Origin of the sequence: Nocardioides koreensis (assembly GCF_039531775.1) — a bacterium.
In the GTDB taxonomy this organism is placed as follows: Bacteria; Actinomycetota; Actinomycetes; order Propionibacteriales; family Nocardioidaceae; genus Nocardioides; species Nocardioides koreensis.
Map to the genome: position 1 here is coordinate 451313 of NZ_BAAAQR010000001.1, position 55390 is coordinate 506702.

Here is a 55390-nt window from a genome sequence, read left to right on the forward strand (position 1 = left end):
GGAGAGGCAGTAGGCGCCCAGCCAGTCACCGGAGAGCATCTGCGGCAGCCAGCGCGCGACCACGTCGGTGCTGCCGTTGGCCGCGACCACCGACGCGGTCAGCGTGTGCACGCTGGTGCCGACGCCGACGCTGGGCCAGGCCGTGGCGATCTCCTCGATCACCTGGAGGTAGACCTCGTAGGGCTGCCCGCCCCCGCCGTGCTCCTCGCCGAACGGCAGGCTCATCAGCCCGGACTTGCCGAGCAGCCGGTAGGCCTCGGCGGGGAAGGCGGCGGCCTCCTCCGCCTCCGCGACCTGGGGCGCGAGCTCCTTGGTGGCGATCTCGCGGGTCAGCTCGAGGAGGGCCTCGGCCTCCTCCGTGGGCAGCAGGCGGTCGACAGTCGTGGGCACGGCTCGATCCTAGGTCGCCCGTCACCGCACCCCGAATCTCGGTGGGCCCGCCCCCGGCGAGGACGTAGGTTGCCGCCATGCCCGCCCCTCGGACGCCGGAGCGCGTCACCCGCCGACTCACCGCCGACGACTTCCACGACTCGCTCCGCCTCGGGATCGAGGCCTTCGGCCGGCTCCCGGAGGGCGCGCCGGCGCCGACGCCCGAGGGGTTCCCGCGACCCGGCCGGCACATGTGGGGCACCTTCGAGGACGGCGAGCTCGTGGCCCGGGTGGTCGGCAACGAGTTCCGCTCCTGGTTCCGCGGTGCGGAGGTGCCGACCTGTGGGGTGGCCGGGGTGACGGTGGTCGCGGAACGACGCGGCAACGGCTTCCTGCGGGCGCTGTTCACCGCGATGCTCGACGACGCCGCCGACCGGGGCGAGGTGATCTCGACGCTGTTCCCCACGGCACCCGGCATCTACCGCCGCCTCGGCTACGAGATCGTCAGCTCCTACGACACGGTCTCGGTGCCGACCGCGCTGCTCGCCACGGTCGCCGAGCCGGCCGGCGTCACGACCCGCCGTGCCCGTCTGGAGGACGTGCCGGCCGTCCGCTCGACGTACGACGCGTGGGCGGCCGTGCAGGTCGGGCCGCTGACCCGCCGCACCGCGGCCTTCCCGGCCACCGACGCGGAGCTGCTGGCGGACGTCACCGGCATCACCCTCGCCGAGGACGCCGACGGCCGGCCGGTGGGCTACGCCATGTGGAACCGCGGCCGGGGCTACGACAGCTCGGCCAGCATCGACGTCGAGGACCTCGTCGCGCTCAGCCCCGACGCGGCGCGCGCCCTGTGGCGGGTGCTCGGCTCGTTCGCGAGCGTCACCGGGTCGGTGCGGGTGCGCAGCTCGGGCAGCGACGCGACCCGGCTGGTGCTGCCCTTCGGCCAGTGGGACGTGGTCGAGCGGCATCCCTACATGCTGCGCGTGCACGACGTGGCCGCCGCGCTGGACGCCCTCCCGCTGACCGGGCCGGCCGCGGTCGAGTTCCGGGTCCACGGCGACGTGCTGGGCTCGATGGACGGCGGGTACCAGCTGCGGGTCGCCGACGGCCGGAGCCGGTGCGAGCGGGTTGACGTGGCCGCGGACGCCGTCGCGCTGTCCCCGCAGGGGCTGGCCCTGCTCTACGCGGGCGCCGAGTCCTGCGCGAACCTCCGCCTCGCGGGGTACCTGTGCGGCGGCTCGCCGGCCGACGACGCCGTGCTCGACGCGCTGCTCGGCAGCGGGCAGCCGCACATCCGCGACTACTTCTGAGCGACGTGGCGCCGGGCGGCGAAGGCACGCGGTCACGGCAGGTCCCCGGCCGGAACGACGAACCGTCGTGGACGCGTCGACGGCGATCGACCGACAGCGGAGGGCCCTGCCTCGGTGAGGCAGGACCCTCCGGGTTCCCTGTGTCGGGCCTTGCTCAGCTGGGTGCGACGCCGGCGAGCTCGTGGACGGCGCGGGTGCTGAGGGGCTGGCCCCCGATGGCCCAGTCGCCGCTCTTCACCTCCTCGATGGCGACCCAGGTGACGCCGCGCATGGCCTCGCCCTCGACGGAGACGACGGCGTCGGTGACCCGGGTGAGGAGGTCTCGCTTCTGCTCGTCGGTGAAGACGTTCTCGATGACCTTGACATTGATGAAAGGCATGGAAGCCGTTCCCTTCTGACGGTGCTGATATGGACACTGACGATGTTCACGGCCGGGCGTGTGACCCCGCGTGTGACGATGCGCCCGTTCAGGGGCCCGCGACGAGGGCGAGCACGAGCCACCACGCGACGAGCCCGGCGAAGAGGGCGTGGGGGATGCCGCGGGTGCGACGCCAGACCGCGACGGAGACCACGGCCGCGGCCAGGGACGCGCCGGTCTCGCCGAACGACACCGTGCCGCGCGGGGCGAGAAGGGCGGGCAGCATGATCGCGGCGAGCACCGCCGGCGCGAGCAGGTGCAGCATGGTGTTGCCGCGCTCGTGGACGGATCTCGGGCGCCGGACGAGGAACATGGCCCGCATGCCATAGGTGCCCAGCCCCACGGCGGCGATGACGAGCAGATCAGACATGGGACTGCTCCTGCCGAGTCGACTGCGCCGGCGTGCTGACGCGGGAGACCCAGGTGCCGGCGCCGACCCCGGCGGCCGCGCCGAGGAGCAGACCGAGGCCGAGGGGGAGCCCGCCGGCGAGGGCCGCGACCACACCGCCGACCACGGCCGCGGCCTTCGCCGCGGCACCCTCGAGCGTGGGCAGCAGCAGGAGCAGGAAGGTCAGCGCCGCCGCCACATCGAGCGGGAGCGCTGCGGGCAGGACATCTCCCAGCAGGACGCCGCTCCCGGTGAGCACCAGCCACCCGGCCCAGCAGGTCCAGGACATGGTGAAGTAGTACGCGCGAAAAGTGTCCGGCACCTCGGGCGGGTCGTCGACCCGGGCTCGGGCCGACGCCAGGGCGAACATGGGGTCGGCGAGGAGGTACGCCGCCAGGCCACGGTCCCGGCGACTCCAGGAGGGGACCAGCGAGGCCATCTTCGCGCCGTAGAGCACGTGCCGGGCGTTGACGACGAGTGCGGTGGTGATGACGACAGCGACTCCCGCACCCGCCCCCAGCATCTGCACGGTGACGAGCTGCGCGGCGCCGGCAATGATCAGCGGCGAGCTGAGCCAGGCCGTGAGCGGGTCGACCCCGGCAGAGCCCAGAGAGGCTCCGAGGGCGAGGGCGAAGGGGATGTAGCCGGCGACCACGGACATGCCGTCGCGCAGGCCGGCTCGCGCAGCCGAGGGGTGGGTCATCTGAACCTCCTGGGGTCGTGCGGCCGGGTGCGGGCGGCCGCTGGGCCTGGACCGCCGCAGGTGGCAACGGCTGTCGGTCGGAACGACCTTGACGCGACGGCGTGTGCGCTCGCGTGTGACAGGTCGATGTCCGACGTAGGTGAGCTGGCGCAGGTGCGAGGATGAGGCGGTGACCGCGCGCGTCAACCTCCTGGGGCCGCCGTCCGTCGAGCGAAACGGCACGACCCTTCCTCCACCCCGTGGCAGCAAGGCCTGGGCCCTCCTGGCCTACCTCGCCCTGACCGAGTCCCCGGTGCCGCGCGCGCGGCTGACGGAGCTGCTGTTCGGCGAGGCCGAGGACCCCGGCGCTGCCCTCCGGTGGAGCCTGTCCCAGCTGCGCGGTGCGCTGGCCGACGTGGCCGACGTGGCCGGCGACCCCGTCCGCCTGCGCCCCCACCCGGCCACCATGCTGGACGTGGACGTTCTGGCGCGAGGCTCCTGGGCGGAGGCACTGCGGCTACCCGGCCTCGGCGGGGTCCTTCTCGAGGGCGTCTCGCCCCGCGTCGGGGCCTCCTTCGACCTGTGGCTCTCCCACGAGCGGCGACGGCTCGCCGGTCAGACCGCAGCCGTCCTGGGCGAGGCCGCCCACAGCCGCCTTGCCCAGGGTGAGGTCGCCTCGGCGGTGGACCTGGCCGTCCGGCTGGTCGCGGCGGAGCCGCTCGCGGAGGCGAGCCACGAGCTGCTGGTCCGCGCCCTGGTCGCCGCCGGCGACCCGGCTGCCGCGGCCGATCGGGTGGCCGAGTGCCGGTCGCTGTTCCTCCGGGAGCTCGGCATCCCACCGTCGCCGCAGGTGTCGGCTGCCCTGACAGCTCGGAGCGCTCCCGCCACCGTCCGCACGGCAGCGGCGGTGGACGCAGCACTCGAGGGCGGTACCGGAGCCGCGCACGTCGGGGCCTACGACCGCGCCTTGGAGCTCCTGCGGTCTGCGGTGGACGGCGCCCGCGCGCTGGATGACCCGGTCCGCCTGGCACGTTCCCTCTGCGAGCTCGGCTCGGTCCTGGTCCAGGGCGTTCGGGGCGGCGACGAGGAGGCTGTGGCGGTGCTCCACGAGGCGGTCGCCCTGAGCCGCGACACCGGACCCAGCGACGTCGGCGCCCGGGCGGCCCTCGAGCTCGGCCATGTCGAGACGCTCCGGGCGCACTACCCGCGGGCGGAGATGTGGTTCGCAGAGGCCAGGGGCCTGGCCGAGGACGATCCCCGGGTCCTGGCCTGGGCCGACGTCTTCACCGGGATCGGACGGACCGACCAGGGCGACTACGCAGGAGCGCGCCCGATGCTCACCCGGGCCGTCGACCTGGCCAGCGCATCCGGCGACTCCCGTGCCCGGGCCTATGCACTCACCGCCCTGGGGAGACTGCAGCTGCTCCGCGGCGAGAGCGACGCCGGCGCGACCCTGCAGGCCGCGTGCTCGGTGGCGGGCGAGATCGGTTGGACGTCCTTTCTCCCCTTCCCTCGTGCCCTGCTGGCCGAGGTGTGGCTGGTGGCAGGGGATCTCGATGCGGCGAGCGCAGCGTTCGACCACGCCTACGCCACCGCCTGCCAGGTGGGCGACCCGTGCTGGGAGAGCTACTCGCTACGCGGCCGTGGCCTGCTCGCTGCGGCACGGGGCGACGACGGCCTCGCTCTCGACCTGCTCACCGCGGCGCCCGCTGCGTGCCGCAGGGGTGGCGACGCCCACGACTGGGTGGAGGGCCACTGCCTGGATGCCCGGTGCGGATTCGCCGTGGCCGGAGGGTTGGCCGAGGCAGCCGCGTGGGTCGAGGAGCTCGAGGACTTCGCCGCGCGTCGCGGCCTGCGCGAGCTCGTGGCCCGGGCGTCCCTCCACCGCGCCGCACTCGGACAGCCCGGAGCTGCGGAGCTGGCGTCGGTGCTCCTCGCAGACCTCGACAACCCCGCGCTGGGCGCGGCGCCCTGGACAACCGGTCGGTCGTCGGATGCATGATGGGCACGTCCACGACCGACAGGCACGCTGGCCGTCAACGCCACCGGCCACATCGTGACTGGGCGAGGTCGGGCAGGCTGATCCTTCACGCGGCTTCGCGGAGCCACGCGCTCCAGCGCTCGAGCGCGACGAAGCCCATCGCCTCGTACACCGGCCTGCCGTCGTCGCTGGCTGTGAGCACCGCCGGCCGGGCCGGATCGGCCAACGTCGCGGCCCAGGTCACCGCGGCGCCGGCGCCGCGGCCGCGCGCGGGCGGACGAGTCGCGACGTACTCCACCAGCGTCACGCCGGCATGCAGGTGCGCGGCCGCGACCGCCGCCGGCACTCCGTCGACGCGGGCGAGCCACACCCGCGTCGCGGGACTCAGGATCGCGGGGCCCAGGAGGTCGCCCGGCGAGAGCGGCTCGAGGTCGGGCATGGGGTAACCCTCCACCAGCACCCGCTCGGCGACCGCCAGCTCGCGGGCGTCCCGCACCTCGAGCAGCTCGACCCCGTCGCGCACGGGGATGTCGTGTGCCGCGGGGAAGCGAACCATCAACGGCGGGTGGCCGAGCAGCACGAGACCGTGCGGACCCAGGTCGGGCGCCTGCCACGGGCTCAGCAGGAAGTACGGAGAACCGGACGGAATCAGCTCCGCCACCTCGTCGAGCACGGTGCCGATGTCGGCGGTCGGGCGAAGCAGCACGATCACGTTGCTCAACGCGCCCCGGTCAGCGACGAAGCCTCCGGCCCAGTCATCGGTCCACCGCCACGGCCGGCCGCTCGCCTTCGCGACAGTGGTCGGCCAGGAGGCGTGCAGGTGCGCCGCCTGGCGGACCAGGGTGTCGTCCAGGGGCACCTCAGGCTCCCAGCCGGTGGCCAGGTGCTCGTTCGCGTCGGGCACGATCGAGCCGCTCATGTCCCCATCATGCATCGCAAGAGTCCGCTCATCACGTACCGCTGCACGCCGCGGTCCGACGGACGCCCCAGCGTGCGGCTACTGTCCGCCCCCGGCCGGGGTGCGCCCGGCCAGCTCCGTGGGCCCCTTGTCCTCGCTGAGGTGCAGCTCGACGTACGGACGCACGTGGAAGGTGCCGTCGGTCTGCAGCAGCACCGGCTGGATGCCCGCCGGGCGCCCGTCCCGGTAGGTCACCAGGGTCATCTCGGCCTCGCGCCGCGGCTTGCTGCCGACCGCGATGGCGTACGCCGCGCCGCCGGTGGTGCCGTTGGTGTAGGTGTAGCCGGCCTCGCCGTTGCGGCCGATCACCCGGGTCGGCCCGACCTGGACGTGCAGGTGCCCGGAGAGCACCAGGTCCACGCACCCCCGCTCGAGCGCCTCGGTGCCGAGGTCGGCGTCGTGCACCAGCAGGGTGGTGACCTTCTCGTCGGCGGCACAGGCCTCGTCGGCGAGCCGGCTGCCGACCTCGTCGAAGCTGAGGCCGGTCTCGTCGCGCCAGTCCCCCAGCCCGCTGGAGCGCGGGTCGTCGACACCGAGCAGGGTGGTGTGGCCGGGCCCGCTGACCACGGACCCGTCGAGCATCCGCCAGTCGTGGTCGGCGAGGTAGCCGCTCACGAACGACCCGTGGTCGTGGTTGCCGGCCACGCCCCACCGGTCGAGGTCCTCGAAGGCGGCGGTGATCGAGTCCAGCGAGAAGGCCTCCCAGCTGTTCCCGCTCGAGGTGTCGTCGCCGGCGTCGAAGACCGCGGTCGCGCCGGCGGCGTCCGCGACCGCGCGGGCGACCGGGTCCATGCCGATGTTGTCGTGCCGGTCGGAGACCAGCGCCACCACGGTCTCGCCGTCGCCGCGGCGGTGCAGGTCGAGCCCGGCGGCGGTGTCGGCCGCCTGGGCGTAGAACGACTTGCTCTTGTCGTAGGTGGAGACGGCGCTCTCGATCAGGCGCCGGGTCTGGGTGGTGGTCACGTCGCCGAGCACCTCGATGTCGTCCGCCTCGTGGGGCAGCTGCACCTCCGGGCCCACGAACTGCGCCAGCGGCACCCAGGTACGACGGGCCACCACCGGGTCGTCGGCGCTCCCCCACGGCTGCCACGAGACCAGCACGAGAAGGAGCACCAGCAGCACCGCCAGGACGCCCGCCGGGCTGCGCGCCCGGGCGACGAGCTCGCGGCGCCGTCCCGGACCCAGCAGCAGCCAGACCAGGATCGGCAGCAGCCCCACGACGGCGCCACGCAGCAGCGCGGCGTACGCCATGTCGGTCAGCGCCTCCTTGACCTTCGCGACCTGGCCCTCGGGCTGGCTGGCGATGTAGGCGTAGCGCCGGACGAGCTCCTGGGTGGACTTGGCGTCGGTCTTGCCGAGCCGGATGTCGACGCCGACCCGGTGCCCGGTCTCGGCGCGGAAGTCCGGCAGCACCGGGCCGGTGTGCAGCACCACGTGGCCGTCGAGGTCGGGCCGGATGACGGCGTCGTGGCTGGCCAGCACCACCGACCGGCTGCTCACCAGGAACAGCGCCAGGCTCGCCAGGAAGGTCAGGACCAGCCAGACCGCGACGTACGCCGCGAACCGTCCGGCCCGCGTCGTGTGGTGGCGCACGCGACCCCGTCCCCGCCCGGCGGGCGAGGACTCGGGCGCGGGAGCCGCGGCGGACACGTCAGGCGCGGGCTTGCGCGATCGCGTAGAGGGTCACCGACGCGGCGACGCCGGCGTTGAGCGACTCCAGCTGGTTGGCCATCGGGATCGAGACCAGCTGGTCGCAGGTCTCGGCGACCAGGCGGCCCAGGCCCTTGCCCTCGGAGCCGACCACGACCACCAGCGGCCCGTCGGCCAGGTCCAGGTCGGGCAGCGACACCTCGCCGTCGGCGGCCAGGCCGACCACCATGCAGCCGGCGTCCTGGTAGGCCTTGAGCTGGCGGACCAGGTTCACCGTCTGCGCGATCGGCACCCGGGCGGCCGCGCCGGCGCTGGTCTTCCAGGCCGCGGCGGTCATGCCGGCGGCCCGGCGCTCGGGGATCAGCACGCCGTGCGCGCCGAAGCCGGCGGCGCTGCGGACGATCGCGCCGAGGTTGCGCGGGTCGGTGACGGAGTCGAGCGCCACGATCAGCGGCGGCTCACCGAGCTCGGCGGCCCGGTCGAGCAGGTCGTCGGGGTGGGCGTACTCGTAGGACGGCAACCGCGCCGCGAGGCCCTGGTGCACGGCGCCGCCGGTCAGCCGGTCCATCTCGGTGCGGCTGACCTCGGCGAGGCTGAGCCCCCGCTCGGCGGCCAGCTTGAACGCCTCACGCAGCCGGCCGTCCCGCTCGGCACCCTCGGCGACGTAGATCCCGGTCACGGGCACGCCCTCGCGGAGCACCTCGACGACCGAGTTGCGGCCCGCCACCCACTCGGCGTCGGTGGAGCCCGTCGTACGTCGCTTGGGCCGGGCCGCGGCGGACTTGTCGACCTTGTGGCGCTGCTTGTAGACCTTGTGGTTGGGGCGGTCCTGGGCCTTGGGCGTGGGGCCCTTGCCCTCGAGGCCGCGGCGGACGCGGCCGCCCGAGCCGGCGGTCGGGTTGCCCTTGCCGGTCTTCTTGATCGCGCCCTTGCGCTGCGAATTGCCAGCCATCTACTTCTTGCCTGCTTCCAGTGACCACTTGGGTCCGGTGGGGGTGTCCTCGATCTCGATGCCCGCGGCCTTGATCCGGTCACGGATCGCGTCGGCGGCGGCGAAGTCCTTGTTCGCCCGCGCCTCGGCGCGCTGCTCGAGGAGGCCGGCGACGAGGGCGTCGACGACCTGGGTGAGCTGGGTGTCCTTGGTCGACGCCGCACCCGCCCACGCCGCGTCGTACGGCGAGAGGCCGAGGACGTCGAGCATGGCGAGCACCGCGGCGGCGGTGCCGCGCAGCGCGGGCGAGGCGCCGGCGGGGAGCAGCTTGTTGCCCTCCCGCACGACGTCGTGGATCGCCGCGACCGCGGCGGGGGTGCCGAGGTCGTCGTCCATCGCGGTGACGAACTCCGCGCAGGCGATGCCGCCGGCCGGGATCTCGCCGAGGGCCTCGGTGGCCCGCTCGAGGAAGCCCTCGATCCGGCGGAACCCGACGGCCGCCTCCTCGAGCGCCTCGAAGCTGAACTCGACGTGGCTGCGGTAGTGCGCGGCGACGAGGTAGTAGCGCAGCTCGATGCCGCGGAACCTCGTGAGCACGGCCGGGATCGTGAGGGAGTTGCCGAGCGACTTGCTCATCTTCTCGCCGGCGGTGGTGATCCAGGCGTTGTGCATCCAGTACGACGCGAACGGGTGCCCGGCCGCGCGGGACTGGGCCTGCTCGTTCTCGTGGTGGGGGAAGCGCAGGTCGACGCCGCCGCCGTGGATGTCGAAGGCCGTGCCGAGGTACTTGCCGGCCATCGCGGAGCACTCGATGTGCCAGCCGGGGCGTCCCTTGCCCCATGGGCTCGACCACGCCGCCGTGTCGGGCTCGGTCCGCAACTTCTGCCCCTTCCACAGGGCGAAGTCGCGCGGGTCACGCTTGCCGCGCGGGTCGGCGTCCTCCGCGGCCTCCATGTCGTCGATGCGCTGGTGGGTCAGCTCGCCGTACTGCGGCCAGGAGCGCACGTCGAAGTAGACGTCGCCGGAGCCGTCCTCGGCGGCGTACGCGTGACCCTTGGCGATGAGCGCGCCGATCAGCTCGACCATCTCCGGGACGTGGCCGGTGGCGGCCGGCTCGTAGGTCGGCGGCGCGACGTTGAGCGCGGCGTAGGCCCGGTCCAGCTCGCGGTGCATCTGGTAGGCGAGGTTGTACCAGGGCCGGCCCTGCTCGGCGGCCTTGAGCAGGATCTTGTCGTCGATGTCGGTGATGTTGCGGATGAACGTCACGTCGAAGCCGCTGTGGCGCAGCCAGCGCTGGAGGACGTCGAAGTTGACCCCGGAGCGGACGTGGCCGACGTGCGGCTCGCTCTGCACGGTCAGGCCACACACGTAGAGACCCGCCTTCCCCTCCTCGAGGGGAACGAAGTCACGGACTTCGCGGGTCGCGGTGTCGTACAGCCTGAAGGTCACCCGGCTGATTCTAGAGGTGCGGCGCATGTCGCCCCGCATCGCCGGATCCTGTGACTCGTGGGACGGAAGTGGCTTCGCCGCCTATCGTGGACGGGTGCGAAAGCCGCTCCTCTCCCTGCTGGCGACCTGCGTGACCCTCCCCGCGCTGGCCGTGGCCGCCCCGGCCTCCTCCGACGTCCCGCACCGTGCCGTCGCGCGGCCGATCGCCCACACCCAGTGGGACACCGCCGCGGAGCTCCGCCGCGGGAGCTCGCGCGGCGTGGCGGTGGCCCACCAGCGTCTGGTGCTGGACGCGCCGGCCGCGCACCGGACCTACGCCGGCCGGCAGTACGACGCCGGGCGGTGGGTCTCGCCGTGGACCTCCCCCGGCTTCGGGCTCACCCAGCTGGTCTCGTCGTGGTCGGCGACCACTCCCGGCGACAGCTGGATCGAGGTCGCGGTGCGTGGGCGGGCCGCCGACGGCAGCCGGTCCTCGTGGGACGTGCTCGGGCGCTGGACGTCCGGCGACGCGTTCACCCGGCGTACGACGGTCTCCGGCCAGTCCGACGACCTCGCGTCGGTGAACGTGGACACCTGGGTGGCGTCGCAGCCGGCCGGGCTAACGTCGTACCGGCTGCGGGTGGCGCTGATGCGCCGCACCGGCGCGACCTCCGCCGGCCCCTCGGTCGACGCGATCGGCGCGATGGCCTCGCGGCTGCCCGCGGGGCCGGTCACCGCGTCGCGCCCGGGGGTCGCCCGGGGCGTGGTCCTGCACGTGCCGCGCTACTCCCAGATGGTGCACCGCGGGCACTACCCGCGCTGGGGCGGCGGCGGGGAGGCGTGGTGCTCGCCGACCTCGACGTCGATGGTGCTCGGCTACTACGGCGCACTGCCGGCCGCCTCGACGTACGCCTGGGTGCCGTCCGGGCACACCGACCCGTGGGTCGACGAGGCCGCGCGGTCGACGTACGACGCGGCCTACCAGGGCACCGGGAACTGGCCGTTCAACACGGCGTACGCCGCGCCGCTGGCCGGCCACGCCTTCGTGACCCGGCTGCGGTCGCTGCGCGAGGCGGAGCTGTTCGTGGCCGCGGGGATCCCGCTGGTCGCGTCGATCTCGTTCGGCAGCGGCGAGCTGTCCGGCGCCCCGATCTCGGCCTCGAACGGGCACCTGGTGGTGATCGTGGGCTTCCGCGCCAACGGCGACGTGGTCGTCAACGACCCGGCCGCCCCCACCCGCGCCGGGGTCCGGCGTACCTATGACCGCGGGCAGTTCGAGAACGCCTGGCTGCCCCGGTCCGGCGGCCTGGTCTACGTCATCCGCGACGACGCGCACCCGCTGCCCGGGGGTGCGCACACGAACTGGTGAGGGGGCCGGGCACTTTCCCCGGTCAGCCGGGAAAGTGCCCGCCCCTCACACCCCGTAGCCGCCGTCGACGTCCAGCTTCTGGCCCGAGATGAACCCGGCCCGGTCCGAGGCGAGGAAGCAGACCGCCTCGGCGACGTCGCTGGCGTTGCCGAAGCGGCGCATCGGGATGGCGCGCCGGGCCGCGTCGAGGGCGTCGGGCGACAGGTCGCCCGAGGAGATCAGGCGGGCGGCCATGCCGTCGGTGAGCATGCCGGGGCCGACGGCGTTGACCCGCACGCCGAACCGGCCCTCCTCGGCCGCCAGCGCTCGGACCAGCGCCTCCACGGCCGCCTTCGGGGCCGACGAGAGCCCGTCGCGGGACGGGTAGCGGGCGGTGGCGGCGGTGGTGACCGCCACGACCGACCCCTGGGTGTGCCGCAGGTGGGGCAGCGCCGGCTGGACGACGTTGAAGAAGCCGCCCGCGTCGGCGGCGAGCTGCGCGGCCATCGTGGAGGGCGCCACCGAGGAGAGGTGGACCAACGGCACGTGCGGCCCGGCCGCGTAGACCAGCGTGTGCAGGCCGCCGTACTCCTCCGAGACCGCGGTGACCACGTCGGCGGCGGCCTCGTCGCCGGTCAGGTCGAGCTCGTACGCCGAGGCCTTGACGCCCCACTCGCGAGCCGAGGCGGCGGCGCTCTCACCCGCCTCCGGACGGGACCGGTAGGTGAGCGCCACGTGCGAGCCGCGCCGGGCCAGCATCCGCACGACCGCGAGCCCGAGCCCTCCGCTGCCGCCCACCACGAGCGCGGCCCCGGAGCGGCCCGCGAAGTCGCTCACGACGCGGACGCCGAGAAGTCGACGGTGTGCCAGCCGGTGGCGCCGTCGGGGAGCACCTCGCGCTCCACGCCGGTCTGGACGAGCCCGTGCTTGTCGGTGGCGCGGACCCGCACCACGTGGTCGCCCGGGGCGACGTCCACCGACGCCGCCCACTGGACCCAGGTGTCGTCGGTGGGCGGGTGCGAGATCTCCGCCGGCTGCCAGTCACCGCCGTCCAGGGCGACCTCCACCGCCTCGATGCCGACGTGCTGGGCCCAGGCCACCCCGCCGATCCGTGCCGTTCCCGCGCTCAACTCGCCCCCCGATGCCGGTACGTCGATGCGTGAGGACAGCTTCACCGGACCGCGCTCCCCCCAGCCTCGCTCGGTCCAGTAGGCCGAGAACTGCGAGAACTGCGTGACCTCGATGTCCACCACCCACTTGCAGGCAGAAACGTACCCGTACAGGCCCGGCACGATGGTGCGAACCGGGAAGCCGTGGTCGATCGGCAGCGGCTCGCCGTTCATCGCGAGCGCGAGCATCGCGTGCTGGTTGTCGGTGAGCGCCGACAGCGGGGTGCCGCAGGTCCACCCGTCGTCGGAGGTCTGCTTGAGCGCGTCCGCGTCGGGGTGGACCCCCGCCTCGCGCAGCAGGTCGGCCAGGCGTACGCCGCTCCACCAGGCGTTGCCGATCAGCGGGCCGCCGACCGGGTTGGACACGCAGTTGAGGGTGACCCAGCCCTCGGTGAGCCGCCGGTCCAGCAGGTCCTGGTAGCTGACCACGAGCTCGCGGTCGACCATCCCGTGGATGCGCAGCTGCCAGTCGACCGGCTCGATCGCGGGCGCCACGATGGTGGTGTCGATCTTGTAGAACTCGTCGGCCGGCGTCATCCAGGGTGAGATCCCGTCGAGGCCGACCCGCGCCCGGGTCGGGACCACCGGGGAGTTCACCCCGGGCAGCCTGAGCAGCCGCCTGGTCTCCTCGACGTGCCGGCGGCCGCGGCCCACGACCCGGCCCGCCGCACCGAGCGCCGCCGCCGCGGCCGCGATCGCGGCACCGCGGAGCAGGAACGACCGCCGGGACCGGACCGCCACCGTCGGCCGCCTGCCGACCGGGTCCACCGGATCCGGCGACGCGGCCACCGGGTCCGCCAGGGCCGCCCGGCGCAGCGGCTCGGTCAGCAGCGAGAGGCAGATCAGCCAGGTCACGAAGCCCACCGCCACGGGCAGGACGTCGAGCCCCGAGGCCCCGCGCTGCGCCGAGGCCGCCGCCCCGCCCAGCACCGCAAGCGGCACGAAGACGAACAGCGGCGCCCACCAGGCCCGCGCAGCCAGCTGGCCCGCCCAGGCGAACAGCAGCCCGACCAGCACCAGGATCACCGCCACCAGGACGGTCTTGTCGTGGTGGCCCAGGACCGAGATCGCCTTCTCGGCCACCGGGCCGGGCGTGAGCCGGATGGTCTGCTCGGCCACCGCGACGACCGGCGAGTCACGGATGGTCATCGCCATCGCCACGAAGTAGCTGGTGGCGAGGCCGGCGAAGCCCGCGACCAGACCGGCCGTCGACCAGGCTCCGCGGTACGTCCTCACGGTGTCGATTGTGGCTCAGGCATGATCTGGTCGTGCCTTACAGCCCCCTTACCGTTCGCGTCGGCATCGGTACCGACGTCCACCGCCTGGTCGACGGGGTCCCCATGCACCTGGCCGGTCTCGCCTGGCCCGACGAGCCCCGGGGCCTCGAGGGCCACTCCGACGCCGACGTCGCCGCCCATGCGGCCTGCGACGCGCTGCTGTCGGCCGCCGGGCTCGGCGACCTCGGCGCCAACTTCGGTACGTCGGACCCCGCGTGGGCCGGCGCGGCCGGGTCGGCGCTGCTCGCCGAGACCGCCCGCCGGGTGCGCGACGCGGGCTTCGAGATCGGCAACGTCGCCGTGCAGGTGATCGGCAACAGCCCGCGCCTCGGCCCGCGCAAGGCCGAGGCCGAGCAGGCCCTCTCGGAGGCCGTCGGCGCACCGGTCTCGGTGTCGGCCACCACCACCGACGGGCTGGGCCTCACCGGCCGCGGCGAGGGCGTCGCCGCGATCGCGACCGCGCTCATCGCCCCCTCCGCCTGAACAGCCGTCGAGTCGGCGCAAACTCGTCGCACTTTGCGCCGACTCGACCCGATTCACGCCGGACTTCGCGCCGACTCGACTCCCTGGTCGGAGTGGGCGATGAAGCGGCAGGCGATCAGGTCCGCCACGAGCGGGTGTGCGCCGATCACGTCGGCGACGACCCGCGCGCCGGCGGCCCGCGACTCGTCCCGGGCGCGGCGGGAGAAGTGCCCGGGCGCGAGGAGGTACGGCGACACGGCGACCCCGCGGCGTACGACCTCGGCCGGACGGGGCCCGCGCCCCGAGAGCGTGGCCAGGTCGACCGGGCCGGCCCACATCTCGGCGAGCAGGGCGGTGGCGCGCCGCAGGTCCGCGTCGGCGGCGGGGTCCGTGGAGCCGGCCGCGACCATCACCACCGGCTGGCCGGGACGGGCACCGGCCTCGACCAGGCGGGCCGCCTGGGCGACGGCCAGGACCGGGTCCGGGCCGAGCGCGGGCGCCAGGCGGACCGGGTACGCCGACCGGTCGGCCGCCGCGGGCAGGTCCTGGCGCAGGTGGAACCCGGTCGAGAGCAGCAGCGGGACGACCACGCACGGACCGGTCGCCGCGGCCATCACCGAGCCGAAGGACGGCGCGCACAGCTCGACGTACGAGGTCAGCGCCGGCACCTCGAGCGTCTCCGCGCAGCGGGCGGTGAGCGCGCGGGCGACGTCGTTACCGGGCGGGTGGCGGGTGCCGTGCGCGACGGTGACCAGCGTCGTCACGTGACCACCAGCCGGTAACCGCGCTTGACCACGGTCTGCACGAGGCGGGTGCCGAGCGCGGCCCGCAGCCGGGCGACCGCCATCTCCACGGCGTGCTCGGAGCCGGCCTGGCCGCTCGGCAGCGCCGCGAGCAGCTCGGGCCGGGAGACCACGTGGCCCGGGTTCACCGCGAGCGCGTGGAGCACCGCGAGCGGAGCCGGGGACAGCCGCACCGCGACCCCGTCGAGCAGGACCCGGTCGCCGTGCAGCAGCAGCTGGTGGCCGGCCACCTCCAGCGCGGTCCCGCAGCGGCGGGCCGGCAGCTCGGTCTCCATCAGCTTGACCATCGCGGCCAGCCGGGAGCGATCCGGGCGGATCGTCGGCACGCCCCACAGCTCGAAGGCGGCCGCGGTCACCGGGCCGACACAGGTCGCGACCACGTCGGCCTGGAACGCGGCCGCCACGTCGTCGCGACGGCCGGTCACGCCGGCGGCGTCCATCAGCGCGGCGACGGCGGGCGCGGAGGTGAAGGTGACCGCGTCCAGCTTGCGCTCGGCCACCAGGTCGACCATCCGGAACATCGGCGCGGGGTCGTCGGCGCCGGCCACCCGGTAGACCGTCACGACGGTCACGTCCGCCCCCTGGCGGCGCAGCGCGTGGGCCACCATCGACAGGGACTGGCCGTGCTCCTGGACGACGATCCGGAGGCCGCTGAGGTCGCGGCCGCGCAGGTGCGCCAGCACGTCCTCGAAGCACTCCGACTCCGGCGCCCAGAGCTCCCGCAGCCCCTGGGCACGCAGCGCGCCCACGCTCTTGGGGCCGCGGGCGAGGATCTCCGCGCCCCCGACGGCCGCGACCAGCTCCCCGAGAATCCCCCAGCGCGCGGCCGCGTCGAACCACGCCTTCATCCCGACCCCGGTCGTGGCCAGGAACATGTCGACGGGACGGGCCAGCACCTCGCCGGTGGCGGCGCGCAGCTCCTCGTCGTCCACGTGGTTGGGGTCCAGCGACAGCGCCGGCGCCCACTCGACCCGGGCCCCCCGGCGTTCGAGCAGCGCGACCTGCTCGTCCACCTTGCGGGCGGCGGTCACCCCGACGAGGAACCCGTCCAGCGGGAGGGCACCGGTCATGCCGCGTCCGACTTGCGGTGCCCGACCAGCACCACGCCCTCGACCACGCGGACGTCGTACGCCGGGACCGAGACGTGCTCGTCGTCGAGGCACCTGCCGCTGCGCAGGTCGAAGGCGTGCTTGTGCATCGGGGAGGCCACGAACGGGACGTCGCCGCGGGTGCCGACGATGCCCCGCGCCAGCACCGAGGCCCGGGCGAACGGGTCGTGGTTGCCCAGCGCGTAGACGGTGTCGTCGTGGGTGCGGAAGATCGCGATCGCCTGGCCGTGCACCAGCGCGGTGGCGCCGCGCTCGACCTCGAGCTCGGCGACCCGGCAGACCGGCTGCCAGTCGTCGGTGCCGCAGGCGTGCGGGACGACCCCCGAGGTCATGGCGCCCCCACCGGGATGGTGCTGCCCAGCACCACCGGCTCCCCGGCGACCTCGGGCCTGATCTGGCCGCGCTCGGTCCCGAAGGAGATGTTGGGGTCGGGGGTGCCGGGTGCGTTCACGAAGGACACGAACCGGGCCAGCTTGTCGGGATCCTCCACGGTGGCCCTCCACTCGTCGAAGTAGGACCCGACGTGGCGGGCCATGGCGTCCTCGAGCTCGGCGCCGAGACCGAGGGAGTCGTCCACCACGACCTCGCGAACCCGGTCCAGCCCGCCGTCGAGGGAGTCGATCCAGGCGGCGGTGCGCTGCAGCCGGTCGGCGGTGCGGACGTAGTACATGAGGAACCGGTCCAGGTAGCGGACCAGTGTCTCGGTGTCGAGGTCGCCGGCGAGCAGCCGCGCGTGCGCGGGGTTCGCGCCGCCGTTGCCGCCGACGTAGAGGTTCCAGCCCTTCTCGGTGGCGATGACGCCGAAGTCCTTGCCGCGCGCCTCGGCACACTCGCGGGCGCAGCCGGAGACCCCGCCCTTGAGCTTGTGCGGCGAGCGCAGGCCCCGGTAGCGCAGCTCGAGCCGGATGGCCAGGCCGGTGGAGTCCTGGACCCCGTAGCGGCACCAGGTCGAGCCGACGCACGACTTCACCGTGCGCAGCGACTTGCCGTAGGCGTGCCCGGACTCGAAGCCGGCGTCGACGAGCCGCCGCCAGATCGCGGGCAGCTCCTCCATCCGGGCCCCGAACAGGTCGATCCGCTGGCCGCCGGTGATCTTGGTGTAGAGCCCGAAGTCGCGGGCCACCTCGCCGATCACGATCAGCTTCTCCGGGGCGATCTCGCCGCCCGGGATCCGCGGCACGACCGAGTAGGTGCCGTTGCGCTGGATGTTGGCGAGGTAGGCGTCGTTGGTGTCCTGCAGGGCGCTGGTGTCCTCGGAGAGCACGTGGCCGTTGAACTGGCTGGCCAGGATGCTGGCGATCGCCGGCTTGCAGACGTCGCAACCGCGGCCGCGGCCGTGCGCCTCGACGAGGTCGTCGAAGCGGCGGTAGCCGTGCACGGCGACGAGGTCGAAGAGCTCCTGCCGGGTCAGCGCGAAGTGCTCGCACAGGCCCCTGTCGACCACCTTCCCCTGGCCGGCGTAGTAGTCCTCGATCAGGGTCTTGACCATCGGCTTGCAGGACCCGCAGGTGCTGCCGGCCCGGGTCGTGGTCTCCTGCTCGGCCGCCGCGAGGATCTCGCCCTTGGTGACGTCGTTGCAGGAGCAGACCTGCGCCTCGTCGGGCATCGCGACGCCACCGCGTCCGTTGGCCGAGCCCGTCGAGACCCGCGCCGGGAGGATCAGCTCCTCGGGGTTGGCGGGCAGCGCGATGCCGCTGGCGACCATCGGCCGGAGCACGCCGTACGCCGAGGCGTCGCCGACCAGGATCCCGCCCAGCAGCCGGGTGCCGTCCTCGGTGACGACGAGCTTCTTGTAGACCCCGGCCACGGCGTCGGCGTAGACCAGCTCCAGCGCGCCCTCGGCGCCGGCGAAGGCGTCCCCGAAGGACGCCACGTCGACGCCGAGCAGCTTGAGCTTGGTGGACATGTCGGCGCCGGTGAAGGCCCCCGGGCCGTCGAGCAGGGCGTCGACCACGACCTCGGCCATGGCGTAGCCGGGCGCGACCAGGCCGTACATCCGACCCCCCGGCGCCGCGCACTCCCCGATCGCGAAGACCCGCGCGTCGGAGGTGCGGCACTGCTCGTCGACGAGCACCCCGCCGCGCTCGGCGACCTCGAGCCCGGCGTCCCGCGCGAGCTGGTCGCGCGGCCGGATGCCGGCCGAGAAGACCACGACGTCGGTGTCGATCACGCCGTCCGCGGTCTCCAGCGCCTGCACCCGTCCGTCGCCGGTGATCGCCCGGGTCGCCTCGCCGGTGTGCACGGTGACCCCGAGCTTCTCGATGTGGCGGACCAGCGCGGCGCCGCCGCCGTCGTCGAGCTGCACCGGCATCAGCCGCGGCGCCATCTCGACCACGTGCGTCTCGAGGCCCAGCTGGACCAGGGCGTTGGCCGCCTCCAGGCCCAGCAGCCCGCCCCCGATCACGACCCCCCGTGTCGCCGTGATCGAGGCGTCCCGGATGGCCTCGAGGTCCTCGATGGTGCGGTAGACGAAGCAGCCGTCCAGCTCGCGCCCGGGGACCGGCGGCACGAATGGCGCCGCACCGGTGGCCAGCACCAGCGCGTCGTATGCCAGCACGTCGCCGTCCGAGAGCGAGACCGTGCGCGCGTCCCGGTCCAGCCCGGTGACCGTGGTCCCGAGCACCAGCCGCACCCGCGGGTCGTCGTAGGAGCCCTCGGGGAGCAGCGAGAGCTCGTCGGCGCTGCCGGCCGCGAAGAAGGACGTGAGCGCGACCCGGTCGTACGCCGGCCGGGGCTCCTCCCCCACGACCACGACGTCGTAGGTCTCGGTGAGCCCGCGCTCGACGGCGGCCTGCACGAAGCGGTGGCCGACCATGCCGTTCCCGGCCACGACCAGCGTCCTGCGGAGGTGCGTCATGGGTGTGTCCCTTCTGGTGCGTCGACGCTAGGCCGACTGTGTTGAGGTGCTGTTTCGGCGTGTTACAGCCGTGGAAATGCTGAGATCGGGGCCGCTCGGACGCCCGCCGCGGCGGGCTCGAGCAGGTGGCGCACGACGGGGCCGCAGCCGCCGCAGCCGGTGGTGGCCCGGGTGGTGCTCCGGACCTCCTCCAGCCCGGCACACGCCCGGACCCGGCCCGCCGTCACCCCGGCGCAGGCGCACACCTCGACGTCGTCGGCGAGGTCTGCCGGCGGCGCTGCCCCGGCGCCCTCGGGCGCGAGCAGCTCGCCGGGCTCGTGGGGGCCGAGCACCGTGCGCCGGTCGTAGTGCTGGGTGATCAGGCCGACCTGCGACAGGTCGCCCACCAGCGCCGCGGCGACGATCACGCCGTCGCGGACCACGAGCCGGCGGTGGCTGCCGACCAGCGGGTTGGTCATCTCGACCACCTCGCCGTCGGTGCGCTCGGGGTCGCCGAGCACGGCGACGTCCAGGCCGGTCGCCCGCAGCCGCGCGACGGTGCGCGACCCGGCGTACTCCTCGGAGCCGCCGGCCAGCAGGGCCGCGAGCGCGGCCGCCTGCTCCCACGCGGGCGGCACGAAGCCGGTGGTGACCCCGCGCCGCTCGGCGCAGTCGCCGATCGCGTGGACGCGCTCGTCGGTGACCGAGGCCAGCCGGCCGTCGATCACCACGCCGCGGCGGACCAGCAGGCCGGCGCGCCGGGCCAGCGCGGTGGAGGGCCGGCCGCCCGCGGTGAGGACGACCAGGTCGGTCTCCAGGGTGAAGCCGTTGTCGAGGACCAACCCGTCGTCGGTCAGCCGCACCGCGCGGGTGCCGGTGTAGACCTCGGTGCCGAGGCGGCGCAGGTCGCGGGCCAGGATCCGCCCGCCGGGCGCGCCGACCTGGCGGGAGAGCAGGTGCTCGGTGCCCTCGACCACCTCGGTGGCCAGGCCGCGGACGGTCAGTGCGCGCGCGACCTGCAGGCCGAGCAGTCCACCTCCGACGACGACCGCCCTGGTCCCCGTCGGTCGAGCCTGTCGAGACCTGATCGCGGTCTCGAGCCGGTCGGCGTCCGCGAGGCTGCGGAACGCGTGCACGTTCGGGTGCAGCTGCCCGTCCATCCGGACCAGCCCGCGGATCGGCGGCAGCGTGGGGATGCTGCCGGTGGCCAGCACCAGCCGGTCGTAGCCCAGCCGCTCGTGACCCAGCCGCTCGTGCCCGGGTCGCTCCCCGTCGACCAGCATCACCTCGCGGCGGTCCCGGTCGACCTCGAGGACCCGGCAGCCGAGGCGCACCTCGACCCGCTCGGGGTCGTACGTCGGGCCGCGCAGCTCGATCGCGCCGCGGGGGTGGCTGCCCTCGAGGACGGCGCTCAGCAGGATCCGGTTGTACGCCGGCACCGGCTCGTCGCCCAGCACCGTGACGTGGCCGTCGTACCCGCGGGCGAGGAGCTCCTCGACCAGGCGGGTGGCGGCCATCCCGTTGCCGACCACGACCAGCCGTTCCCGCCTCATGCCGGGACCCCCGCCGACGTGCAGGCTGCCTCGGTGGTCGAGCGGGCCACCTCGGTGGTCGAGCGGGCTGCCTCGGTGGTCGAGCGGGCCACCTCGGTGGTCGAGCGGGCTGCCTCGGTGGTCGAGCCTGTCGAGACCACGGCCTCCACCGCGGCCGCGCACACCTTGAACTCCGGCATCCGGCTGGAGGGGTCGAGCGCGTCGTTGGTGAGCCGGTTGGCGCCGACCCAGTGGAACGGCACGAACGCGGTGTCGGGGCGGATCGTGGCCACCACCCGGGCGGGGGCGGTCATGGTGCCCCGGCGGGTGCTGACCCGGACCGGCTCGCCGTCGGTGACGCCCATCCGCCGCGTGAGCGTGGGGTGCAGCTCGACGTACGGCCCGTCGTCCGGCAGCGCACGGACCCGGCGGGTCTGGGCGCCGGACTGGTACTGCGCGAGCACCCGGCCGGTGGTCAGGTGCACCGGGAAATCGCCGCACGGCTGCTCGGCCGCGCCCCGATGCTCGACCACGTGGAACCGGGCCCGGCCGTCGGGGGTGGCGAAGGAGTCCAGGAACATCCGCGGCGTCCCCGGGTGGGCCGGCGCCGGGCAGGGCCAGAAAACCCCCTGCTCGTCGCGGATCCGGTCGTAGGTGATGCCGGAGTAGTCGGCCTTCCCGCCCGCCGAGGCCCGGCCCAGCTCGGCGAACACCTCCTCCGGGTCGGTCCCGAACGGCACCGGCGAGCCCAGCCGCTCGGCCAGCCCGTGGAGCACGTCGAGGTCGCTGCGGACCCCGTCCGGCGGGGTGAGCGCCCGCTGCCGCAGGACGACCCGGCCCTCGAGGTTGGTCAGGGTGCCGGTCTCCTCGGCCCACTGGGTCACCGGCAGCACCACGTCGGCGAGCGCGGCGGTCTCGGACAGCACGAGGTCGGCGACCACGAGCAGGTCGAGCGCCTCCAGCCGGCGCGTGACGTGGCTGGCGTTGGGGGCGGAGACGACGACGTTGCTGCCGAGGACCAGCAGCGCCTTCGGGCCCGCGTCGGTGCCGAGCGCGTCGAGCAGCTCGTACGCCGAGCGTCCCCTGCCGGGCAGCGACTCCGGGGGCACCCCCCAGACCCCGGCGATGTGCTCGCGCGCGGCCGGGTCGTCGATCATCCGGTAGCCGGGCAGCTGGTCGGCCTTCTGGCCGTGCTCGCGGCCGCCCTGGCCGTTGCCCTGCCCGGTGAGGCAGCCGTAGCCGCCGTACGGCGTGCCGCACTGGCCGAGCGCGAGCGCGACGTTGATCCAGGCCAGCACCGTGTCGGTGCCCTGGCTGTGCTGCTCGGCGCCGCGGGCGGTGAGCACCATGACCCTGCCGGCGTCCGCGAGCAGCCGGACGAGCGCGCGCAGCTCCTCGACCGGCACGCCGGTGACCCGCTCCACCCGCTCGGGCCACCAGGCGGCGACCGCCCGGCGTACCTCCTCGAAGCCGGTGGTCCGGGCGGCGACGTACGCGTTGTCGACGTGCCCGCCGGCGACCAGCAGGTGCAGGACCCCCAGCGCGAGGGCGAGGTCGGTGCCGGGGACCGGCTGGACCAGCAGGTCGGCCCGGTCAGCGGTCGGGGTGCGCCGCGGGTCGACCACGACGACCTGCCCGCCGCGCTCGCGCAGCCGGTCGAGGTGCCGGGCGGCCGGCGGCATGGTCTCGGCCAGGTTGGAGCCGACCAGGACCACCACGTCGGCCTGCTCGACGTCGGCCAGCGGGAACGGCAGCCCCCGGTCCAGGCCGAACGCGCGGGTCCCGGCGGTGGCGGCCGAGGACATGCACCAGCGGCCGTTGTAGTCGATCTGGCTGGTCGCCAGCGCGACCCTGGCGAACTTGCCCAGCTGGTAGGCCTTCTCGTTGGTCAGCCCGCCGCCGCCGAAGACCGCGACCGAGTCCGGCCCGTGCTCGGCGCGCAGCCCCCGCAGCCGGTCCGCGACCAGGTCGAGCGCCTCGTCCCACGAGCCCGGCCGCAGCTCGCCCGTCGCGCGGTCGCGCAGCAGCGGCGTGGTGAGGCGCTCGCGGTGCCCGACCAGGCCGGCGGCGTTCCAGCCCTTGCGGCACAGTGCGCCCTCGTTGACCGGGAACTCCTCCCACGCCGAGACCTCCGGCGTCCGGCGGCCCTGCAGCCGCAGGCCGCACTGCAGCGAGCAGTAGGGGCAGTGGGTCTCGGTCATGGGTGCTCCTCGGGGCTCGGGGCGAGGGTCAGATCCGGGCGTCGGCCAGGCCGGCCACCCGGGCCACGGAGGCCCTGCGGACGTAGGCGCCCCAGGTGACCACCAGGCACAGCACGTAGAAGAGGGTGAAGACCGCGAACGAGGTGCGCACCGCCTCGACCGGGTCGTCGATCCACGGCGCCCCGAAGGCCAGCGGGATCAGGAAGCCGCCGACCGCGCCGACCGCGGAGGCAATGCCGATGACCGCGGAGGACTGCCGGGTGTCCCGCTTCCAGATCACCGGGATCATCCGGAAGACCGAGCCGTTGCCGATCCCGGTCGCGGCGAACACGAACAGGAACGCGACGAGGAACCACGGGAAGACCGCCTGGTTCTCGGTGGCGATCGCCGGGTCCAGTGTCGGGTTCGGGGCCAGCCGGGCGAGCGCGGCCAGCACGGCCAGGGTGCCGAGGATCATCGCGGCGAAGGTGGCCAGGGTGACCCGGGCGCCGCCGTACTTGTCGGCGAGCCAGCCCCCGAACGGCCGGGTGAGGGAGCCGACCAGGGCGCCGAGGAAGGCGAAGTGGGCGAAGTTGATGCCGGTGCCGGCGGGCAGCGGCGTGGGCACGAAGAACTCCAGCTTGATCAGCAGCGGCAGCGCGGCGGAGTAGCCGATGAACGAGCCGAAGGTGCCGATGTAGAGCAGCGAGATCACCCAGGTGTGCCGGTGCCTGACCACCGCGGCCACGTCGCGGGCGTTGGAGCGGGCCGCGGACAGGTTGTCCATGAAGCAGAACGCCATCAGGGCCGCGACCACGGCCAGGCCGGCGTACAGGTAGCCGGCGCGCTCGAGGTGGAGGCCGCCGGTGCCGGCCGCGACCAGGCCGAAGAGCCCGGCGCCGCCGACCACGATCGGCAGGCCCAGCTGCAGCACCGCCACGCCGATGTTGCCGCCGGCCGCGTTCAGCCCGAGCGCGAGCCCCTTGCGCCGGGCCGGGTAGAAGAAGTTGATGTTCGCCATCGAGGAGGCGAAGTTGCCGCCGCCGACGCCGGCGGTGGCGGAGATCAGCACGAAGACCCAGTACGGCGTGCCCGGGTGCTGCACCGCGACCGCGAAGAGCAGCGTCGGCACGAGCAGCAGCAACGCGCTGACCACGGTCCAGTTCCGGCCGCCGAACCTCGGGACCGCGAACGTGTACGGCAGCCGCAGCAGCGAGCCGACGAGGTTCGGCACCGCGACCAGGAAGAACAGCTGCGAGACCGAGAACTCGAACCCCATCCCCGCCAGGAGCGCCGCGCTCACGCTCCAGAACAGCCAGACGGAGAAGCCGAGGTGCTCGGCGAGGATCGACCAGGTCAGGTTCCGCCGGGCGACCCGCTTGCCGCCGGCCTCCCAGAACTCGGGGTCCTCGGGACGCCAGTCGTCGATCCAGCGGCCGGTGCGGTGCCCGGTGGCTGCCGGGGTGTCGGTCACGGACATGCGGTGCTCCTGTGATCGGTGGTCGAGCGGTCACTCGGTGGTGGGTTGTCACTTGGTGGTGGGCGGTCACTCGGTGGTGGGCGGTCACTCGGTGGTCGAGCTTGTCGAGACCACTCTCGGGAGCCGAGGTTTCGCCGCCAGCGCCCCGCGGTCTCGCCGGCGTCAACTTGTCCTCACGGCCTCACAACCGGCCCGACCGCACGGCGCTGCACGGTCCGGCGAACGAGGGCGCCCGGGCCGGTCGGCGCCGGCGACCTGCTGACGGTTCGTAGAATCCGGGCATGCCCGCCGCCGTCGTGATCCTCGCCGCCGGCTCGGGCAGCCGGGTCGGCGCCGAGGTCAACAAGGTCCTGCTGCCGCTCGGGGACGCCCCGGTGCTGGCCTGGTCGGTCCGCGCCGCCCTCGCCGTCCCCGACGTACGCCGGGTGGTGCTGGTCGTGCGGCCCGGCGAGGAGGAGGCCGTGGCCGCGGCGGTCACGCCGCACCTCGGCGACCGGGAGGTGCACGTCGTCCCCGGCGGGGCCAGCCGGCACGCCTCGGAGTGGAGCGCGCTGCGGCTGCTCGCCGCCGAGATCGAGGCCGGCGCGGTCGATGTGGTGGCCATCCACGACGGCGCCCGCCCGCTGGCCGGCGCGGCCCTCTTCGAGGAGACCATCGGCGCGGCCCGTGCGCACGGCGGCGCGATCCCCGTCGTACCGCTCCCGCAGCTGCTCACCGCGTCCGCTACCGCCGTCCCCGGCGAGCTGGCCGGGGTGCAGACCCCCCAGGCGTTCCGGGCCCGCGACCTGCTGGCCGCCTACCGCCGGGCCGACGAGGAGGGCTTCGAGGGCACCGACACCGCCGCCTGTCTCGAGCGGTACGCCCACCTCGAGATCGCCGCCGTCCCCAGCACCCCCCGGAACCTGAAGATCACCTTCCCCGAGGACATCGCGCTCGCCGATCGGCTGTCGGGGGATAGTCCGTCACGTTCTGGCTGGCGCTGAGGCCTGATTCACAGCCAGAACGTGACGGACTATCCCGCGGTGAGCGCCTCCAGCACCCGCACGTCCTCCTCCGAGGCCACCCGGCGGCCGGCGGGCGGGGCCTCGACGAGCTCGACGGGGAAGCGCTCACGCAGGGCGGCGACCAGGGTGGCGAAGTCCAGGGACGGCAGGCCGTCGAGGGCGGCCACGACCGCGGCCGGCAGGACCACCGGCGAGGTGACCGAGACCAGCGTGCTCCGGTCCACCGTCTCGCCCACGAGGTGGTCCGCGACCGACTTCACGGTGTCGGTGACCGGGCGGCAGCCGACCACGACGACGTCGCGCTCGACCGCGGTGGCCAGGCAGCCGGCGATGAACGGGGCGGGCGTCATCGGGCAGAGCGCGTCGTGCAGCACGACCGGCTCCCCGGAGTCGACCAGGCCGGCCCACTCGGTGCCGAGGTCGACCGGGGTCACCCCCGCGTCGCCGAGCGCCCAGGACGCGCAGGCCACCAGGGCCTCACCATGGATCAGGGTGAACGGCAGGGAGCCCCGGCCCTCCTCCACCACCGACCCGAGTGCGGGCGGCGGCTCCGGGACGTCGTACGAATCGTGACTCATGGCGCCCACAACGTATGACGTCCGCCGCCGCCCCGGCAGGGCACCCTCGCCGAGGACCCCGGAAATGCGACGAGCCCCCGGGATGATCCCGGGGGCTCGTCGGTGTGGTTCAGGAGGCGAGGACCTCGTCGAGGATGGCCTCGGCCTTGTCCTCGTTGGTGTGCTCGGCCAGGGCCAGCTCCGAGACGAGGATCTGGCGCGCCTTGGCGAGCATCCGCTTCTCGCCGGCCGACAGGCCGCGGTCCCGCTCGCGGCGCCACAGGTCACGGACCACCTCCGCGACCTTCATGACGTCGCCGCTGTGCAGCTTCTCGAGGTTCGCCTTGTAGCGACGCGACCAGTTGGTCGGTTCCTCGACGTGCGCGGCGCGGAGGACGTCGAACACGCGGTCGAGACCCTCCTTGTCAACGACGTCGCGAACCCCGACCAGGTCGAGGTTGCAGGCCGGAACTCGTACGACGAGGTCCTGCTGGGCGACGATCCGCAGAACGAGGTACTGCCGGTCCTCCCCCTTGATCGTCCGCATCTCGATGTCCTCGATGACTGCGGCTCCGTGATTCGGGTAAACAACCGTTTCGCCGACGGTGAAAGTCATGTGTCAAGTACCCCTTCCTAGGTGACTAGTCTAACACGTCTTCGAAGGAGCTCCTTCGGCGTTTGTGCAGGTCAGAGCCACAATGCGGGCTTGACAGATCCACCAGTGGTGTGGTGGGCGGCGTCCGCAGGGCGGGGCTCGGCCACCCCGGGAGGGTCGAATACCGCCGCCGATCGCCCCGGTGCCCGATACTTCCGGGCATGGCCATCATCAAGCGCGCCCGCACCAGGGGGGCCAGGCCCGGGGACGGCTCCGGGCCCACCCCGGAGCCCGCGGCGGGCTCGCCCGCCGCGCCGGCCGGGGACGCGCCGGCCACCGGTGGGCCGCCGGCCCCACAGCCGGCCGCGCAGCCGGAGAGCACCGACCCGACCCCCGCCGCACCCCAGCGCCGGGCACCCCGCCGCGCCCGGCGCCGATCGCTGACCAGCGCCTGGCCGTTCCAGCTGCTGCGCGCCGCCCACCCGCGGCAGGCGCTGCTGACCGCGGCCGGGCTGGGTATCGCCGCCGCCCTGGACGGCCGTCCGCTCCGTGAGATCGGCCTGGTCGTCGCGACGGTGCTGGTCGGGCAGGCGGTGCTCGGCTGGCACAACGACCTCGTCGACCGTGCCCGCGACCTGCGCCACGACACCGCGGGCAAGCCGGTGGCGCAGGGTCTCCTCGACCCCGGCACGGTGTGGTTCTCGCTCATCTGCGGCGTGCTGCTCGTCGTCCCGCTCTCGGTCAACAACGGCGTCACCGCCGGCAGCGCCTACCTGATCGCGCTGGTGATCGGGCTGCTCGGCAACGTGGTGCTCCGCCGCGGGCTGCTCTCCTGGCTGCCGTGGGCTGCGTCGTACGCCCTGTTCCCCGCGTTCCTGTCGTACGGCGGGTGGGGCGGCGACGCGACCGGCAACCCGCCGGAGATCTCGATCACCGTGCTGGCCGCCCTGCTCGGCGTCGGCGCCCACTTCCTGCGCTCCCTGCCCGGGCTGGTGGCCGACCACGAGGACGGCTGGCGGAGCCTGCCGCTGCGAGTCGCGCTGCGGACCGGGGCGACCAGGCTGCTGGTGATCTCGCTGGTGTGGACCGGGCTGGTCCTGGCCGGGCTGCTGGTCACCGGCAGCCTGGTCGGCCTCGACCAGTAGCGACCGGCGGCGCGCCCGGCACGGGCGCGGGAACCCCCCGGTGACCGGCCCCGGGGGTCCCGTCCACGACCGCTAGGCTGTGCGCGAACCGTGCACCGCACACCGCCGTACCGGCGCCGCCGACAGCCGGCCGCCGATGACCTGCGAAGGCCTTGAGAATGCACCTGCGACGCAACTCCCGCCGCACGCTCCGCCGTTCCGTGGCGCTGTCCCTGGGTGGCCTCGTGCTCGCCACCCCGCTGCTGACGGCGTGCGGGTTCAACTACGCGACCGACCGGGTCTACACGCCCGCGTCGGGGGTCAACAACCGCGACGCCTCGGTCGACGTGCTCGGCGCCGTGATCGTGTCCGGGCAGGACGACTCGGGCACCTTCATCGCCACCTTCACCAACAACAGCACCGAGGAGAAGGCCACCGTCGAGTCGCTGGCCGGCGCGGGCGGCAACACCATCCAGGCCGAGTCGTTCTCGCCGATCAAGATCGACGAGGGCGGCCTGGTCAACCTCGCCACCGACGGGGGCATCCCGGTCTCGGGCACGTTCACCGCGGGCAACTTCGTGCCGGTCACCGTGACCTTCGGCGACGGCGAGCGGGTCGAGATGAAGGTGCCGGTCGTCCCGGACGACTCCGGTGACTACGCCGGCCTCGACTCCTCCAGCGCCTCGCCCACCGAGTCCCCCTCCGAGACGCCGTCGGAGAGCTCCACGGAGTCGCCGTCGGAGTCCCCGTCCGCTTCCGCCTCGGAGTGACCATGACGCACACCCTCGTCCTGCTCCGCCACGGCGAGAGCGACTGGAACGCCAAGAACCTGTTCACCGGCTGGGTCGACGTGGCCCTCACCGAGAAGGGCGAGGCCGAGGCCGTCCGAGGCGGCGAGCAGATGCGCGAGGCGGACCTGCTCCCCGATGTCGTGCACACCTCCCTCCAGCGCCGCGCGATCAACACCGCCGGGCTCGCGCTGGACGCCGCCGACCGGCACTGGATCCCGGTGCGGCGCTCGTGGCGGCTCAACGAGCGCCACTACGGCGCCCTGCAGGGCAAGGACAAGAAGCAGACGTTGGAGCAGTACGGCGAGGAGCAGTTCATGCTGTGGCGCCGCAGCTTCGACGTGCCGCCGCCCCCGCTCGAGGACGACAGCGAGTTCTCCCAGGTGGGCGACCCGCGGTACGCCGACCTCGGCGACGAGATGCCCCGGACCGAGTGCCTCAAGGACGTCATCGCGCGGATGCTGCCCTACTGGGAGTCCGGCATCGTGCCCGACCTGCGGGACGGGAAGACCGTGCTGGTCGCCGCGCACGGCAACAGCCTGCGCGCGATCGTGAAGCACCTCGACCAGATCAGCGACGAGGACATCGCCGGGCTGAACATCCCCACCGGCATGCCGCTGGTCTACCGCCTCGACGGCGACCTGCGCCCGACGGTCCCCGGCGGCGAGTACCTCGACCCCGAGGCCGCCGCCGCTGCCGCCGCCGCCGTGGCCAACCAGGGTCGCTGAGCAGGAGCGAGCGAGGTCGCTGGGCAGGAGCGGGCGAGGAACGAGCTCGCTCCGTGGGCTCAGCGAGATCGAGCAAGCCCCGCGACCGAGGAACGAGGTCGCGACGGGCGCGCCGAGATCCGGCTGGCCAGGCACGAGCACGCTCGCTCCGCGGGCTCAGCGAGCCGCCACCGCGGGGTAGTCCGGCACGTTCCGGCTGTGAGAACAGCGTTTCCAACAGCCGGAACGTGCCGGACTACCCCAACGAAAGAGCTCAGACGTCGACCGCGCGCGGGTTCTGCCCGGTGACCACGAAGACCACCCGGTTGGCCACCGACACCGCGTGGTCGGCGATTCGCTCGTAGTAGCGGCCCAGCAGGGCGATGTCGACGGCCGCCTCGACGCCGTGGCTCCAGTCGTCGGAGAGCAGCTCGGTGAACGACGTGCGCCGCAGCTGGTCCATCTCCTCGTCGTCGCGGCCGAGCTCGATGGCCGCCTCGACGTCGCGCCCGGTGATGATCTGCAGCAGCTGCGCGACCATGTCCTCGGCGACCTCGGCCATCCGCGACATGGTGGGGCGCACCTCCTCCGGGACGGCGACGTGCGGGGTGCGGAGCCGTGCGATCTTGGCGACGTGCACCGACAGGTCACCCATCCGCTCGAGCTCGCTCACCATCCGCAGCGCCGCGACGATCGTGCGCAGGTCGCCGGCGACCGGCTGCTGCAGCGACAGCAGAGAGAACGCCTTGTCCTCGACCCGCTCGCGGGCGCGGTCGATGTCGACGTCGGCGCTGATCACCCGCTCGGCGGTCTCGGCGTCGCCGGTGAGCAGCGCGGACGTCGCCAGGCGTACGGCGTCCTCCACCCGGCCGGCGATGCCGCTGAGGTCGTCGAAAACGGAGTCGAGCTCTTCATGGAAAACGTCACGCATAGGAGAGAGCCTAGGTGCAGCAGGTGACGAGCCGGGGCCGGAGCATGAACGCGCGGTGAACGTTGCGAAGCCCGCGCCCGCTGGGCCAACGCCGGGTGAATGCCTGCGTACTCTGGTGCCGTGGATCCGACGACGCAGGCATTTCTGGCTGCGATCATCGGGGCGATCGTCGCCGGCGGCGCCGTGCTCGCGTGGCACGTCAGCGACCGGCAGCAGCACCACGCGGCCCCCGTGGAGGAGCCCGTTCTCCCCCCGGGTGTGGCCACCGTCCTGTCCGTGCTGCGCAGCAGCGCCGTCGTCGTGGACGACACCGAGACGGTCCTGAAGGCCAGCGCCCCGGCGTACGCCCTCGGCCTGGTGCGCGGCACCTCCCTGTCCTCCGAGGAGCTCGCCGACCTGGTCCGCCAGGTCCGCCGCGACGGGCAGATCCGCGAGACCGAGATCCTGATGTCGCGGCACGGGCTGCCCGCCCGGCACGTCACCGCCCGGGTCGCCCCGCTCGGCTCGCGGCTGGTCCTCGCTCTGGTGGAGGACCGCACCCGGGAACGCCGGGTGGAGGCGGTACGCCGCGACTTCGTGGCCAACGTGAGCCACGAGCTGAAGACCCCGGTGGGCGCGATCCGGCTGCTGGCCGAGGCGGTCAACGACGCCGCCGAGGATCCCGAGGCGGTCAAGCGGTTCGCCGGGCGGATGCTCACCGAGAGCGACCGGCTCTCCCGGCTGGTGCAGCAGGTGATCGAGCTGTCCCGGCTCCAGGGCGACGACCCGCTCGAGGCGCCGATGCCGGTCTCGGTCGACGACGTGATCGCCGTGGCCGTCGACACCTCCGCGATCGACGCGGACTCCAAGCGGATCTCCATCGTCACCGGCGGGGTGACCGGCCTCGAGGTGTTCGGCAGCGAGGAGCAGGTCACCGCGGCGGTCGCGAACCTGGTGGCGAACGCCGTCTCCTACTCCGACAGCGACTCCACCGTCCTGGTCACCACGAAGGCCGACGAGGGCAACGTGGAGATCTCCGTGGTCGACCAGGGCATCGGCATCCCCGAGCGCGAGATCGACCGGATCTTCGAGCGTTTCTACCGGGTCGACCCGGCCCGCCACCGGTCCACCGGCGGCACCGGGCTCGGCCTCTCGATCGTCAAGCACGTCGCCGCCACCCACGGTGGCGACGTCCGAGTGTGGTCGGTGGAGGGCCAGGGCTCTACATTCACCCTGACGCTCCCCCGCAGGAACCAGGAGGCAGGCCGGTGACCCGCGTACTCGTCGTGGAGGACGAAGAGAGCTACAGCGAGGCTCTCGCGTACATGCTGCGCAAGGAGGGCTTCGAGGTGGCGATCGCCGCCACCGGCAACGACGCCCTCACCGAGTTCGACCGCAACGGCGCGGACATCGTGCTGCTCGACCTGATGCTGCCCGGCATCCCCGGCACCGAGGTGTGCCGCCAGATCCGGCAGACCTCGAGCGTGCCGGTGATCATGGTGAGCGCGAAGGACGACGAGGTCGACAAGGTGGTCGGCCTCGAGCTCGGCGCCGACGACTACGTCACCAAGCCGTACTCCCCCCGCGAGCTGGTCGCCCGCATCCGCGCGGTGCTCCGCCGCGGCGCCGTGGACGCCGACCTCGAGCCGCCGACGCTCGAGGCCGGCCCGGTCCGGATGGACGTCGAGCGGCACGTGGTGACCGTGGATGGCCAGGAGCAGCGGCTGCCGCTCAAGGAGTTCGAGCTGCTGGAGATGTTCCTGCGCAACCCCGGCCGGGTGCTCACCCGCGGGCAGCTGATCGACCGGGTCTGGGGCTCGGACTACGTCGGCGACACCAAGACCCTCGACGTGCACGTGAAGCGGCTGCGCGCCAAGCTGGAGCCGGACCCGGGCGAGCCGAAGTACCTCGTCACCGTGCGGGGGCTGGGCTACAAGCTGGACCTGTGAGGGGCGGGCACTTTCACCGGGCTGACCGGTGAAAGTGGCACTTGTCAGGGGGTAGACCACCTGACAAGTGCCTGTTTCCCCCGACGGGTGCCCCGGCCGAGCAGACTGGCCGGATCTCACGCAACGACGTCCGGAAACCGCGTGTCAGCTGTCGGTGGCGCTTCCTAGGCTGGGCCGGTGACCAGTACGACGACCACCGCCCCCGCACGCACCGGGGCGCCGACCCCGCCCACCTGGCTGCCGGTCGCCGCCGTGGCGGTGACGCTGCTGCTGTGGGCCTCGGCGTTCGTCGCGATCCGCCACCTCGGTCACGACTTCTCCCCCGGCGCGCTGTCGCTGGGCCGGCTGCTGGTCGGCGCGCTGTGCCTCGGGGTGGTGGCGCTGGGCCGGGGCCTGCCGCGGCCGAGCCGGCGCGACCTGCTCTCGCTGGTGATCATCGGCGTGCTCTGGTTCGGCGTCTACAACGTGGCCCTCAACGAGGGCGAACGCCGCGTCGACGCCGGCACCGCCGCGATGCTGATCCAGGTCTCGCCGGTGCTGATCGCGCTGCTGGCCGCGCTGTTCCTCTCCGAGCGGTTCACGATCTACCTCGCGGTCGGTCTCGCGCTGGCCTTCGGCGGGGTGGCGCTGATCGGCCTGTCGACCTCCCCGGGTGGCAACCGGGACGTCCTCGGGGTCGTGCTCTGCGTGGTCAGCGCGGTCGTCTACTCGGTCAGCGTGATCCTGCAGAAGCCGCTGATGTCCCGGCTCCAGGCCGTCCACGTGGTCTGGCTGGCCTGCACCGTCGGCGCGATCGCCTGCCTGCCGTTCCTCGGCGACCTGGTCCGCGAGACCGCCGACGCGCCCGCGTCCTCGATCGCTTGGGTGGTCTACCTCGGGGTGTTCCCCACGGCCATCGCGTTCACGACGTACGCCTTCGCGCTCACCCACATGAACGCCAGCAGCCTGGGCGTGACCACCTACCTGGTGCCCCCGCTGACCATCGTGATGGGGCTGCTGTTCCTCGGCGAGGCACCGCCCGCGATGGCGTACGCCGGGGGCGCGCTCGCCCTGGTCGGCGTCGCCGTGGCGCGACGCAAGCCGCGGACGATCGCGCAGGAGCCCGCACCGGTCACGTGACGGCTGCCATGCTGGCCCGGTGAACGTCGTCGCGGACGTGCTCGTGGGCCTGGTGGCCGCGCTGCACCTGTACTTCCTGGTCCTCGAGATGTTCCTGTGGACCACCCCCACCGGGCGACGCATCTTCGGACTGGATCCCGACTTCGCCGAGCGGAGCAGGGCGCTCGCGGCCAACCAGGGCCTCTACAACGGTTTCCTGGTCGCCGGCCTGGTGTGGGGACTGGTCGCGGACCGGACCGACGTGCAGGTGTTCTTCCTGGGCTGCGTCGTCGTCGCCGGTGTCTTCGGCGCGGCGACGGTCAACCGGCGGATCCTGCTGGTGCAGGCACTCCCGGGCGCCGTGGCGCTGGCCGCCGTGCTGCTCAGCCGCTGAGCCCGAACCACGGCAGGCAGGGCCCGAGCCCGGCCACCTCCACCCGGTGGCCCCGGGCCGCCCAGACGTCCCGGGTCAGCCGCAGGTGCTGGAGCTCCACGACGCCGGCGGGCGAGTCGGTGCGGCTGACGCCGTTCTCGACGTACCCGAGCCGGCGCGAGACCCCCCGCGATGCGGCGTTGTCCGGGACCGCGGCGGAGATCGCGGCGACGGCGCCGAGGTGACCGAAGGCGAGGCCGAGCACGGCGCTGCGCATCGCGACCCCGAGGCCCTGCCCGCGTACGGCGACGGCCAGCCACGAACCGGTGTCCACGGTCCGCAGCACCGGGAAGTCGTCCCCCTCCAGCGACTGCAACCCGACCAGCCGGCCGTCGTGCTCGACCGCCAGGTCCAGGCACCACGAGGCCGGGGACCAGGTCCCGCGGGAGCGCCAGATGCCCTGCGCGAACAGCCGTTGCCGGTCCCGATCCGCGTCGAGGCCGCCGAACCGCTCGGCGCGCGGGTCGAGGTCGAAGTCGTCGGGGAAGATCGTGGCCAGCGCCGGCAGGTCGGCGTCGGTGACCGGGCGCAGCGTCACCGGCCCGCAGCGCAGGCGCAGGTCGAACAGCGGCCACTCCATGGCGATGACCCTAGGGCTGCTGCTCGGGTCCCGCTCAGCCGACCTCGGGCTCCTCGCCCGTCTCCAGCCAGCCGCGGAACGCCTCGAGGTTCTTCGTCGACTCCCCGCGCAGCTTGCGCCACTCCCACTCCTTGCGGATGGAGGAGGCGAAGCCGAGCTCGAGGATCGCGTTGAAGGACTCGTCGGCGTTGGAGAGCACCGAGCCGAGCAGCCGGTCGAGCTCCTCGGCGTCCACGGCCGCCAGGGGCAGCCGGGCGTCGAGGTAGATGTCGCCGAGCCGGTCGACGGCGAAGGAGACGGCGTACATCTTCAGGTTGCGCTCGAGCAGCCACCGGTAGACCCGTTCGTGGTTCTCGTCGGGCTTGCGGCACACGAACGCGTGCACGCCCAGCGCGTGCTCCCCCACGTCGAGGCGCACCGCGGTCTGCAGCTTCTTCTCCCCGGGCAGCGAGAACGAGAAGACGCCGTCGGCGAGCTCCTGGAACTCGATCTCGTTCTCGGTGAGGTAGTCGCGGATCGTGGCGGCGGCGTCGGTCACGCGGGGTCCCCGCGGAGGTGCGAGCGCAGCGAGCAGGTTCGTGGGGTGCTCATGACACCGACTCTCGCATGAACGACCACGCCCGCTCGTAGACCTCCAGGGTCCGCTCGGCGGTCCGCTCCCACGCGAACTGGCGCGCCTGCTCAAGGGCGCCCCGCGACAGTCGCTCCCGCAGCGGCTCGTCCTCGATCACGCGGCGCAGCGCGGCGGCCCAGTCGCGCGGCTCGTGCCCCTCGATGAGCAGGCCGCTGTGGCCGTCGCGCACCACCGTGGTCAGCCCGCCGACCGCCGCGGCGAGGACCGGGGTGCCGGTCGCCTGCGCCTCGGCGGCGACCAGGCCGAAGGACTCGTTGTAGGACGGTACGGCGACCAGGGTCGCCGCCGCGCACCAGCGGGCGAGGTCGGCCTGGGCGACCGGCGGCACGAACCGGACCACGTCGTCGAGGCCGAGCTCGCTGGCCAGCTGGGCCAGGGACTCGGGGTGCTCGAGCCCGCTGCCGGAGGGCCCGCCGACGATCGGGACCACCAGCCGGGACCGCAGCGCGGGGGTCTGGGCGAGCAGCTCGGCGACCGCGCGCAGCAGCACGTCGGGGGCCTTGAGCGGCTGGATCCGGCCGGCGAAGAGCAGCACGTGCGCGTCCGGCGGCAGCCCGAGGTCGGCCCGCGCTGCGGCCCGGCCGAGCGGCCGGAACACCGACAGGTCCACGCCCGGGTAGACGACCTCGACCCGGCCGGCCTCGGCGTCGTACAGGTTGATCAGCTGCTTGGCCTCGATGTCGGTGTTGGCGATGAGCATGTCCGCGGCCTCGACGACCTGCTCCTCGCCGATGATCCGGGCGGCGGGCTCGGGGGTGTCCCCGGCCGCGAGCGCGTCGTTCTTCACCTTGGCCATGGTGTGCATGGTGTGCACCAGCGGGACGCCCCAGCGGTCCCGGGCCAGCGCGCCGACCTGCCCGGAGAGCCAGTAGTGGGAGTGCAGCGCGTCGTAGTGGCCGACCGGCTGCGCCGCCTCGGCGCGCAGCACCTCGCGGGCGAAGACGCACAGCTGGCCGGGGAGCTCCCCCTTGGTCAGCCCCTCGAACGGGCCGGCGTGGACGTGCCGCACCGAGACCCCGTCCGCCGCCTCGACGACCGGGTCCAGCGCGGAGCTGGTGGCCCGGGTGAAGATGTCGACCTCGATGCCCTGCTGGGCCAGCCGGCGGGACAGCTCGATCACGTAGACGTTCATGCCGCCCGCGTCGCCGGTGCCGGGCTGGTCGAGCGGCGAGGTGTGCAGGCTGATCATCGCCAGGCGCCTGATGCGGTCCACGTGGTCCCTTCCGTCAGCTGATCCAACCAACCAGAACCGCGCAGGGGGCTCAGGGATTCCCGGGCGCGGCAAGGTACGCCGTACCGGTACCCGAAACCGGCCCGTCCCAGCCCGGCGGACGGTCAGCGCGCGTGCGCGCCGGCGCGGCGGGTGGGGCGCTCGCGCTTGGGCCGGGACCGGGTGAGCTGGACCGCGGCGACGACCGCGACCACCGCGCCGAAGGCCCCGTCGACGGCCCGCGGGTTCCCGCCCTCGTGGAGCACCTCGAGGACCGACCAGACCAGCAGCGGGAAGGCCACCGCGACGATCGCGCGCAGCCAGATTGCACTCGTGCTCACCAGTCCGGCGCCGGCGGCGACCAGGGCGCCAGCCAGCAGCACCGCCCCGACGACGTACAGCCCGTCGGCGACGACCCCGGTGCCGCTGCCGCCGAGGTCCATCACGAACCGGGCGACCCAGCAGAGGCCGCCGACGAGGCCCGCGAGGCGGGCGAGGGTGTGCAGATCCATGTGCTCCAACTCCGGGGGACGAGTGGTCGACAGGTCAGTCTGCCACCGCCCTCGGCCGCCCCACCACGGCCCACGACGACCCGGTTCGGCGGGCCCGGCACAATCGACCCATGAGCACCTCACGTACCGCCGTCGTCACCGGGGCCAGCAGCGGGATCGGCGCCGCGACCGCCCGCGCCCTCGCCGCGGACGGCTACCACGTGGTCTGCGCGGCGCGCCGCCGCGACCGGATCGAGGCGCTGGCCGAGGAGATCGGCGGCCGGGCGGTCGCCTGCGACGTCACCGACCCCGCGTCCGTCGCCGGCCTGGCCCGCGAGGTCGGCGGCGAGCTGCACGTGCTGGTCAACAACGCGGGCGGGGCGTTCGGCTCCGACCCGGTCGAGTCGGCCGACCCCGAGCAGTGGCGGGCGATGTACGACGTCAACGTGCTCGGCCTGCTGCACGTCACCCAGGCGCTGCTGCCCGCCCTGCGCGCCAGCGGCGACGGGCTGATCGTGAACGTCGGCTCGACCGCCGGCCGGATCGCCTACGAGGGCGGCGCGGGCTACACCGCCGCCAAGCACGGCACCCAGGTCGTCACCGAGACGCTGCGCCTGGAGCTGTGCGGCGAGCCGATCCGGATCTCCGAGATCGCCCCGGGCATGGTGCGCACCGACGAGTTCGCGACGATCCGCTTCGGCGGCGACCAGGAGAAGGCCGACGCGGTGTACGCCGGCGTCCCCGACCCCCTCGTCGCCGAGGACGTCGCCCAGGCGATCGCCTGGGTCGCCAGCCGGCCGAGCCACGTCAACATCGACGAGCTGGTGATCCGGCCGCGCGCCCAGGCCGCCCAGCACAAGGTCCACCGCCAGGCCTGAGCCTGCGAAGGCCTGACGCGGTGGAGGTCGAGCGAGCCCCGCGACCGACGAAGGAGGTCGTGACGGGCGGGTCGAGACCCAGTCGTCCGGGACCTGAGCCACCCTCCTGTCTCACGCCGGACGTGCCAGACTGCCGTTCGTGCAGACCATCGGACTCATCGGCGGGATGAGCTGGGAGAGCAGCGCCGTCTACTACCGCGACCTGAACCTCGGCGTGCAGGAGCGGCTCGGCGGGCTCTCCTCGCCCAAGCTGGTGCTGAGCACCGTCGACTTCGCCGAGGTCACCGACCTCGAGGACGAGGAGCGCTGGCAGCAGGTCGGCGATCTGCTCGCCGCCGCGGCCCGGGGCGTGGAGCGCGCCGGCGCGGACTTCCTGCTGCTGTGCACGACCACGTTCCACAAGGTCGCCGACCAGGTGGAGGCGGCGGTCGACATCCCGCTGATCCACCTCGCCGACGTGGTGGCGAAGGCCTGCCTCGCGCAGGGCGTGACCACGGTCGGCTTCATCGGCACCAAGGTGGCCATGGAGGACGGCTTCTTCACCGACCGGCTCGCCACGCACGGGGTGACCGCGGTCGTGCCGGCCACGGAGCACCACGAGTGGCTCAACACCGCGATCTACGAGGAGCTCGTGCACGGCCACGTGCTCGACCGCACCCGGCGCCGGGTGGTGGCGGTCGTCGAGGAGCTGTGGGACGCCGGTGCCGGCGGGGTGCTCCTCGGCTGCACCGAGCTCGAGCTGCTGATCAAGCAGGCCGACGTCGAGCTGCCGGTCTTCCCGTGCACCAGCCTGCACGTCGAGGCGGCCCTCGACCGCGCCCTCGACTGAGGACACCACCGGATAGTCCGGCACGTTCTGGTCGTCCCGGAAGCCCCCGGAGCAGCCAGAACGTGCCGGACTATCCCGAATTCACCGCGAACGACCCCCCTCCAGCAGCAGCTCCACCAGCCGCCGCAGGTCATCGGTGAGGTGCTGCTCGGGGACCACGGCGCGGCGGCCGCGCAGGTCGAAGTCGTAGACGAAGTGGTCGGGCTGGGGCAGGCCGCGGCGGACGGTGGCCAGGTCGATCCGGTCCAGCAGGGTGCGGACCTCGCCGCCGCGGGGGTCGTCGGCGGTCAGGTCGACCTCGCCGGCCATGGTCAGGCCCGCGAAGCCGCCGGTACGCCGCACCGCCACCCGGGTGCCGGCCGACCCGGGGCCGGGGGTGGTGGGGGCGGCCGGGCCGGACACCCCCGCGGTCACGCCCACCTCGGCCCAGGCGTCCCGTACGGCGTCCGCCTGCGCGCCGGCGGCGGCCACGGTCGCGGCGGCGAACCCCGCGAAGTCGGTCCGCGCGCCGACCTGCCCCCCGGTCAGCGCGGCGTACCAGATCGCGCCCGCGCCCTCCCACGCGCTGCCGCCGATCGCCGTGGCGGCGAGCTGGAAGGCGCGGTTCGGGATCCCGGAGTTCAGGTGCACGCCGCCGTTGTCGTCGGTGGTGTCGACGTAGTCGGCCATCTGCCCCACCTGCGGGTCCCGGCCGATCGCGGGGTCGTCGTACGCCGTGCCGGGCGCGGCCATGTCCCGCAGCGCCCGGGCCGCGACGCCGGGCAGGAAGATGCCCTCGCCGATCAGCCAGTCCGCCTCGAGCGCGGACTGCCCGAGCAGCCGCTGCTTGAGGCAGGAGGCGAAGACGTCCGACATCGACTCGTTCAGCGCCCCGGGCTGGCCGGCGTACTCCAGCGCGGCGGTGTGCTCGGTGACCGCGTGGGTGAGCTCGTGGCCGAGCACGTCCACCGGCCTCGTGAACCGCCCGAACACCCGGCCGTCGCCGTCGCCGAACACCAGCTGGGTGCCGTCCCAGAACGCGTTGTCGTAGTTGCGCCCGTAGTGCACGGTCAGGCTCACCGGCGCCCCGCGGCCGTCGTACGAGTCGCGCCCGTAGACCTCCGAGAACAGCGCCAACGAACCGGCGATCCCGGTCGCCGCCTCGTCCACGGCGGCGTCGCCCGAGTCCGGCTCGCCCGCCGCGCGCACCGGGGTGCCGGGCAGGGAGGAGCCGTTCTGCGCGGTGTGCACGGTCCACGCGGGCCCGGCCGGGCCGGCAAGCGCCTGCGGCGCGGCCGGCGGGGCCAGCCGGGTGGTGCGCATCCGCTCGTCGATGGCGAGCGTCGCGTGGCAGTGGTCGGACACCTCCGCCTGCGCGGTGGCGAGGTGTCGCAGCAGGTAGGGCGGCACGAACTGGCAGGTCCCGAGAGTCACAGGACCAGACAAGACGACGCCGCCGACACCCGCAAGGGCCCTGGCGCGGTCCGGGTAGGGGGCGTGTGGCTCAGGCCGGGGCCCGGTCCGGCGGGAAGCCGCCGGTCGCGACCGGCCCCCACGACTCGGGCGTGATCCGGATCAGCGACTTGCCCTGGCGGCGCATGGCCTGGCGGTACTCCTCCCAGTCCGGGTGCTCCCCGGAGATGCAGCGGAAGTACTCCACCAGCGCGTCCTCGGCCTCGGGCGCGGGCATGTCGAGCACCTCGGCGGTGCCGTCGACCTGGACGTAGGGCCCGTTCCACTCGTCGGAGTGCACGAGCACGGTGGCTCGCGGGTCGCGGCGCAGGTTCACCGCCTTCGCCCGCTGGGGATAGGTGGAGATGACGAGACGGCCCTCGGCGTCCACGCCGCCGGTCACGGGCGAGACCTGGGGCCGCCCGTCGCGGCGCAGGGTCATCAGCGTCATCCGGTGGCGGGGGCGGACGAAGTCGAGCAGCTGGTCGCGGTCGACCCGGTCGGTGGTCGCGATGGTGGCCATGCCCGTCACCCTACGACCGGTCACGATGCGGGCCGGGGCGCCGGCTCCCCGTAGACTCGCCGGGGCCCTCTGGGCCCTGAACCCACTCGCCACCGAAAGTGACGCCGTACCTCCATGACTGCCCCTGCCCAATCTGCTGGGACCAAGCGCAACGACCTGCGCAACGTCGCCATCGTCGCGCACGTCGACCACGGCAAGACCACGCTGGTCGACGCCATGCTCCGCCAGGCCGGCGCCTTCACCGCCCACCAGGCCGAGAGCGTCGCCGAGCGCGTCATGGACTCCGGTGACCTGGAGCGCGAGAAGGGCATCACGATCCTCGCCAAGAACACCGCGGTCCACTACGCCGGCCCCGCCGCCGGTGGCGAGCCGATGACGATCAACATCATCGACACCCCCGGCCACGCCGACTTCGGTGGCGAGGTCGAGCGCGGCCTGTCGATGGTCGACGGCATCGTGCTGCTCGTCGACGCCTCCGAGGGCCCACTGCCGCAGACCCGCTTCGTGCTGCGCAAGGCGCTCAACGCCGACATGCCGGTGATCCTCGTGGTCAACAAGACCGACCGCGGTGACGCCCGCATCGCCGAGGTCGTCGACGAGACCTACGAGCTGTTCATGGACCTGCTCGACGAGCACCACAGCCAGGACGCGCTCGACTTCCCGGTCGTCTACGCCTCCGGCCGCGCCGGCGTCGCCGGCCTCGAGCAGCCCGAGAACGGCGAGCTGCCGGACTCCCCCGACCTCGAGCCGCTGTTCAAGACGATCCTCGAGACGATCCCGGCCCCGACGTACGACGAGGGCGCACCGCTGCAGGCGCACGTCACCAACCTCGACTCCTCGCCGTTCCTCGGCCGCCTCGCGCTGCTCCGCATCCACCAGGGCAACCTGAAGAAGGGCCAGACGGTGGCGTGGATGCGCCGCAACGGCGACGTCAAGAACGTCCGGATCACCGAGCTCCTCGTCACCGAGGGCCTCGAGCGCAAGCCCGGCGAGTCCGCCGGCCCCGGCGACATCGTCGCGATCGCGGGCATCCCGGACATCACCATCGGCGAGACGCTGGCCGACCCGGAGAACCCGGTCGCGCTGCCGCTGATCCACGTCGACGAGCCGGCTATCTCGATGACCATCGGCACCAACACCTCCCCGCTGGTCGGCCGGATCAAGGGCTCCAAGGTCACCGCCCGCCTGGTCAAGGACCGTCTCGACTCCGAGCTGGTCGGCAACGTGTCGCTGCGCATCCTCCCGACCGAGCGTCCCGACGCCTGGGAGGTGCAGGGCCGCGGCGAGCTGGCGCTGGCGATCCTGGTCGAGCAGATGCGCCGCGAGGGCTTCGAGCTGACCGTCGGCAAGCCGCAGGTGGTCACCAAGGAGGTCGACGGCAAGGTCCACGAGCCCGTCGAGCGCCTGACCATCGACGCGCCGGAGGAGTACCTCGGCGCGATCACCGAGCTGCTGGCCACCCGCAAGGGCCGCATGGAGCAGATGACCAACCACGGCACCGGCTGGGTCCGGATGGAGTTCCTGGTCCCCGCCCGTGGCCTGATCGGCTTCCGCACCGAGTTCCTCACCGACACCCGCGGCACCGGCATCGCCCACCACATCTCCGAGGGCTACGAGCCGTGGGCCGGCGAGATCCGCAGCCGCAACAACGGCTCGCTGGTCGCCGACCGCAAGGGTGCCGCGACGGCGTACGCGATGACCTCGCTGCAGGAGCGCGGCGTGATGTTCGTGGAGCCGACCACCGAGGTCTACGAGGGCATGATCGTCGGCGAGAACTCCCGCGCCGACGACATGGACGTCAACATCACCAAGGAGAAGCAGCAGACCAACATCCGGTCCGCCACCTCCGACAACTTCGAGAAGCTGATCCCGCCGAAGAAGCTGTCGCTGGAGCAGTGCCTGGAGTTCTGCCGCGACGACGAGTGCGTCGAGGTCACCCCGGAGTCGGTCCGGATCCGCAAGGTCATTCTCGACCAGAACGAGCGCGCCAAGATCGCCTCCCGCGCCCGCAAGGCCAAGTAGTCACCACCACGCAGACCGCCGCCCGGCCAGGCTGGGCGGCGGTCTTCGTCGTCTCAGCCTGGACCCACCGATGGCCGCCCGCGCAGCAGGCGGAGAGCGCTGGATTCAGGTTCAGGCCGCGTCGAGCAGGAGCTCCTCGCGCCGGGCCGCGAGCCGGGCCTCGGCGCCGGTCAGCGCGGCCGCCCGCGCGGTCAGCCCGGCCCGCACCCGCTGCACGGCGGCGGCCGCCGCCCCGGTGCGCCCGGCGGCCTCGGTGATCCGGTTGCGCACCGACCAGTCGCTGAAGATGTTGTCGAACCAGACGTCGAAGGCCCGCACCAGGCCGGTCACCTCGATGCCGCCCACGCCGGCCATGCCCACGTCGGCCAGCTCGGCCGACAGGTGCCGCATCGCCGCGTCCGCCTCGCGCATCAGCGCCGAGGCCTGGTCCATCCGGTCGTACTTCATCATGTCGCCGAGCATGCCGCCGTCGAAGAAGGTGTCGTACGTCGACCAGCCGCGCGCCTTGTCCAGCAGCGCGCCGGCGTCGGCCAGCCGGGCCGCGGCCGTGCCCGCGGCGGCGAGCGCCTCGCGGACCTCGTGCAGCTGCGAGCGGAGCGTGCCGAGCTCGCCGGCGATCGAGCCGAGCTCGACCCCGTCGGCGGCGCCGGAGGCGGTGAGCAGCTGCTCCTTCGCAGCCAGGGCCCGCTCGCGGCGGGCGGCCACGTCACCGAGGGCGGCCAGCATCGCGGCCGCGGCGTCGTGCTCGGACCGGGCCTGGGCGAGCCGCGACTCGGCCAGCGCGACGGCGTACGCCGCGGCCTGCTCCTCGGCCTGCTCGCGGGCCCGGTCGGCGTCCCGGCTGCCGCGGAGCCCGGCCCAGATGCGGGTGGGGCTGAAGGACTCGAGCCTCTCGACGTCGCGCCGCTCCTCCCCGTGCACCGAGCGGGCCTGCACCAGCACCGCGGTCGCGTCGTCCACCTGGGCCCGGGCGCGCTGGACACGTCCGGTCAGGCGGGCGTGCTCGGCCACCGCCTCCTGCGCCGCCTCGAGCTCGTCCTGGACCTGGCGTGCCTGTTCCCCGTTCGTCACGGGCACACCCTATGGGCGGGCGGGGCGCTCAGAGGCCCACCGGCAGGGCCTTGCGCTGCTCGGCGTCGCGGGTGACCGCCTCGATCGCGACGCCCGCGAAGCCCACGGCGACGAGCAGCACCAGGGCCGAGGAGATCGAATGCGGCAGGAACGAGCTCACCAGCAGCGTCGCGACGTGCGCGATGAGCACGAGCGGCACCCACTTCTGGATGGTGCCGGCACGCAGCAGCGCGATCGCCAGCAGCAGCTCGCCGAGGTAGAAGCCGGCGATCCAGCCGTAGAGGAACACCGTCAGGCCAGCCTCGTGCACGGCGTCGTCGAGCTGCGCACCGGTCAGCGTCGTCTCCAGCGCGATCGCGCGGAAGAACACGATCAGCATCGAGTAGCCCGCCGTGCCCAGGAAGCCGACCGCCAGGACCACCGCACTGACCATGCCGAGGGTCCGCCCGCGCCGGTCGAACAGGCTCATGGCCGCCGGCAGGCCCAGGGTCAGCGCCACCGAGGCGATGAAGAAGATGACCGCCGCCGCCAGCCACCGGCCGTCCTCGGTCCGGGCCACCTGGAGGGTGTCGGCGGTGGAGGACCCCGACGGGAGCATGAGCGACCCGAAGGTCAGCGCCATCGCCCCCGTCACGAACGCCGCTGCCGACGCCGGGATCCAGTCCATTCGCATGGGCCCACGGTAGGCCCTCCGGCGGCACCGTGGGGCCGGTCGACCGAACGGGGAGGGACCGGTGCGACCCGGGCGGCTACGGTGGCCCGCATCACACCGGCGAAAGGACACCCATGGCCCTCGACGAGCTCGTCCAGCAGGCGCGGCAGCAGGCCCTCGGCGACCTGCCCCGGCGTACGGCGCGCCGGGTGCCGGACAAGCTCGCGGTCGTCGACGGCCCCACCCGGCTGACCTTCGCCGAGCTCGACGCGGTCGTCGACCGGACCGCCGCCGCCCTGGCCGCGACCGGCCTCGGCAAGGGCGACCGGCTGGCGCTGCTGTGCCACAACTGCTGGCAGTTCGCGGTGCTCAACTTCGCGGCCGCCCGGGCCGGCATCGTGCTGGTGCCGGTCAACTTCATGCTGGGCGGGGAGGAGATCGCCTTCATCCTCGACCACAGCGGCGCGTCCGCGTTCGTCGTGGAGGACGCGCTGGTGCCGACCGCCGAGAAGGCGCTCGCGGCCGCCGGCGGCACCGTGGCGACCCGGGTCGTCGTACGCCGGACCGACAGCGCGACGCCCGACGGCTGGACCGACGCCCAGGAGTGGTTCGACCACGACGGCACCCCGGCGTACGTGCCGGTCGCCGACGACGACCCGGTGCGGATGATGTTCACCTCCGGCACCGAGTCGCGACCCAAGGGGGCGCTGCTCTCCAGCCGGTCGCTGCTGTGGCAGTACGTCTCCTGCGCCCTCGACGGCAACATGTCCGCCGACGACGTCGAGCTGCACACGCTGCCGCTCTACCACTGCGCCCAGCTGGACTGCTTCCTCGGCACCGACGTCTACCTCGGCGCGACCAGCATCATCCTGCCGGCCCCGGACCCGGCGGCGATCCTGCGCACCATCGAGGCGGAGCGGGTCACGAAGTTCTTCGCGCCGCCGACGGTGTGGATCGGCCTGCTGCGCTGCCCCGACTTCGACCGCACCGACCTGTCCAGCCTCCGCAAGGGCTACTACGGCGCCTCCCCGATGCCGATCGCCGTGCTCGAGGAGATCCAGCGCCGGCTGCCGGACGTGGACCTGTGGAACTTCTACGGCCAGACCGAGATGGCCCCGCTCGCGACGATCCTCGGCCCCGACGAGCAGCTGGCGTACGCCGGATCGGCCGGCCGCGCGGCCCTCAACGTCGAGACCCGGATCGTCGACGACGCCGACCGGCCGGTGCCGGCGGGCACGGTGGGCGAGATCGTGCACCGCTCACCCCACGCCACCCTGGGCTACTACCGCGACGAGGAGAAGACCGCCGAGGCGTTCCGCGAGGGCTGGTTCCACTCCGGCGACCTCGGGTACGTCGACGAGGCCGGCCGGCTCTACGTCGTGGACCGCAAGAAGGACATGATCAAGACCGGCGGCGAGAACGTCGCCAGCCGCGAGGTCGAGGAGGCGATCTACCGGCTCGACGGCGTGGCCGAGGTCGCGGTGTTCGGCATCAGCCACCCCCGGTGGGTGGAGGCCGTCGCGGCGGTCGTGGTGCCGAAGGAGGGCGTCACGCTGACCTCCGAGGCCGTCCTCGAGCACAGCCGCGGCGTGCTCGCGCACTACAAGGCACCCAAGTACGTCGTGGTCGCCGAGGCGCTGCCCAAGAACCCGAGCGGCAAGATCCTCAAGCGCGAGCTCCGGGACGCCCACGCCGGGCTCGCGCAGGACGACTCAGGCACGCCGTAGGCCCCGGCGGGCACGGACTTCCGGCCCTGAGCAGCAGGGCCCCGGACGGCGACCATGACGCCATGGGACTACCGGCCGACCAGCTCTCCCCCGGCGAGACCGTGATCCTGGAGATGCACGAGCACTGGAAGCACCTCCTGGGCGCGATCCTGATCTGCCTCGCGGCTCTGGTCGGCCTCGCGGTCGTCCTGGCGATCGGCCCCGATGACGGGTTCTTCGCCTGGCTGGACACCCTGGGCTGGGTGGCCTTCGCCGGCGTGGTGCTGGTCTTCGGCGTCTGGCCGGCGCTCGCCTGGTGGAACCGCAGCTACACGCTGACCTCCGAGCGGCTCGCCACCCGCACCGGCATCCTGCGCCGCTCCGGCCGCGACATCCCGCTGAACCGGATCAACGACGTGGCCTTCGACCAGGGCATCCTCGACCGCATCGTCGGCTGCGGCACGCTGCGGGTCTCGGCCGCCAGCGAGGAGGGCACGGTCGTGCTCAAGGACATCCCGCAGGTCCACCAGGTCTCCCTGCGGATGAACGAGCTGGTCCGCCAGATCGGCGACCGCTGACCCCGAGCCCGAGTCGGCGCAGTTTGACGCCGAGGACAGGCCGAGTCGGCGCAGTTTGACGCCGAGGACAGGCCGAGTCGGCGCAGTTTGACGCCGAGGACAGGCCGAGTCGGCGCAGTTTGACGCTGTTCGGCCGCACCCGCCGGTACAACTGCGCCGACTCGGCAGCGCGGGCGGGTACAACTGCGCCGACTCGGCACCGCGGGCGGGTGAAACTGCGCCGACTCGGCAGGCTCGGGGGTGGGGAGGGGCTAGCGGTGGTGGGTGCGACGTACGTGCACCACCTGGAGCCGACGGGCCCAGAGCCGGTGCAGGAACCCGTGCAGCGCCGCCTGGTCGGGGAAGGTCCCGGACAGCACCGTGCAGAGCTCGTGCTCGACCGCGCCGGCCTCGCCGAGACCCTCGACCTCCTCGGCCAGCCGTTCGCTGGGGACCAGCCCTGCCACGTGAACCTCGTACCTCACCGCACCCACCACCGCTCGTCCACCCACTCCCCGCTCCCTTGTCCGACCCATGCCACACCCTCGCGGCCCGGGTGGCATCACCCCCACGGCGTGAGCGTGGATCGTCCGCTCAGGATGAGGCGGGACACCAGCCCTCCCGAGGACACTTCGAGTGCAGTCGTTGACCTAACGAAAGGACGCTGCGATGTCGTTCTGGGACGTTGTGTGGTTCATCGTGATCTCCTTCGCCTTCGTGGCGTACCTGATGGTGATGTTCTCGATCCTCATGGACCTGTTCCGGGACCGGGACACCAATGGCTGGGTCAAGGCTGTGTGGATCCTCTGCCTGATCTTCCTGCCGTTCGCGACCGCGTTGGTCTACCTGATCGTCCGCGGTCGAGGCATGGCCGACCGCCAGATGCGCGACGCCTCGGAGATGAAGAAGCAGCAGGACGCCTACATCCGGGACGTCGCCGCCTCGGCGAGCCCGGCCGACCAGATCGCCCAGGCCCGCAAGATGCTCGATGCGGGCGTGATCTCCCAGCCGGAGTACGAGCGGCTCAAGGAGAAGGCGCTCGTGTGACGTGACGAACCCGGCGACCGCCACGATGCGCGCGCTGTCCCCGTTGTCGGCCCTGAGACCGGTCCTCCAGACGGTCCTGGGGCCGACAGTGGCGTCCGTGGCCAGGACCCTGGACCGGCTCCTCGACGAGCTGATCGCCGAGGTCGTACGCCGCGTCGACCTCGACGCGGCCGCCCGGCGGCTGGACATCGAGGCGGTGCTCGACCGGGTCGACCTCACCGCGACGGTGCTCTACCGGGTGGACCTGCGGACGGTGGTCCGGGAGGTCCTCGACCAGCTCGACGAGCGCAGCATCGCCCTCGTGGTGAGCCGGGTCGACGTCGACGGGGTCGCCCAGCGGCTGGACCTCGACGCGGTCGCCAAGCGGCTCGACGTGGACGCGGTCGCCCAGCGGCTCGACGTGGAGGCGGTGCTCGACCGGATCGACCTCACCAGCACGGTGCTGCGCCGGGTCGACCTCAAGGCCGTCGTGGACGCCGCGCTCGCCCAGGTGGACCTCGTCGCCCTGGCCGAGCAGGTGATCGACGGCGTCGACCTGCCGGAGATCATCCGCGATTCGACCGGCTCCATGGCCTCCGAGACGGTGAAGGGCGTCCGGATGCAGGGCATCGAGGCCGACCAGGCGGTCGGCCGCGCCATGGACCGGCTGCTGCTGCGGCACGCGCGCCGCTCCGACGAGCCGAACGCCTGAGCCCGCGATGTCCGGGGGCACGGCCGGTGGTGGGGTGTCCCCGGTCCCCCGCGAGGCGCGCCCCTACCAGGGCCGTCGCGCCGGCCTGGTGACCCGGCTGGTCGCCGCCGTCCTCGACGGCGCCGTGGTGGGCGTGCTCCTGGCCGCGGGCTACTTCGGCCTCGCCGGCCTGCTCTTCCTCGTCGACCCGCGCGGGTTCTCGATGCCGCGCGCGGGGCTCGTCTTCAGCCTCGCCTCCGCCTTCGTGGTGAGCTTCCTCTACCTCACCCTCGCCTGGACCATGAGCGGTCGCACCTACGGCTACCTGGTGATGGGGCTGCGGGTCGTCGGGCGGGGCGGCCGCACGCTCGGGCTCACCGGGTCCGCCCTCCGGGCGCTCGGCGTGGTGCTGCTCCCGATCGGGGTGCTGTGGGTGGTCGTGGGCCGCGACAACCGGTCGGTCCAGGACGTCGTGCTCGGCACCGCCGTGGTCTACGACTGGCAGCCCCGCGGGGCCCAGGACCACCCTCACACGTGAGCTGCGGGCGGCGGGGGCTCCGACGGGGTGTCCGGCGGCTGGGCCGCGGGCCCGGCGGGCGCCGGTGGCCGGCCGACGAACTCGATCACCGCCAGCGCGAGCAGCACCAGCAGCGCGATGCCCACGACGACCCACGCGGTGGGCTGGCTCCAGAACATCAGTACGACGCCGCCGAGGCCCGCCGCCGTGAGCCGCAGCGCCCGCCGGTGGGCGTAGACCCAGGTCCCGAACCGGCCGGTCTGCCAGCCCGCGGCCTCCGCGCCGGTGCGCATGGAGCCGATGCCGTGCGTGAAGCCGTGCCGGGTCCTCACCGCGGCCGTGGACGGCCCGGACAGGAAGGCCGCCAGCGCCAGGACCAGGCCGAGCACGCCGACCGCCCGCAGCCCGGTGCGCAGGAACCGGACGAGCGTGTCGAACACGCTGCCGGCCGCGGTCGGGGTCAGCACGTCGGCGGGTGTCTCGTTGACGTACCACGTCCGCGCCACCGCGAGGGCGGCGCCGAGCAGGATCATCGCGGCGGCCACGCCGAGCCCGCCGAGCAGCAGCGCGCGCCGCCGGTCCCGGGCCAGCAGCACGCCGCCGATGAGCGTGAAGACGGCGATGAACGGCAGCCACAGGCCCAGCTTCTCGAGCGCCTTGTACGCCCACTGCGCCTTCGTCACCGAGTCGGACTGCACCAGGACGAACGACCTGTCCACCGCCGGGATCCGCTCGGCGAGCGCGAACCCCTGGTCGACCAGGGTGGTCTTGACCTCGGCGATGACCGGCCCGAGGTTGAGCGTCACCGTGTTGCCCTGCGCGGTCACCAGCTTGCCCTGGTCACCCTCGAGCAGCGCCACGATCTGCGTGTGCGCGGTCCGGTTGACCTGGTCCCACACCGTCGCGAACCGGTCGCTGGCGATGATCGCCGCCACCTGGTCGTGGACGAAGCCGTTGATGCCGTTCAGGAGGGCGGCCTGGAGGCCGGGGACCGCCGCCGCCACCCCGGGCGGCACCCGGTCCTGCTGGGCCAGCGCGTCCAGCGCCACCCGGGTGACCCGCTCGAGGTCGAGGTTGTCCAGCACCGCCCGGGTCACCTCGTCGGTCAGCGCGGCCTGGACGCCGGGGTCGTCGATGAGCGGGTCCACGGTCTTGACGTACTGGTCGGTGTCGGAGATGACCCGGTCGGCCCACACCGACGTCACCGAGAGCGGGGCGAGCACGCAGGCCAGGATCACCAGGATCCCCGAGACGACGCTGAGCCCCCGGACGTGGTGACGCTCCGGCTCGGGCGAGGGCGGAGGGCCGGCAGTCGCGAGCTGGGCCTCCAGCTGCGCGATCCGGGCACGGAGGGCATCGACGTCCTGGGTCTCGCTCACCGCTCGTCCTCCTCCGTCTGGGCAGCGCACGCCAGCGCCACTGTCCAACGGCCCTCCGGCCCCGCGCCTCATGCAACGGGGATGAGAATTGGGGATACGGGTGGTGCCGCCGCTGCCATTGGTCCCGACGGGTCCTGCCTTCGTTCCCTGATCCGCCCCGCCCGCCGCTCCTAGCGTCTGAACAGGGGACATCCAGTTCAGCGACGAAGCAGGGTGACGTGACGACCGATCCAGCAGCTTCCCCGGTGGCTGGCACCGACCCCGCGGAGACCTCGCACACCGCGGCCCGGTACGGCGTACCGCAGGTCCCCGCCCTGCACGTCCACCGGCCGCGCCTGGTGGCGCTGCTGGACCGCTCGCCGTCCGCGCCCCTGGTGCTGGTGAGCGGACCTGCGGGCTCCGGCAAGACCTCCCTCGTCGCCGAGTGGGTGCACGAGGGCGCGCCGGGCGAGCCCGTCGGCTGGGTCACCTTCGAGGACGACGACACCCGCCTGTGGCAGGCGCTGCTCGACTGCCTGGCCCGGATGGGCCTGGAGCCTCCGAGGGCGATGGCGCGCCCCCAACCGGAGCTGCTGCTCGGCCGGACCCGGCTGCGGACGCTCGCCGCGGCGATCACCGGCTCGGAGCGGCGGTGGACCCTCGTGCTGGACGGCTACGAGCTGCGCTCCGCCGAGCTGGCCGCGGAGGTGGCGTACCTGCTCGACCACACCCTCGGGCGCCTGCGCCTGGTCTTCGCCGCCCGGGTCGACCCGATGCTGCCGCTCTACCGCTACCGCCTCGACGACACCCTCGTGGAGGTCCGGGCCTCCGACCTCGCCCTCACCGACGCCGAGGCCGCCGAGCTGCTGCGCCGCTGCGGGGCGGCCCTGGGCCCCGACGCCGTCCACGACCTGACGGCCCGCCTGAGCGGCTGGGCCGCCGGGCTGCGCTTCGCCGCCCGGGCCCTGGCCCGGTACGAGCACCCGGAGCGGTCAGTCGCCTCGGTGGTCGCCCAGGACTCGAACATCAACGAGTTCCTGCTGGCCGAGGTCCTCCGGGCCCAGGAACCGGAGGCCCGGAGGCTGCTGCTGGCCACCTGCGTGCCCGACATCGTGTGGCCCGAGCTGGCCGAGGTGCTCGCCGGACCGCGGGCCGGCCACGGCCTGGCCGACCTCGCCCGGGCCAACATGTTCCTCGAGCCGGTCCCGGACCGGCCCGGCTGCCACCGCTACTTCCCGTTCTTCCGGGACCTGCTGCGCGCCCAGCTCGCCTACGAGGACCCGGAGCGGGCCGCGACCCTGCACCGGCGTGCCGCCGCCTGGCTCCGCGAGCACGGGATGCCGGTCCGCTCGGTGGCCCAGCTGGCCGCCGGCGGCCTCTGGGTGGACGCCGCCCGCCAGCTCGTCGGGGACCTCCTGGTCGTCCGCCTGGTCCTCGGCCCGGACGAGCGGCTCGTGGAGATCGCGCGCCGGATCCCCGTGGACGCCTCCGATCCCCACGCCTGCGTGGTCCGGGCCGCCCTCGCCGTCGCCGCCTACGACCCCGAGACGTGCGCCCACGAGCTGGCGCGCGCCCGCAGCGCCCTGGCGTCCGTGCCCTCCGAGGCGACCGACGGTGGAGCCCTCGTGCTGTCGCTGACCCTGATCGACCTGGCCCGGGCCTGCACCTCCGACGAGATCGAGACCGCGGACGCGCTCGTGGACGAGACCCGCGCGCAGCTGGACACCACCCGGAACCCCGCGGCCACGCTTGCCGGAGCCGAGCTGGAGGCCCTGGTCGAGGTCGCCGCTGCCATCATCGCGCTGCGCCGTGGCGCCCTCGGCCGGGCCCGCGCCGCGCTGTCCCGCATCGACGAGCGCGCCGGCCTGCCGATCCGCTTCGCAGCGGCCGTCGTCGGCTACCGGGCCCTGGTCGACGCGCTGGACGGACAGCTCACGCAGGCGCACCGGGAGGCGACCCGCGCCGTGGCGCTCGCCGACGACGCCCATCTGCCCCCCGAGAGCCGGAACGCCGCGGCGGCCGTGGCACTGGCCCTGGTGGCCCTGGAGCGGGACGACGCGACGGCCGCCCGGCAGCACCTGGCCTCGGCCCGGACCTGCCGCAGCCTGCTGGTCGACCCGGTCTGCCGGACCGTCACCTCCGGAGTCATCGCCCACCTGGAGGCGGCCTCCGGCCCGGACGAGCCCGTGACCGCCCGCCTCGAGTCGATCTCGACGCGCGCCCTCGGCCACGACCCGTGGCTGGCCGGCTGGCTGCGTCGCCAGGCGGCCGAGCTCTCGGTCGCCCACGGCCGGGCCGACCAGGCGCTGCGCGCACTCGACGCGATCGAGCCGGAGGACGGGCTGGGTGGCGCCGTGGTCGCCGCCGCGGCCCATGCCGAGCAGGGCCAGGAGGCCGCCCTGGCGGAGTCGCTGGACCTGGCGCGCACGACGGCGCGCCCGCTTCCGGTCGAGGTCACCCGGCTGCTGGTCGAGGGGGTCCGCGAGTCCCGGAGCAAGTCACCCCGTCACGCCACGCCCCTCCTCGAGCGGGCGCTCCGGCTGGCCGCCCGCGAGCAGGTACGACGCCCCTTCCGCGAGGCCGCGCCCTCCGTGCGGCTGCTGCTGGCCGACAACCCGCAGCTGCTCAGCCGGCACCGTTGGCTCGCGGGCCCCTCCGCCGCGTCCGGCATCCGGATCTCCCCCGAGCCGACGCGCACCGCGGCCCGGCGTACGCCGGTGGTCCCGTCCGCGCGCGCCACGGGGACCCGGCGCCGCGAGGACCCCACCGACCTCAGCGAGCTCGTGGTGGAGCCGCTCACGGCCAAGGAGCAGGAGGTGCTCGGGCACCTCGAGGAGCTCCTCACGACCGAGGAGATGGCCGAGAAGATGTTCGTGTCGGTCAACACGATCCGCACGCACGTACGCAGCATCCTGCGCAAGCTCGGGGTCAACCGCCGCAACAGCGCCGTACGCCGGGCCCGCGAGCTCGGCCTGTTCGACCGCTGATCTCGTCCCGCCGGACGGCCCGATCATCCCCGCCGGGTGAGGACGCCCGGACCGCGCGTGCGTTGTGCTGGAGGCACTCCTTCCCACCACCCGCGATCCCCGAGTGAGCCGATGACTGAGCACACCTACGAGGTCCGCGTCACCGGACTGCTCCCCACGACCGAGGTGCTCGACGAGCTCGGCGAGGTCGAGCTGGCCGGCCACGACGTGTCCACGGTGCTGTCGGGGCGGTTCGACGACCAGGCGGCCCTGTCGGCGTTCCTGCGCCGGCTGCGGGCCCACGGCCTGGAGGTGCTGGAGATCAGGCGCGTGCTGGACGGCGACGACGAGCCCGCGCAACCGGCGGCCGGGTCCCCGTCCGGGTCCTCCTCCGGGCAGGGAGACCAGTGATGGCCGCCGACGACCTTCCGGTCCCGGGGCGGGAGCGCCCGACGCACTACGAGATCGTCGTGCGCGGCGAGATCGGACCCGCGCTGCGTGAGGCGTTGCTCCCGGTGCAGGCGGGGCCCGCGCAGGTGCAGACCGTGCTGCGGACGCACCTGGGCCAGGACAGCGACCTCGCCGACCTCGTCCAGGCCCTGCGGGCGCGTGGGTTCGAGGTCGCGAGCATCACGGTCCTGGCCTGAAGCCGGGGCGGGACCGGCCCCGTCGCGCCCCCGCGCGCCCGGTCCCGTCGAGCTCGGTCAGCCGCGCTCCGCCTTCATCTCCGAGCCGTGCACGGTGACGGCCCAGATCACGAGAACGTCGAGGGTGATCATGATCGCGGACCACCACGGGTAGGCCGAGAAGAACGCCATGTTCAGCACGGCACTGGCCAGGGCCAGGCCCACCGTGACGATGCGGGCCCACATCTGCCCGGCGAACAGGGCAGCTCCGGCGGCGACCATGATGATGCCGCCGATCAGGTAGGTCCAGCCCCAGGCCGTGTAGTCGACGTGGAGCACCAGGCCGTTCTTGCCCACCAGGTAGTACTCGTCGCGGAAGATGGCGACCAGGCCGGCGATCGCGTGGAACGTCCCCATCATCAGCATCACCGTAGCGGCGAACATGATCCAGCCGACCCAGCCGGTCGGCTCCTCGGCCGCGTGTCGTGAAGGCTCGTAGGCAGCCTGTCCCGGCGCGGCGCCCGTGGTCTGCTGCGTGGACGAGCCCAGGTTGGTGTCGGACATCACGATCTCCTGATTCGTGTCGGCACTTTTGACTCAAATGTCCGTCGCACCCCCTCCCGTGACATCACCCGCTGCGGGTGAGACGCCCCGGAGACCGGGACGATTCACTCGAGGCATGCGCACCGGGGAGACGACCGCCGGCGGGCGTCAGGTGCCTGCGGAGCGTCGACACGCCCTGGTCTCGCTGGCCCGCTCGCTGCTCGTGGCGGGCGGCATCGTCGTCGGCTACTTCGTGCTGCCGATGACCCGTCTCGACGGCGACTCGCTGCTCCGGCTCCTCGCCGGGCTGGCCCTGATCGCGGCCCTGCTGGCCTGGCAGATCCGTCAGATCACCCGGTCGGCGTACCCCCGCCTGCGGGCCGTGGAGACGCTGTCGGTCACGCTGTCGCTGTTCTTCGCGGTCTTCGCCACGGCGTACCACGTGATGAGCGTCGACGACCCGGCGAGCTTCACCGAGCCGCTGACCCGCCTGGACGCGGCGTACTTCACGGTGACGGTCTTCGCGACGGTCGGCTTCGGCGACATCGCCGCGACCACGGAGACGGCGCGCGCGGTGACGACGACCCAGATGCTCGGCGACCTCGTCCTGGTCGGGCTGGTGGCCCACGCCGTCGTCGAGGCGGTCCGCACCGGCATGGAGCGGCAGGAGCGCCGGACGTGACGACGACCACCGCGGGATCGGCCCGCACCGCCGCGGGCCCCGTGCTCCTCACGCTCGCCTCCGCCCAGTTCCTGATGACGCTGGACAGCTCGGTGATGAACGTGTCGATCGCGACCGTCGCCCACGACGTCGGCACCACCGTCACCGGTATCCAGACCGCGATCACGCTCTACACGCTGGTCATGGCGTCCCTGATGATCACCGGCGGGAAGATCGGGCAGATCCTCGGCCGGAAGCGGGCCTTCGCCCTGGGCTGCGCGATCTACGGCGTGGGCTCGTTCACGACCGCGCTCGCGCAGAACCTCACCTGGCTGCTGATCGGCTGGTCGCTCCTCGAGGGGATCGGCGCCGCCCTGATCATGCCCGCGATCGTGGCCCTGGTCGCGTCGAACTTCGGCAGGCCCGACCGGCCCCGGGCCTACGGCCTGGTGGCCGCCGCCGGGGCGATCGCGGTGGCGGTCGGCCCGCTGATCGGTGGCCTGCTCACCACCTACGCCTCCTGGCGCTGGGTCTTCGCCGGCGAGATGGTCGTGGTGCTGGCGATCGTGACGCAGGCCCGGAAGATGAGCGACCAGCCGCCGGACCCCTCGGCCCGGCTCGACCCGGTCGGGACGGTGCTGTCCGCCGCCGGCCTCGGCCTCGCGGTCTTCGGCATCCTGCGCGCCGGGGAGTGGGGGTTCGTGAACCCGAAGCCGGAGGCCCCCTCGTGGATAGGCCTCTCGCCGGCCATCTGGCTGGTGCTGGCCGGCGGCGTGGTGCTGCGCCTCTTCGTCGGGTGGGAGCGCCGGCGCGTCGACGCCGGCGGGCAGGTGCTGCTCGACCCCGCGCTGCTCGGCAACCTGCGGCTGCGCAGCGGGCTGACGTCGTTCTTCTTCCAGTACCTGCTCCAGGCCGGGCTGTTCTTCGTGGTGCCGCTGTTCC

The 55390-nt window shown here is 73.6% G+C and carries 56 protein-coding genes (2 of these 56 cut by a window edge); 25 read left to right on the forward strand and 31 right to left on the reverse strand.

Annotated elements, in window-relative coordinates:
- A protein-coding gene (locus ABD268_RS02145; RefSeq protein ID WP_344146859.1) for an acyl-CoA dehydrogenase family protein crosses the window boundary here: on the reverse strand, positions 1-390 show its 5' portion. Its footprint begins 759 nt before the window's first position; only the first 390 of its 1149 coding nucleotides appear in the window; it begins with the start codon at positions 388-390; its stop codon lies off the left edge, out of view.
- A gap of 77 nt (positions 391-467) precedes the next feature.
- On the opposite strand from ABD268_RS02145, the gene ABD268_RS02150 reads away from it, so the two are divergent.
- Entirely contained in the window at positions 468-1679 is a 1212-nt protein-coding gene (locus ABD268_RS02150; RefSeq protein ID WP_344146862.1) for a GNAT family N-acetyltransferase, read from the forward strand.
- Between the two features lie 154 nt (positions 1680-1833).
- Here the strand turns inward: ABD268_RS02150 and ABD268_RS02155 are convergent, their stop codons facing one another.
- The 3 genes from ABD268_RS02155 to ABD268_RS02165 all read right to left on the reverse strand — a co-directional run bounded on the left by ABD268_RS02155 (position 1834) and on the right by ABD268_RS02165 (position 3188).
- Positions 1834-2058: a tautomerase family protein gene (locus tag ABD268_RS02155; RefSeq protein ID WP_344146865.1), complete on the reverse strand. Its 225-nt coding sequence runs from the start codon at positions 2056-2058 to the stop codon at positions 1834-1836.
- Positions 2059-2146: 88 nt separating this feature from the next.
- A complete protein-coding gene (locus ABD268_RS02160; RefSeq protein ID WP_344146868.1) occupies positions 2147-2467 on the reverse strand; it encodes an AzlD domain-containing protein in 321 nt (106 codons plus the stop codon).
- Positions 2460-3188, reverse strand: a complete 729-nt coding sequence (locus ABD268_RS02165; protein ID WP_344146871.1) for an AzlC family ABC transporter permease — start codon at positions 3186-3188, stop codon at positions 2460-2462. The genes ABD268_RS02160 and ABD268_RS02165 overlap by 8 nt, the downstream gene beginning before the upstream one ends.
- Positions 3189-3357: 169 nt before the next feature.
- On the opposite strand from ABD268_RS02165, the gene ABD268_RS02170 reads away from it, so the two are divergent.
- Positions 3358-5169, forward strand: coding sequence for an ATP-binding protein (locus tag ABD268_RS02170; protein ID WP_344146873.1), 1812 nt, complete (start codon positions 3358-3360; stop codon positions 5167-5169).
- Between the two features lie 85 nt (positions 5170-5254).
- Here the strand turns inward: ABD268_RS02170 and ABD268_RS02175 are convergent, their stop codons facing one another.
- The 4 genes from ABD268_RS02175 to cysS all read right to left on the reverse strand — a co-directional run bounded on the left by ABD268_RS02175 (position 5255) and on the right by cysS (position 10136).
- The gene (locus tag ABD268_RS02175; protein WP_344146876.1) at positions 5255-6067 is read right to left on the reverse strand and encodes a GNAT family N-acetyltransferase; all 813 of its coding nucleotides are present in this window, start codon (positions 6065-6067) and stop codon (positions 5255-5257) included.
- Between the two features lie 78 nt (positions 6068-6145).
- Positions 6146-7699 (reverse strand): metallophosphoesterase, encoded by a 1554-nt coding sequence (locus ABD268_RS02180; protein WP_344146878.1) that lies wholly within the window; start codon positions 7697-7699, stop codon positions 6146-6148.
- Positions 7700-7757: 58 nt separating this feature from the next.
- Entirely contained in the window at positions 7758-8708 is a 951-nt protein-coding gene (rlmB, locus tag ABD268_RS02185) for a 23S rRNA (guanosine(2251)-2'-O)-methyltransferase RlmB (RefSeq protein ID WP_344146881.1), read from the reverse strand.
- A complete protein-coding gene (gene cysS, locus ABD268_RS02190; RefSeq protein ID WP_425573660.1) occupies positions 8709-10136 on the reverse strand; it encodes a cysteine--tRNA ligase in 1428 nt (475 codons plus the stop codon).
- A 94-nt stretch (positions 10137-10230) separates the two neighbouring features.
- On the opposite strand from cysS, the gene ABD268_RS02195 reads away from it, so the two are divergent.
- Entirely contained in the window at positions 10231-11484 is a 1254-nt protein-coding gene (locus tag ABD268_RS02195) for a C39 family peptidase (protein WP_344146887.1), read from the forward strand.
- Positions 11485-11529: 45 nt separating this feature from the next.
- Here the strand turns inward: ABD268_RS02195 and ABD268_RS02200 are convergent, their stop codons facing one another.
- Both ABD268_RS02200 and ABD268_RS02205 read right to left on the reverse strand, forming a co-directional pair.
- Entirely contained in the window at positions 11530-12300 is a 771-nt protein-coding gene (locus ABD268_RS02200; protein WP_344146890.1) for an SDR family NAD(P)-dependent oxidoreductase, read from the reverse strand.
- Entirely contained in the window at positions 12297-13868 is a 1572-nt protein-coding gene (locus ABD268_RS02205) for a molybdopterin-dependent oxidoreductase (protein ID WP_344146893.1), read from the reverse strand. The genes ABD268_RS02200 and ABD268_RS02205 overlap by 4 nt, the downstream gene beginning before the upstream one ends.
- Before the next feature lie 32 nt (positions 13869-13900).
- Here ABD268_RS02205 and ispF point away from each other — a divergent pair, with 32 nt between their 5' ends.
- Complete coding sequence (gene ispF / locus ABD268_RS02210) at positions 13901-14392, forward strand: 2-C-methyl-D-erythritol 2,4-cyclodiphosphate synthase (RefSeq protein WP_344146896.1); 492 nt, start codon at positions 13901-13903, stop codon at positions 14390-14392.
- Positions 14393-14445: 53 nt separating this feature from the next.
- Here the strand turns inward: ispF and ABD268_RS02215 are convergent, their stop codons facing one another.
- The 7 genes from ABD268_RS02215 to ABD268_RS02245 all read right to left on the reverse strand — a co-directional run bounded on the left by ABD268_RS02215 (position 14446) and on the right by ABD268_RS02245 (position 24311).
- The gene (locus tag ABD268_RS02215) at positions 14446-15135 is read right to left on the reverse strand and encodes a sirohydrochlorin chelatase (protein WP_344146899.1); all 690 of its coding nucleotides are present in this window, start codon (positions 15133-15135) and stop codon (positions 14446-14448) included.
- Positions 15132-16244 carry a uroporphyrinogen-III synthase gene (locus ABD268_RS02220; protein ID WP_344146902.1) on the reverse strand — a complete coding sequence of 371 codons (1113 nt, stop codon included), beginning with the start codon at positions 16242-16244 and terminating at the stop codon, positions 15132-15134. The genes ABD268_RS02215 and ABD268_RS02220 overlap by 4 nt, the downstream gene beginning before the upstream one ends.
- The gene (gene nirD / locus ABD268_RS02225) at positions 16241-16615 is read right to left on the reverse strand and encodes a nitrite reductase small subunit NirD (RefSeq protein WP_344146905.1); all 375 of its coding nucleotides are present in this window, start codon (positions 16613-16615) and stop codon (positions 16241-16243) included. Before nirD ends, ABD268_RS02220 begins: the two co-directional genes overlap by 4 nt.
- The gene (nirB, locus tag ABD268_RS02230; protein WP_344146908.1) at positions 16612-19140 is read right to left on the reverse strand and encodes a nitrite reductase large subunit NirB; all 2529 of its coding nucleotides are present in this window, start codon (positions 19138-19140) and stop codon (positions 16612-16614) included. Before nirB ends, nirD begins: the two co-directional genes overlap by 4 nt.
- Positions 19141-19202: 62 nt before the next feature.
- Positions 19203-20672: an FAD-dependent oxidoreductase gene (locus ABD268_RS02235; protein WP_344146911.1), complete on the reverse strand. Its 1470-nt coding sequence runs from the start codon at positions 20670-20672 to the stop codon at positions 19203-19205.
- Positions 20669-22852: a molybdopterin oxidoreductase family protein gene (locus ABD268_RS02240; protein WP_344146914.1), complete on the reverse strand. Its 2184-nt coding sequence runs from the start codon at positions 22850-22852 to the stop codon at positions 20669-20671. The genes ABD268_RS02235 and ABD268_RS02240 overlap by 4 nt, the downstream gene beginning before the upstream one ends.
- A gap of 28 nt (positions 22853-22880) precedes the next feature.
- Positions 22881-24311, reverse strand: coding sequence for an MFS transporter (locus ABD268_RS02245; protein WP_344146917.1), 1431 nt, complete (start codon positions 24309-24311; stop codon positions 22881-22883).
- A 281-nt stretch (positions 24312-24592) separates the two neighbouring features.
- Here ABD268_RS02245 and ABD268_RS02250 point away from each other — a divergent pair, with 281 nt between their 5' ends.
- Entirely contained in the window at positions 24593-25294 is a 702-nt protein-coding gene (locus ABD268_RS02250; RefSeq protein ID WP_344146920.1) for an IspD/TarI family cytidylyltransferase, read from the forward strand.
- Between the two features lie 29 nt (positions 25295-25323).
- Here the strand turns inward: ABD268_RS02250 and ABD268_RS02255 are convergent, their stop codons facing one another.
- Both ABD268_RS02255 and ABD268_RS02260 read right to left on the reverse strand, forming a co-directional pair.
- Positions 25324-25893, reverse strand: a complete 570-nt coding sequence (locus ABD268_RS02255; RefSeq protein ID WP_344146923.1) for a 2-C-methyl-D-erythritol 4-phosphate cytidylyltransferase — start codon at positions 25891-25893, stop codon at positions 25324-25326.
- Positions 25894-26002: 109 nt separating this feature from the next.
- A complete protein-coding gene (locus tag ABD268_RS02260; protein ID WP_125037520.1) occupies positions 26003-26488 on the reverse strand; it encodes a CarD family transcriptional regulator in 486 nt (161 codons plus the stop codon).
- Between the two features lie 200 nt (positions 26489-26688).
- On the opposite strand from ABD268_RS02260, the gene ABD268_RS02265 reads away from it, so the two are divergent.
- The 3 genes from ABD268_RS02265 (at position 26689) to ABD268_RS02275 (ending at position 29107) form a co-directional block, all read left to right on the forward strand.
- Entirely contained in the window at positions 26689-27612 is a 924-nt protein-coding gene (locus tag ABD268_RS02265) for a UbiA prenyltransferase family protein (RefSeq protein ID WP_344146930.1), read from the forward strand.
- A 158-nt stretch (positions 27613-27770) separates the two neighbouring features.
- Positions 27771-28361 (forward strand): hypothetical protein, encoded by a 591-nt coding sequence (locus ABD268_RS02270; RefSeq protein ID WP_344146932.1) that lies wholly within the window; start codon positions 27771-27773, stop codon positions 28359-28361.
- 2 nt (positions 28362-28363) lie between these two features.
- Positions 28364-29107, forward strand: a complete 744-nt coding sequence (locus tag ABD268_RS02275) for a phosphoglyceromutase (protein ID WP_344146935.1) — start codon at positions 28364-28366, stop codon at positions 29105-29107.
- 253 nt (positions 29108-29360) lie between these two features.
- On the opposite strand, the gene phoU is transcribed toward ABD268_RS02275, so the two are convergent.
- On the reverse strand, positions 29361-30017 hold the full coding sequence (phoU, locus tag ABD268_RS02280) for a phosphate signaling complex protein PhoU (RefSeq protein WP_344146937.1): 657 nt from the start codon (positions 30015-30017) through the stop codon (positions 29361-29363).
- A 120-nt stretch (positions 30018-30137) separates the two neighbouring features.
- Between phoU and ABD268_RS02285 the strand changes: the two genes are divergently transcribed.
- From ABD268_RS02285 to ABD268_RS02300, 4 genes are all read left to right on the forward strand, one after another.
- Positions 30138-31268, forward strand: coding sequence for a sensor histidine kinase (locus ABD268_RS02285; protein WP_344146940.1), 1131 nt, complete (start codon positions 30138-30140; stop codon positions 31266-31268).
- On the forward strand, positions 31265-31945 hold the full coding sequence (locus ABD268_RS02290; protein WP_344146943.1) for a response regulator: 681 nt from the start codon (positions 31265-31267) through the stop codon (positions 31943-31945). The genes ABD268_RS02285 and ABD268_RS02290 overlap by 4 nt, the downstream gene beginning before the upstream one ends.
- A 177-nt stretch (positions 31946-32122) precedes the next feature.
- Entirely contained in the window at positions 32123-33064 is a 942-nt protein-coding gene (locus ABD268_RS02295) for a DMT family transporter (protein WP_344146945.1), read from the forward strand.
- 19 nt (positions 33065-33083) lie between these two features.
- Positions 33084-33437 carry a DUF1304 domain-containing protein gene (locus ABD268_RS02300; protein WP_344146948.1) on the forward strand — a complete coding sequence of 118 codons (354 nt, stop codon included), beginning with the start codon at positions 33084-33086 and terminating at the stop codon, positions 33435-33437.
- On the opposite strand, the gene ABD268_RS02305 is transcribed toward ABD268_RS02300, so the two are convergent.
- The 4 genes from ABD268_RS02305 to ABD268_RS02320 form a co-directional block, all read right to left on the reverse strand.
- Entirely contained in the window at positions 33427-34056 is a 630-nt protein-coding gene (locus tag ABD268_RS02305) for a GNAT family N-acetyltransferase (RefSeq protein ID WP_344146951.1), read from the reverse strand. The two genes, ABD268_RS02300 and ABD268_RS02305, sit on opposite strands and share 11 nt — an antisense overlap.
- 34 nt (positions 34057-34090) lie before the next feature.
- Positions 34091-34594, reverse strand: coding sequence for a type III secretion system chaperone family protein (locus tag ABD268_RS02310; RefSeq protein ID WP_344146954.1), 504 nt, complete (start codon positions 34592-34594; stop codon positions 34091-34093).
- A 49-nt stretch (positions 34595-34643) separates the two neighbouring features.
- The gene (gene mshA, locus ABD268_RS02315) at positions 34644-35903 is read right to left on the reverse strand and encodes a D-inositol-3-phosphate glycosyltransferase (protein WP_425573661.1); all 1260 of its coding nucleotides are present in this window, start codon (positions 35901-35903) and stop codon (positions 34644-34646) included.
- 122 nt (positions 35904-36025) lie between these two features.
- The gene (locus ABD268_RS02320) at positions 36026-36412 is read right to left on the reverse strand and encodes a hypothetical protein (RefSeq protein WP_344146956.1); all 387 of its coding nucleotides are present in this window, start codon (positions 36410-36412) and stop codon (positions 36026-36028) included.
- A gap of 110 nt (positions 36413-36522) precedes the next feature.
- Between ABD268_RS02320 and ABD268_RS02325 the strand changes: the two genes are divergently transcribed.
- Entirely contained in the window at positions 36523-37269 is a 747-nt protein-coding gene (locus ABD268_RS02325) for an SDR family oxidoreductase (RefSeq protein WP_344146958.1), read from the forward strand.
- 139 nt (positions 37270-37408) lie between these two features.
- On the forward strand, positions 37409-38098 hold the full coding sequence (locus ABD268_RS02330; RefSeq protein WP_344146961.1) for an aspartate/glutamate racemase family protein: 690 nt from the start codon (positions 37409-37411) through the stop codon (positions 38096-38098).
- A gap of 81 nt (positions 38099-38179) precedes the next feature.
- Here the strand turns inward: ABD268_RS02330 and ABD268_RS02335 are convergent, their stop codons facing one another.
- Both ABD268_RS02335 and ABD268_RS02340 read right to left on the reverse strand, forming a co-directional pair.
- Positions 38180-39511 (reverse strand): protealysin inhibitor emfourin, encoded by a 1332-nt coding sequence (locus ABD268_RS02335; protein ID WP_344146964.1) that lies wholly within the window; start codon positions 39509-39511, stop codon positions 38180-38182.
- Between the two features lie 70 nt (positions 39512-39581).
- Entirely contained in the window at positions 39582-40052 is a 471-nt protein-coding gene (locus ABD268_RS02340; protein WP_344146967.1) for a PPOX class F420-dependent oxidoreductase, read from the reverse strand.
- Positions 40053-40166: 114 nt separating this feature from the next.
- On the opposite strand from ABD268_RS02340, the gene typA reads away from it, so the two are divergent.
- Entirely contained in the window at positions 40167-42074 is a 1908-nt protein-coding gene (gene typA / locus ABD268_RS02345) for a translational GTPase TypA (RefSeq protein WP_344146970.1), read from the forward strand.
- Positions 42075-42185: 111 nt separating this feature from the next.
- Here typA and ABD268_RS02350 read toward each other — a convergent pair whose 3' ends face one another.
- The gene (locus ABD268_RS02350; protein ID WP_344146973.1) at positions 42186-43145 is read right to left on the reverse strand and encodes a hypothetical protein; all 960 of its coding nucleotides are present in this window, start codon (positions 43143-43145) and stop codon (positions 42186-42188) included.
- A gap of 28 nt (positions 43146-43173) precedes the next feature.
- Complete coding sequence (locus ABD268_RS02355) at positions 43174-43818, reverse strand: hypothetical protein (protein ID WP_344146976.1); 645 nt, start codon at positions 43816-43818, stop codon at positions 43174-43176.
- Positions 43819-43931: 113 nt separating this feature from the next.
- Between ABD268_RS02355 and ABD268_RS02360 the strand changes: the two genes are divergently transcribed.
- Both ABD268_RS02360 and ABD268_RS02365 read left to right on the forward strand, forming a co-directional pair.
- Positions 43932-45524: a fatty acyl-CoA synthetase gene (locus ABD268_RS02360; RefSeq protein ID WP_344146979.1), complete on the forward strand. Its 1593-nt coding sequence runs from the start codon at positions 43932-43934 to the stop codon at positions 45522-45524.
- A gap of 62 nt (positions 45525-45586) precedes the next feature.
- A complete protein-coding gene (locus ABD268_RS02365; protein WP_344146982.1) occupies positions 45587-46081 on the forward strand; it encodes a PH domain-containing protein in 495 nt (164 codons plus the stop codon).
- Between the two features lie 251 nt (positions 46082-46332).
- On the opposite strand, the gene ABD268_RS02370 is transcribed toward ABD268_RS02365, so the two are convergent.
- Positions 46333-46527: a hypothetical protein gene (locus tag ABD268_RS02370; RefSeq protein ID WP_344146985.1), complete on the reverse strand. Its 195-nt coding sequence runs from the start codon at positions 46525-46527 to the stop codon at positions 46333-46335.
- 202 nt (positions 46528-46729) lie between these two features.
- Here ABD268_RS02370 and ABD268_RS02375 point away from each other — a divergent pair, with 202 nt between their 5' ends.
- The 3 genes from ABD268_RS02375 (at position 46730) to ABD268_RS02385 (ending at position 48315) form a co-directional block, all read left to right on the forward strand.
- Positions 46730-47107, forward strand: coding sequence for a PLDc N-terminal domain-containing protein (locus ABD268_RS02375; protein WP_344146988.1), 378 nt, complete (start codon positions 46730-46732; stop codon positions 47105-47107).
- 97 nt (positions 47108-47204) lie between these two features.
- Complete coding sequence (locus ABD268_RS02380; RefSeq protein WP_344146991.1) at positions 47205-47798, forward strand: hypothetical protein; 594 nt, start codon at positions 47205-47207, stop codon at positions 47796-47798.
- Positions 47799-47805: 7 nt separating this feature from the next.
- On the forward strand, positions 47806-48315 hold the full coding sequence (locus ABD268_RS02385; RefSeq protein WP_344146994.1) for an RDD family protein: 510 nt from the start codon (positions 47806-47808) through the stop codon (positions 48313-48315).
- Here ABD268_RS02385 and ABD268_RS02390 read toward each other — a convergent pair.
- Positions 48306-49673 carry a hypothetical protein gene (locus ABD268_RS02390; protein ID WP_344146997.1) on the reverse strand — a complete coding sequence of 456 codons (1368 nt, stop codon included), beginning with the start codon at positions 49671-49673 and terminating at the stop codon, positions 48306-48308. The two genes, ABD268_RS02385 and ABD268_RS02390, sit on opposite strands and share 10 nt — an antisense overlap.
- 245 nt (positions 49674-49918) lie before the next feature.
- On the opposite strand from ABD268_RS02390, the gene ABD268_RS02395 reads away from it, so the two are divergent.
- The 3 genes from ABD268_RS02395 to ABD268_RS02405 all read left to right on the forward strand — a co-directional run bounded on the left by ABD268_RS02395 (position 49919) and on the right by ABD268_RS02405 (position 53265).
- Positions 49919-52639: a winged helix-turn-helix domain-containing protein gene (locus ABD268_RS02395; RefSeq protein WP_344147000.1), complete on the forward strand. Its 2721-nt coding sequence runs from the start codon at positions 49919-49921 to the stop codon at positions 52637-52639.
- 111 nt (positions 52640-52750) lie between these two features.
- Positions 52751-53029: a hypothetical protein gene (locus tag ABD268_RS02400; RefSeq protein ID WP_344147003.1), complete on the forward strand. Its 279-nt coding sequence runs from the start codon at positions 52751-52753 to the stop codon at positions 53027-53029.
- Positions 53029-53265 carry a hypothetical protein gene (locus ABD268_RS02405; RefSeq protein ID WP_344147006.1) on the forward strand — a complete coding sequence of 79 codons (237 nt, stop codon included), beginning with the start codon at positions 53029-53031 and terminating at the stop codon, positions 53263-53265. The genes ABD268_RS02400 and ABD268_RS02405 overlap by 1 nt, the downstream gene beginning before the upstream one ends.
- Before the next feature lie 57 nt (positions 53266-53322).
- Here ABD268_RS02405 and ABD268_RS02410 read toward each other — a convergent pair whose 3' ends face one another.
- Positions 53323-53808 carry a DUF7144 family membrane protein gene (locus ABD268_RS02410; RefSeq protein WP_344147009.1) on the reverse strand — a complete coding sequence of 162 codons (486 nt, stop codon included), beginning with the start codon at positions 53806-53808 and terminating at the stop codon, positions 53323-53325.
- A gap of 115 nt (positions 53809-53923) precedes the next feature.
- Between ABD268_RS02410 and ABD268_RS02415 the strand changes: the two genes are divergently transcribed.
- Entirely contained in the window at positions 53924-54469 is a 546-nt protein-coding gene (locus tag ABD268_RS02415; protein WP_344147012.1) for a potassium channel family protein, read from the forward strand.
- Positions 54466-55390: the 5' portion of an MFS transporter gene (locus ABD268_RS02420; protein WP_344147015.1), read on the forward strand. 731 nt of this gene lie beyond the right edge of the window; only the first 925 of its 1656 coding nucleotides appear in the window; it begins with the start codon at positions 54466-54468; its stop codon lies off the right edge, out of view. The genes ABD268_RS02415 and ABD268_RS02420 overlap by 4 nt, the downstream gene beginning before the upstream one ends.

Excerpts from the sequence above, each read along its gene's own strand:
- ABD268_RS02305 (WP_344146951.1), bottom strand. The coding sequence starts at position 34,056 with ATGGAGTGGCCGCTGTTCGACCTGCGCCTGCGCTGCGGGCCGGTGACG.
- ABD268_RS02270 (WP_344146932.1), top strand. The coding sequence starts at position 27,771 with ATGCACCTGCGACGCAACTCCCGCCGCACGCTCCGCCGTTCCGTGGCG.
- ABD268_RS02325 (WP_344146958.1), top strand. The coding sequence starts at position 36,523 with ATGAGCACCTCACGTACCGCCGTCGTCACCGGGGCCAGCAGCGGGATC.
- ABD268_RS02250 (WP_344146920.1), top strand. The coding sequence starts at position 24,593 with ATGCCCGCCGCCGTCGTGATCCTCGCCGCCGGCTCGGGCAGCCGGGTC.
- ABD268_RS02220 (WP_344146902.1), bottom strand. The coding sequence starts at position 16,244 with ATGACCGGTGCCCTCCCGCTGGACGGGTTCCTCGTCGGGGTGACCGCC.
- ABD268_RS02415 (WP_344147012.1), top strand. The coding sequence starts at position 53,924 with ATGCGCACCGGGGAGACGACCGCCGGCGGGCGTCAGGTGCCTGCGGAG.
- ABD268_RS02375 (WP_344146988.1), top strand. The coding sequence starts at position 46,730 with ATGTCGTTCTGGGACGTTGTGTGGTTCATCGTGATCTCCTTCGCCTTC.
- rlmB (WP_344146881.1), bottom strand. The coding sequence starts at position 8,708 with ATGGCTGGCAATTCGCAGCGCAAGGGCGCGATCAAGAAGACCGGCAAG.
- typA (WP_344146970.1), top strand. The coding sequence starts at position 40,167 with ATGACTGCCCCTGCCCAATCTGCTGGGACCAAGCGCAACGACCTGCGC.
- ABD268_RS02265 (WP_344146930.1), top strand. The coding sequence starts at position 26,689 with ATGGCCATCATCAAGCGCGCCCGCACCAGGGGGGCCAGGCCCGGGGAC.
- ABD268_RS02385 (WP_344146994.1), top strand. The coding sequence starts at position 47,806 with ATGTCCGGGGGCACGGCCGGTGGTGGGGTGTCCCCGGTCCCCCGCGAG.
- ABD268_RS02255 (WP_344146923.1), bottom strand. The coding sequence starts at position 25,893 with ATGAGTCACGATTCGTACGACGTCCCGGAGCCGCCGCCCGCACTCGGG.
- nirB (WP_344146908.1), bottom strand. The coding sequence starts at position 19,140 with ATGACGCACCTCCGCAGGACGCTGGTCGTGGCCGGGAACGGCATGGTC.
- ABD268_RS02320 (WP_344146956.1), bottom strand. The coding sequence starts at position 36,412 with ATGGATCTGCACACCCTCGCCCGCCTCGCGGGCCTCGTCGGCGGCCTC.
- ABD268_RS02150 (WP_344146862.1), top strand. The coding sequence starts at position 468 with ATGCCCGCCCCTCGGACGCCGGAGCGCGTCACCCGCCGACTCACCGCC.
- ABD268_RS02275 (WP_344146935.1), top strand. The coding sequence starts at position 28,364 with ATGACGCACACCCTCGTCCTGCTCCGCCACGGCGAGAGCGACTGGAAC.
- ABD268_RS02355 (WP_344146976.1), bottom strand. The coding sequence starts at position 43,818 with ATGCGAATGGACTGGATCCCGGCGTCGGCAGCGGCGTTCGTGACGGGG.
- ABD268_RS02260 (WP_125037520.1), bottom strand. The coding sequence starts at position 26,488 with ATGACTTTCACCGTCGGCGAAACGGTTGTTTACCCGAATCACGGAGCC.
- ABD268_RS02340 (WP_344146967.1), bottom strand. The coding sequence starts at position 40,052 with ATGGCCACCATCGCGACCACCGACCGGGTCGACCGCGACCAGCTGCTC.
- ABD268_RS02360 (WP_344146979.1), top strand. The coding sequence starts at position 43,932 with ATGGCCCTCGACGAGCTCGTCCAGCAGGCGCGGCAGCAGGCCCTCGGC.
- ABD268_RS02165 (WP_344146871.1), bottom strand. The coding sequence starts at position 3,188 with ATGACCCACCCCTCGGCTGCGCGAGCCGGCCTGCGCGACGGCATGTCC.
- ABD268_RS02365 (WP_344146982.1), top strand. The coding sequence starts at position 45,587 with ATGGGACTACCGGCCGACCAGCTCTCCCCCGGCGAGACCGTGATCCTG.
- ABD268_RS02245 (WP_344146917.1), bottom strand. The coding sequence starts at position 24,311 with ATGTCCGTGACCGACACCCCGGCAGCCACCGGGCACCGCACCGGCCGC.
- ABD268_RS02235 (WP_344146911.1), bottom strand. The coding sequence starts at position 20,672 with ATGAGGCGGGAACGGCTGGTCGTGGTCGGCAACGGGATGGCCGCCACC.
- ABD268_RS02155 (WP_344146865.1), bottom strand. The coding sequence starts at position 2,058 with ATGCCTTTCATCAATGTCAAGGTCATCGAGAACGTCTTCACCGACGAG.
- nirD (WP_344146905.1), bottom strand. The coding sequence starts at position 16,615 with ATGACCTCGGGGGTCGTCCCGCACGCCTGCGGCACCGACGACTGGCAG.
- ABD268_RS02175 (WP_344146876.1), bottom strand. The coding sequence starts at position 6,067 with ATGAGCGGCTCGATCGTGCCCGACGCGAACGAGCACCTGGCCACCGGC.
- ABD268_RS02410 (WP_344147009.1), bottom strand. The coding sequence starts at position 53,808 with ATGTCCGACACCAACCTGGGCTCGTCCACGCAGCAGACCACGGGCGCC.
- ABD268_RS02400 (WP_344147003.1), top strand. The coding sequence starts at position 52,751 with ATGACTGAGCACACCTACGAGGTCCGCGTCACCGGACTGCTCCCCACG.
- phoU (WP_344146937.1), bottom strand. The coding sequence starts at position 30,017 with ATGCGTGACGTTTTCCATGAAGAGCTCGACTCCGTTTTCGACGACCTC.
- ABD268_RS02240 (WP_344146914.1), bottom strand. The coding sequence starts at position 22,852 with ATGACCGAGACCCACTGCCCCTACTGCTCGCTGCAGTGCGGCCTGCGG.
- ABD268_RS02160 (WP_344146868.1), bottom strand. The coding sequence starts at position 2,467 with ATGTCTGATCTGCTCGTCATCGCCGCCGTGGGGCTGGGCACCTATGGC.
- ABD268_RS02405 (WP_344147006.1), top strand. The coding sequence starts at position 53,029 with ATGGCCGCCGACGACCTTCCGGTCCCGGGGCGGGAGCGCCCGACGCAC.